The 55802-nt window shown below is 64.4% G+C and carries 54 protein-coding genes, 1 tRNA gene and 1 riboswitch (1 of these 56 running past the window's edge); of the genes, 21 read left to right on the forward strand and 34 right to left on the reverse strand.

The window, feature by feature from the left end; all coding sequences use genetic code 11:
* Positions 1–131 precede the first annotated feature (131 nt).
* Positions 132–1178, forward strand: a complete 1047-nt coding sequence (locus AB7532_RS01060) for a GGDEF domain-containing protein (protein WP_441232993.1) — start codon at positions 132–134, stop codon at positions 1176–1178.
* On the opposite strand, the gene AB7532_RS01065 is transcribed toward AB7532_RS01060, so the two are convergent.
* The gene (locus AB7532_RS01065; protein ID WP_441232994.1) at positions 1179–2876 is read right to left on the reverse strand and encodes a diguanylate cyclase domain-containing protein; all 1698 of its coding nucleotides are present in this window, start codon (positions 2874–2876) and stop codon (positions 1179–1181) included.
* Positions 2877–2986: 110 nt separating this feature from the next.
* Here AB7532_RS01065 and AB7532_RS01070 point away from each other — a divergent pair, with 110 nt between their 5' ends.
* Positions 2987–3676, forward strand: a complete 690-nt coding sequence (locus AB7532_RS01070) for a YggS family pyridoxal phosphate-dependent enzyme (RefSeq protein ID WP_441232995.1) — start codon at positions 2987–2989, stop codon at positions 3674–3676.
* Positions 3677–3815: 139 nt separating this feature from the next.
* On the opposite strand, the gene AB7532_RS01075 is transcribed toward AB7532_RS01070, so the two are convergent.
* Positions 3816–4601 (reverse strand): 2-keto-4-pentenoate hydratase, encoded by a 786-nt coding sequence (locus AB7532_RS01075; protein WP_441232996.1) that lies wholly within the window; start codon positions 4599–4601, stop codon positions 3816–3818.
* A gap of 6 nt (positions 4602–4607) precedes the next feature.
* Positions 4608–5177, reverse strand: a complete 570-nt coding sequence (locus AB7532_RS01080) for a L,D-transpeptidase family protein (protein WP_441232997.1) — start codon at positions 5175–5177, stop codon at positions 4608–4610.
* A 202-nt stretch (positions 5178–5379) separates the two neighbouring features.
* On the opposite strand from AB7532_RS01080, the gene AB7532_RS01085 reads away from it, so the two are divergent.
* On the forward strand, positions 5380–6066 hold the full coding sequence (locus tag AB7532_RS01085) for a response regulator transcription factor (RefSeq protein WP_008142830.1): 687 nt from the start codon (positions 5380–5382) through the stop codon (positions 6064–6066).
* Between the two features lie 60 nt (positions 6067–6126).
* Positions 6127–6570 (forward strand): cyclic nucleotide-binding domain-containing protein, encoded by a 444-nt coding sequence (locus AB7532_RS01090; RefSeq protein WP_441232998.1) that lies wholly within the window; start codon positions 6127–6129, stop codon positions 6568–6570.
* Positions 6571–6572: 2 nt separating this feature from the next.
* Here AB7532_RS01090 and xth read toward each other — a convergent pair whose 3' ends face one another.
* The 12 genes from xth to AB7532_RS01150 form a co-directional block, all read right to left on the reverse strand.
* Positions 6573–7388, reverse strand: a complete 816-nt coding sequence (gene xth / locus AB7532_RS01095; RefSeq protein WP_441232999.1) for an exodeoxyribonuclease III — start codon at positions 7386–7388, stop codon at positions 6573–6575.
* A 162-nt stretch (positions 7389–7550) separates the two neighbouring features.
* A complete protein-coding gene (locus AB7532_RS01100) occupies positions 7551–8306 on the reverse strand; it encodes an outer membrane lipoprotein carrier protein LolA (protein ID WP_441239165.1) in 756 nt (251 codons plus the stop codon).
* A gap of 152 nt (positions 8307–8458) precedes the next feature.
* Positions 8459–10945 (reverse strand): DNA translocase FtsK, encoded by a 2487-nt coding sequence (locus tag AB7532_RS01105; protein ID WP_441233000.1) that lies wholly within the window; start codon positions 10943–10945, stop codon positions 8459–8461.
* Positions 10946–10954: 9 nt separating this feature from the next.
* Entirely contained in the window at positions 10955–12169 is a 1215-nt protein-coding gene (locus AB7532_RS01110; RefSeq protein ID WP_441233001.1) for an aminotransferase class I/II-fold pyridoxal phosphate-dependent enzyme, read from the reverse strand.
* Between the two features lie 326 nt (positions 12170–12495).
* The gene (locus AB7532_RS01115; RefSeq protein WP_441233002.1) at positions 12496–12900 is read right to left on the reverse strand and encodes a GFA family protein; all 405 of its coding nucleotides are present in this window, start codon (positions 12898–12900) and stop codon (positions 12496–12498) included.
* Positions 12901–13104: 204 nt separating this feature from the next.
* On the reverse strand, positions 13105–14553 hold the full coding sequence (locus AB7532_RS01120) for an ammonium transporter (protein WP_441233003.1): 1449 nt from the start codon (positions 14551–14553) through the stop codon (positions 13105–13107).
* 37 nt (positions 14554–14590) lie between these two features.
* On the reverse strand, positions 14591–14929 hold the full coding sequence (locus tag AB7532_RS01125; RefSeq protein WP_008142813.1) for a P-II family nitrogen regulator: 339 nt from the start codon (positions 14927–14929) through the stop codon (positions 14591–14593).
* A gap of 413 nt (positions 14930–15342) precedes the next feature.
* Positions 15343–15945 carry an ATP-dependent Clp protease proteolytic subunit gene (locus tag AB7532_RS01130; protein ID WP_441233004.1) on the reverse strand — a complete coding sequence of 201 codons (603 nt, stop codon included), beginning with the start codon at positions 15943–15945 and terminating at the stop codon, positions 15343–15345.
* 41 nt (positions 15946–15986) lie between these two features.
* Entirely contained in the window at positions 15987–16343 is a 357-nt protein-coding gene (locus tag AB7532_RS01135; protein ID WP_441233005.1) for an SRPBCC family protein, read from the reverse strand.
* Complete coding sequence (locus tag AB7532_RS01140; protein ID WP_441233006.1) at positions 16340–16654, reverse strand: ArsR/SmtB family transcription factor; 315 nt, start codon at positions 16652–16654, stop codon at positions 16340–16342. The genes AB7532_RS01135 and AB7532_RS01140 overlap by 4 nt, the downstream gene beginning before the upstream one ends.
* 57 nt (positions 16655–16711) lie before the next feature.
* On the reverse strand, positions 16712–18013 hold the full coding sequence (locus AB7532_RS01145; RefSeq protein WP_441233007.1) for an ammonium transporter: 1302 nt from the start codon (positions 18011–18013) through the stop codon (positions 16712–16714).
* 72 nt (positions 18014–18085) lie between these two features.
* A complete protein-coding gene (locus tag AB7532_RS01150) occupies positions 18086–18424 on the reverse strand; it encodes a P-II family nitrogen regulator (protein WP_008142802.1) in 339 nt (112 codons plus the stop codon).
* A 248-nt stretch (positions 18425–18672) separates the two neighbouring features.
* Here AB7532_RS01150 and AB7532_RS01155 point away from each other — a divergent pair, with 248 nt between their 5' ends.
* Entirely contained in the window at positions 18673–19584 is a 912-nt protein-coding gene (locus tag AB7532_RS01155; RefSeq protein WP_441233008.1) for a DUF4339 domain-containing protein, read from the forward strand.
* A 108-nt stretch (positions 19585–19692) separates the two neighbouring features.
* Here the strand turns inward: AB7532_RS01155 and AB7532_RS01160 are convergent, their stop codons facing one another.
* Positions 19693–20514 (reverse strand): IclR family transcriptional regulator, encoded by an 822-nt coding sequence (locus AB7532_RS01160; RefSeq protein WP_441233009.1) that lies wholly within the window; start codon positions 20512–20514, stop codon positions 19693–19695.
* Positions 20515–20657: 143 nt separating this feature from the next.
* Between AB7532_RS01160 and AB7532_RS01165 the strand changes: the two genes are divergently transcribed.
* The 4 genes from AB7532_RS01165 to AB7532_RS01180 are packed head-to-tail and all read left to right on the forward strand — an operon-like array spanning position 20658 to position 25648.
* Complete coding sequence (locus AB7532_RS01165) at positions 20658–22232, forward strand: acyl-CoA synthetase (RefSeq protein ID WP_441233010.1); 1575 nt, start codon at positions 20658–20660, stop codon at positions 22230–22232.
* Positions 22233–22247: 15 nt separating this feature from the next.
* Complete coding sequence (locus AB7532_RS01170) at positions 22248–23387, forward strand: FAS1-like dehydratase domain-containing protein (RefSeq protein WP_441233011.1); 1140 nt, start codon at positions 22248–22250, stop codon at positions 23385–23387.
* Positions 23388–23411: 24 nt separating this feature from the next.
* Positions 23412–24635, forward strand: a complete 1224-nt coding sequence (locus AB7532_RS01175; RefSeq protein WP_441233012.1) for a CaiB/BaiF CoA transferase family protein — start codon at positions 23412–23414, stop codon at positions 24633–24635.
* A gap of 50 nt (positions 24636–24685) precedes the next feature.
* Positions 24686–25648 carry a Bug family tripartite tricarboxylate transporter substrate binding protein gene (locus AB7532_RS01180; protein ID WP_441233013.1) on the forward strand — a complete coding sequence of 321 codons (963 nt, stop codon included), beginning with the start codon at positions 24686–24688 and terminating at the stop codon, positions 25646–25648.
* A 249-nt stretch (positions 25649–25897) separates the two neighbouring features.
* Here the strand turns inward: AB7532_RS01180 and tesB are convergent, their stop codons facing one another.
* Positions 25898–26761: an acyl-CoA thioesterase II gene (gene tesB, locus AB7532_RS01185; protein WP_441233014.1), complete on the reverse strand. Its 864-nt coding sequence runs from the start codon at positions 26759–26761 to the stop codon at positions 25898–25900.
* A 209-nt stretch (positions 26762–26970) separates the two neighbouring features.
* Between tesB and AB7532_RS01190 the strand changes: the two genes are divergently transcribed.
* Positions 26971–28191 carry a ubiquinone biosynthesis hydroxylase gene (locus AB7532_RS01190; RefSeq protein ID WP_441233015.1) on the forward strand — a complete coding sequence of 407 codons (1221 nt, stop codon included), beginning with the start codon at positions 26971–26973 and terminating at the stop codon, positions 28189–28191.
* 201 nt (positions 28192–28392) lie between these two features.
* Here the strand turns inward: AB7532_RS01190 and AB7532_RS01195 are convergent, their stop codons facing one another.
* Positions 28393–28590 (reverse strand): Trm112 family protein, encoded by a 198-nt coding sequence (locus AB7532_RS01195; protein WP_441233016.1) that lies wholly within the window; start codon positions 28588–28590, stop codon positions 28393–28395.
* 45 nt (positions 28591–28635) lie between these two features.
* Positions 28636–29166, reverse strand: coding sequence for a TetR/AcrR family transcriptional regulator (locus tag AB7532_RS01200; RefSeq protein WP_441233017.1), 531 nt, complete (start codon positions 29164–29166; stop codon positions 28636–28638).
* Between the two features lie 91 nt (positions 29167–29257).
* Here AB7532_RS01200 and AB7532_RS01205 point away from each other — a divergent pair, with 91 nt between their 5' ends.
* From AB7532_RS01205 to AB7532_RS01215, 3 genes are all read left to right on the forward strand, one after another.
* Complete coding sequence (locus tag AB7532_RS01205) at positions 29258–29608, forward strand: hypothetical protein (RefSeq protein WP_441233018.1); 351 nt, start codon at positions 29258–29260, stop codon at positions 29606–29608.
* Between the two features lie 218 nt (positions 29609–29826).
* A complete protein-coding gene (locus AB7532_RS01210; protein WP_441233019.1) occupies positions 29827–30105 on the forward strand; it encodes a PepSY domain-containing protein in 279 nt (92 codons plus the stop codon).
* A 33-nt stretch (positions 30106–30138) separates the two neighbouring features.
* A complete protein-coding gene (locus AB7532_RS01215) occupies positions 30139–30732 on the forward strand; it encodes a cytochrome b/b6 domain-containing protein (protein WP_441233020.1) in 594 nt (197 codons plus the stop codon).
* Positions 30733–30925: 193 nt separating this feature from the next.
* Here the strand turns inward: AB7532_RS01215 and AB7532_RS01220 are convergent, their stop codons facing one another.
* Positions 30926–31603, reverse strand: a complete 678-nt coding sequence (locus AB7532_RS01220; RefSeq protein ID WP_441233021.1) for an LON peptidase substrate-binding domain-containing protein — start codon at positions 31601–31603, stop codon at positions 30926–30928.
* Positions 31604–31633: 30 nt separating this feature from the next.
* On the reverse strand, positions 31634–32557 hold the full coding sequence (gene trxA, locus AB7532_RS01225; protein ID WP_441233022.1) for a thioredoxin: 924 nt from the start codon (positions 32555–32557) through the stop codon (positions 31634–31636).
* A gap of 275 nt (positions 32558–32832) precedes the next feature.
* Between trxA and AB7532_RS01230 the strand changes: the two genes are divergently transcribed.
* Positions 32833–32907: transfer RNA gene (locus tag AB7532_RS01230), tRNA-Gly, on the forward strand.
* A gap of 225 nt (positions 32908–33132) precedes the next feature.
* On the opposite strand, the gene AB7532_RS01235 is transcribed toward AB7532_RS01230, so the two are convergent.
* Together AB7532_RS01235 and AB7532_RS01240 are read right to left on the reverse strand one after the other, a co-directional pair.
* Positions 33133–33672 (reverse strand): nucleotidyl transferase AbiEii/AbiGii toxin family protein, encoded by a 540-nt coding sequence (locus tag AB7532_RS01235; protein ID WP_441233023.1) that lies wholly within the window; start codon positions 33670–33672, stop codon positions 33133–33135.
* 3 nt (positions 33673–33675) lie between these two features.
* Positions 33676–33987, reverse strand: coding sequence for a hypothetical protein (locus AB7532_RS01240; RefSeq protein WP_441233024.1), 312 nt, complete (start codon positions 33985–33987; stop codon positions 33676–33678).
* 144 nt (positions 33988–34131) lie between these two features.
* Here AB7532_RS01240 and AB7532_RS01245 point away from each other — a divergent pair, with 144 nt between their 5' ends.
* The 3 genes from AB7532_RS01245 to AB7532_RS01255 all read left to right on the forward strand — a co-directional run bounded on the left by AB7532_RS01245 (position 34132) and on the right by AB7532_RS01255 (position 37558).
* Positions 34132–35133 carry an NAD-dependent epimerase/dehydratase family protein gene (locus AB7532_RS01245; protein ID WP_441233025.1) on the forward strand — a complete coding sequence of 334 codons (1002 nt, stop codon included), beginning with the start codon at positions 34132–34134 and terminating at the stop codon, positions 35131–35133.
* Between the two features lie 366 nt (positions 35134–35499).
* Positions 35500–36768, forward strand: coding sequence for a PQQ-dependent sugar dehydrogenase (locus AB7532_RS01250; protein ID WP_441233026.1), 1269 nt, complete (start codon positions 35500–35502; stop codon positions 36766–36768).
* 196 nt (positions 36769–36964) lie between these two features.
* Positions 36965–37558, forward strand: a complete 594-nt coding sequence (locus AB7532_RS01255; RefSeq protein ID WP_441239166.1) for a c-type cytochrome — start codon at positions 36965–36967, stop codon at positions 37556–37558.
* Between the two features lie 186 nt (positions 37559–37744).
* Here AB7532_RS01255 and panE read toward each other — a convergent pair whose 3' ends face one another.
* From panE to AB7532_RS01275, 4 genes are all read right to left on the reverse strand, one after another.
* Positions 37745–38665 (reverse strand): 2-dehydropantoate 2-reductase, encoded by a 921-nt coding sequence (panE, locus tag AB7532_RS01260; RefSeq protein ID WP_441233027.1) that lies wholly within the window; start codon positions 38663–38665, stop codon positions 37745–37747.
* Positions 38666–38777: 112 nt separating this feature from the next.
* Positions 38778–39386, reverse strand: a complete 609-nt coding sequence (locus AB7532_RS01265; protein ID WP_441233028.1) for a 2-hydroxychromene-2-carboxylate isomerase — start codon at positions 39384–39386, stop codon at positions 38778–38780.
* A gap of 100 nt (positions 39387–39486) precedes the next feature.
* The gene (locus AB7532_RS01270; RefSeq protein WP_441233029.1) at positions 39487–40836 is read right to left on the reverse strand and encodes an MATE family efflux transporter; all 1350 of its coding nucleotides are present in this window, start codon (positions 40834–40836) and stop codon (positions 39487–39489) included.
* A gap of 91 nt (positions 40837–40927) precedes the next feature.
* Positions 40928–41524, reverse strand: coding sequence for a DUF2239 family protein (locus tag AB7532_RS01275; RefSeq protein ID WP_441233030.1), 597 nt, complete (start codon positions 41522–41524; stop codon positions 40928–40930).
* A 149-nt stretch (positions 41525–41673) separates the two neighbouring features.
* On the opposite strand from AB7532_RS01275, the gene AB7532_RS01280 reads away from it, so the two are divergent.
* Complete coding sequence (locus tag AB7532_RS01280) at positions 41674–42339, forward strand: glutathione S-transferase family protein (RefSeq protein ID WP_441233031.1); 666 nt, start codon at positions 41674–41676, stop codon at positions 42337–42339.
* Between the two features lie 15 nt (positions 42340–42354).
* On the opposite strand, the gene AB7532_RS01285 is transcribed toward AB7532_RS01280, so the two are convergent.
* Both AB7532_RS01285 and ggt read right to left on the reverse strand, forming a co-directional pair.
* Entirely contained in the window at positions 42355–43650 is a 1296-nt protein-coding gene (locus AB7532_RS01285; RefSeq protein WP_441233032.1) for an MFS transporter, read from the reverse strand.
* 96 nt (positions 43651–43746) lie between these two features.
* Positions 43747–45498, reverse strand: coding sequence for a gamma-glutamyltransferase (ggt, locus tag AB7532_RS01290; protein ID WP_441233033.1), 1752 nt, complete (start codon positions 45496–45498; stop codon positions 43747–43749).
* Between the two features lie 102 nt (positions 45499–45600).
* On the opposite strand from ggt, the gene AB7532_RS01295 reads away from it, so the two are divergent.
* On the forward strand, positions 45601–46989 hold the full coding sequence (locus AB7532_RS01295; RefSeq protein WP_441233034.1) for an MFS transporter: 1389 nt from the start codon (positions 45601–45603) through the stop codon (positions 46987–46989).
* A gap of 167 nt (positions 46990–47156) precedes the next feature.
* Here AB7532_RS01295 and purH read toward each other — a convergent pair whose 3' ends face one another.
* The 3 genes from purH to AB7532_RS01310 all read right to left on the reverse strand — a co-directional run bounded on the left by purH (position 47157) and on the right by AB7532_RS01310 (position 52135).
* Positions 47157–48749 carry a bifunctional phosphoribosylaminoimidazolecarboxamide formyltransferase/IMP cyclohydrolase gene (purH, locus tag AB7532_RS01300; protein ID WP_441233035.1) on the reverse strand — a complete coding sequence of 531 codons (1593 nt, stop codon included), beginning with the start codon at positions 48747–48749 and terminating at the stop codon, positions 47157–47159.
* A gap of 25 nt (positions 48750–48774) precedes the next feature.
* A riboswitch (ZMP/ZTP riboswitch) is annotated at positions 48775–48856 on the reverse strand.
* A gap of 58 nt (positions 48857–48914) precedes the next feature.
* Entirely contained in the window at positions 48915–50633 is a 1719-nt protein-coding gene (locus AB7532_RS01305) for a heparinase II/III family protein (protein ID WP_441233036.1), read from the reverse strand.
* A 155-nt stretch (positions 50634–50788) separates the two neighbouring features.
* Positions 50789–52135 carry an RsmB/NOP family class I SAM-dependent RNA methyltransferase gene (locus AB7532_RS01310; RefSeq protein ID WP_441233037.1) on the reverse strand — a complete coding sequence of 449 codons (1347 nt, stop codon included), beginning with the start codon at positions 52133–52135 and terminating at the stop codon, positions 50789–50791.
* A gap of 185 nt (positions 52136–52320) precedes the next feature.
* On the opposite strand from AB7532_RS01310, the gene AB7532_RS01315 reads away from it, so the two are divergent.
* Together AB7532_RS01315 and AB7532_RS01320 are read left to right on the forward strand one after the other, a co-directional pair.
* Complete coding sequence (locus AB7532_RS01315; RefSeq protein WP_441233038.1) at positions 52321–52521, forward strand: DUF1674 domain-containing protein; 201 nt, start codon at positions 52321–52323, stop codon at positions 52519–52521.
* A 42-nt stretch (positions 52522–52563) separates the two neighbouring features.
* Entirely contained in the window at positions 52564–53154 is a 591-nt protein-coding gene (locus tag AB7532_RS01320; protein WP_441233039.1) for a thermonuclease family protein, read from the forward strand.
* Positions 53155–53209: 55 nt separating this feature from the next.
* Here the strand turns inward: AB7532_RS01320 and AB7532_RS01325 are convergent, their stop codons facing one another.
* On the reverse strand, positions 53210–53725 hold the full coding sequence (locus AB7532_RS01325; RefSeq protein ID WP_441233040.1) for a L,D-transpeptidase: 516 nt from the start codon (positions 53723–53725) through the stop codon (positions 53210–53212).
* Between the two features lie 431 nt (positions 53726–54156).
* Positions 54157–55802 carry the 3' portion of an acetate--CoA ligase gene (acs, locus tag AB7532_RS01330; RefSeq protein WP_441233041.1) on the reverse strand. 301 nt of this gene lie beyond the right edge of the window, so only the last 1646 of its 1947 coding nucleotides appear in the window; its start codon lies off the right edge, out of view; the stop codon is at positions 54157–54159.

The following is a 55802-nucleotide window of genomic DNA, read 5'->3' on the forward strand; positions in this document are numbered from 1 at the left end:
CGGGGGGTCAATGGGTTGCCGTAACTTGGGAGCCCTGCGGGATCGCCCCGCAGAACTACTGAGACCGTCGTTGGGGTGTGATTAAGGGGTCGGTGCGAGGTTGCTGCAGGCTAGGACCCCCAATACCTGCGATGGACGCCAGTTTCGACGATCCCGACTACGACTATGCCGCCTCCATCGCCGGACGGGCGATGCGGAGCATGGCCGAGCAGCGGATTCCGCCGACGCCGGTCAATTTCGCGGTCTGGTTCCAGTATTTCGCTGGCAGCCATGACGATCTCCGCAACGCCATCGATCTCCTGATCGACCACAACCGTCCCTTCGATGCCAGGACCAATCAAGACCTGTTCGAGACCTATGTCGCGCCCCAGGTGAGTGCCGTCGTCGTCGAGACGTCCGAGCGGCTGCATGGCCTGATGGGCGCCGCGAAGGAGTTTCTGGCGACCGCGATTGCCGACAATCATTCCCAGATCCAGGCGATCAGCGAGGTCGCCGACCAGGGCAAGGCCGGCGTCGACCCGAAGGCGCTGGTCGGCCAGCTCATGAACGAGCTGGCGCGCGCCGCCACACGCGCAACGCGGCTCGAAGCCGGCTTTGCCGAAAAGACCCGCGAGCTCGACGTCATCCGCGATTCCCTCTCCAAATCCGAGGAGAGCGCGCGGACCGATACGCTGACGGGCCTTGCCAACCGGCGGGCGCTCGACGAATTTCTGCGCAAGGCGCAGACGACGGCGGAATGGGGCGAGCCGCTCAGCGTGCTCCTGCTCGACATCGACCACTTCAAGACCTTCAACGACAATTTCGGCCATGGCGTCGGCGACCAGGTGCTGCGCCTGATGGCCAAGGTCTTGCGCGAAAAGGTTCGCGCGCAGGATCTATCGGCCCGCTACGGGGGTGAGGAGCTGATCGCCGTCCTGCCGGATGCCGATCTCGCCACCTGCGCCGAGCTTGCCGAGCGCATCAGGCGCGCGATCGCGGAATCCAGTATCACGCGTCGCTCGACCGGAGAGGTCCTGCCCAACATCACAATTTCAATTGGCGTGGCGCAGTACCGGACGGGTGAAGCGATCACTGATCTCATCGAGCGCTGCGACCGCGCGCTTTATCTTGCCAAGGGCGGCGGCCGTAATCGTGTGGTGACGGAGATCGAGCTCGATCGGGCCGGAGCCGCGGGGTAGTTAACCCGCCATCGCGATTTGGGCCGCGCCGTTGTCGATCACCATGATGCCATGCTCGACGACGTTGTTGCGGCCGCGGTGTTTGGCGGCATAGAGCGCGGCGTCGGCGGCTTCGATCAGATCACCCGGGCGCAAGGCCTCGTTCGGCTTCGCCGCGGCGACGCCGATCGAGACGGTGACGATCATATGCGCCGAGGTGATGTGCGGCAGGCACAGCTTCAATACGGCCGCGCGCACCAGCTCGCCGATCTCGACGGCGCGGTTCACGTCGGTGTTCGGCAGCAGCAGGCAGAATTCCTCGCCACCGTAGCGGGCCGCGAAGCCCATCGTATCGGCGGCGATGCCCGATAGCGACTCGCCGAGCCTGGTCAGGCAGGAATCGCCTTCGAGATGGCCGTAGGTGTCGTTGAACAGCTTGAAATGGTCGACGTCAATCATCAGCAGTGCGAGCTCGCTGCCATATTGCTGCGCGCGCATCCATTCGAAGTCGAGCCGGCTCTGGAAGCCGCGGCGGTTGGCGAGGCCCGACAGCATGTCGATAGAGGCCATCACGGTCAGACGGTCGTTGCTCGCGATCAGCTCGCGCTCGCGCTGGCTGAGCTGTGCGGCCATCGCGTTGAAGGCGCGGGCCAGCGGCACGAACTCGGCTGGCAGGCGGTTGCGTGCGGCGCGCGCCGAGAGGTCGCCCTCGCCGAGGCGCTTGGCCATGTCGGCCAGCATCTCGATCGGCTTGATCACGAGCTTCTCGGCGGCGATCAGCGCGCCGAGCAGGACGAACAGCACGACGAAAGCGAGCTGGAGATAGGCGGTGCGGATATCGCGGCTGACCGCCGCGGACACCTTGTCCTCGTCGATGCTGGCGATCAGGCGGGCATTGGTGCCGGCGATACGGATATAGCTGACCGCGCGGCGGGAGCCGTCGGCGGCGAGGAAAGACAGCGAGCCCTCGTCCTGGTCCGAGCGCAGCGCCTTGTCGGCGATCGCCGACATCAGCGGCATGTTGTCGAGCGGACGGCCAATGGCGCTGTGCTGGTCAGCCGGCGCGGCCAGCACCGTGCCGGCGCTATCGACCAGCACGGCGGTGATGCCGGCGCGGCCGCCGAGATTGTTCATGACCTTCGACATCCAGTCGAGGTTTACGGTGGCGAGCACGACGGCATCCGCGACGCCGCTGAAGGCGGACACCGGATAAACCGCCATGACGGTCGGCGAAAGCACGGGCCGCGACAGGATGAAGTCGCTCAGCACGAAGCGGCCGGTTTCCTGCGCCTGCTGGAAGTAAGGCCGGTCACTGAGATCGAGGCCGACATACATGTTGTTGGTGGCGCACTGGATGCGGCCGTCCTGACCGGCGATCAACAGCGTGCGGATCCAGGGCAGGTTCGACGGCAGGCTCGCGCGCAGCACATCGCAGCTCTTGCTGATGCCGCCGGCGGACGCCCGGATGAAGGCTTCGGATTTCAGGATGGTCTCGACCGACGAGATCACTTCGCGCTGCGCATCGGCGCTGTGCCGTGCGACCGTGGTGAATTCGGCCGTGGCTTGCGCAATCTGCTTTGCGCGTGTGTCTTCAAGCGAACGGATGCGCTCGAACATCAAGGGCGTCACCAGAATCACCGCGAGCAACGCCAGCCGCGCCCGGATTCCGAGAACCTGCTTGAGTTTCGCACGTTTGCGGTTGAAACTGACGTTTGCCATCTTCGCTGCACCCACCCCACGGGCCAAGGTAAAGCGAAGGGTTCAAAAACTCTTTCTTGAACTCGGTAAAATTGGACTTACCTCGGTTACGACCCTAATCAATCGATATCATGACAGCAGAAAACGCCGCGCCGGTAACCGGCGATTCACCAAACGCGCTCGCCGCGGTCGAGGCCGAAATTGCGCGCGCCTGCAAGGAAGCGCGCACGGATCGTGCCTCGGTGACGCTGATCGCGGTGTCGAAAACTTTCGACGCGGATGCAATTACTCCGGTAATCGACGCCGGACAGCGCGTATTCGGCGAAAATCGGGTGCAGGAAGCCAAGGGCAAGTGGCCCGCGTTAACGTCTGTTACCTCCGGCATCGCGCTGCATCTGATCGGCCCGCTGCAATCCAACAAGGCGAAAGAGGCGGTCGCGCTGTTCGATGCCATCCATTCCGTTGACCGCCCTAGCATTTGCCAAGCGTTAGCCAAGGAAATCGAATCCCAGAATAGGCACCCGGAACTGTTCGTCCAGATCAATATCGGCGAGGAGCCGCAGAAGGCGGGCATCGCTCCTGATGAGGCCGATGCCTTCATCGCGAGCTGCCGCGAGACCTACGGCCTGACGATCGCGGGCCTGATGTGCATCCCGCCGGTCGACGAGCCGCCGGCGGCCCATTTCGCACTGACCGCCAAGATCGCGGAGCGCAATGGTTTGAAGAAGCTCTCGATGGGCATGAGCGCGGATTTCGCCACCGCCATCATGCTGGGTGCCACCCATGTGCGCGTGGGGAGCGCGATCTTCGGGCACCGGTGAGCCATTGGCGAAGACTGGGCCGCATAAGGGCTGTTGATTTCGTCATTGCGAGCGCAGCGAAGCAATCCAGAATCTTTCCACAGAGGAATTCTGGATTGCTTCGCTACGCTCGCAATGACGGCGGCGTGTAAGGCGGCGCCTACGCAAATCCCACCGACGCCCTCCCCAGCACCCCGAAATCCACCGCAAAATGATCGCCGGCCTGGATCGGCAGCGGCGGATGGCATGTGCCTGTCGTCACCACCTCCCCTGCCCGCAAGGTAATGCCGAGCCCGCTCAGCTCATTCGCAAGCCACGTCAGCGCAACACGGGGATCCCCGAGCACGTTCTTGCCGTGACCGACATAGTGCTGGCCGCGCAGTGTGATTTGTGGCCGCTCCTCGACGAGATCCATCGCGCGCCAGTTTGCAGTCGTTGCCTCCCCCAGCACGAACAGATGCGCACACGCATTGTCAGCGATGAGCTGCGCTTCGCCGGCGGCGGCGAAATCACCAAAACGCGAATCGGGAATCTCGATCGCGGGATGCAGGGTCGCGACGGCGGCGAGCACGTCGTCGACGCTGTACGGCGTCGCGCGCGGCGGCAGATCGCGGCCCATGCGGAAGGCGAATTCCGGCTCGCCGACGCGCATCGCGTTGCCGTTCATCGAGGCGGTGCCCCCATCGGCGATCACGGTGCTGCTCATGATGCGGCCGGCCAACGGTCCCGCGACATTGATATGCTTCTGTCCGGACTCGCTCGTGGCCGCGATCTTCCAGCCGAACAATTCTCCGAGCGATTGCGTTTCGAGCGCGGCCTGGATCGCGTAGCCATCAGCGCGGCCCTGCGGCCGCAACCGCGGCTCCAGCGCGTCAAACTTGGTGCCATCGCGCCAATGTCCAACCAGCGCATGCGATGCGGCGACGATCTGATCCTTGTCGAGCATGTGTCCTCACCCGATGATGATTCTTGTTTTGGGTCCGAGCTGCTTCAGCAATTGGAGCATCGCCGCCCTGGTCATGGAAACGCAGCCTGCGGTCGGACCGAAATTGTCGCGCGCCAGATGCAGGAATACGGCGCTGCCGCGGCCCGCGATCCGAGGCTTGGTGTTGTGGTCGATTTCGATGATGAAGTCATAGAGTTGGTCGGCGCGCTTGAGCCGGTCGCCGCCCTGCCCCCGATCGAGCCGGATCGGCTGGTTATAATGGCGGTCATTTGGGTCCTCGCACCAGGCGTCGGTGTCGCCGATGGGCCGTGCCGGCAGAAAGGTCTGCGGACGGCTGTACCGGTCGCCCCGCCACCACAATTGCCTGGGCCGGAAGCTGCCCCTTGGCGTGCCGCCGTCACCCTCGCGCTTGTTCGCAAGAATGCCGCCACGCCCCAGCGCCACCGGGATGGTCAGATGTCCCGCCGTCAGCCAGCCCCGGCGCGGATTCCCGGCGGCAGCCTTAACGCGGATCGCGGAAACCGGACCAGGGCTCCGTTTGGGAGCGTAACTCACTGAAGCAGCTTTGTTTTTCATGTGAACGTGCGATGTCGAATTCATTACAGGACATTCATCAAAACGGCCTGCTATTTTGAGTTAGAGTGCTTCTGGCTTGTGAATCGGTAACAGCCCACTACTTCAACACGAACAACAATAATAACGGCGACCCCTAAACTTCCCTCGCGGCTGGGTGCAGCATGCATGCGCGCCTCGCCGGACTCCAAAAGGATGACCCCCTATGGCCAATGCCCGCAAGATCCTCATCGTGGATGACGATACCGATCTGCGCGACACGTTGGTGGAGCAATTATCGCTGCACGAAGAATTCGAAGCCTCCGCCGTCGACACCGGCGCCAAGGGCGCGAGCGCCGCGAAGGCCAATTCCCCCGATCTCGTGCTGATGGATGTCGGCCTGCCCGACACCGACGGCCGCGAGGTCGTCCGTTCCCTGCGCAAGGGCGGGTTCAAGGCCCCGATCATCATGCTGACCGGGCATGACACCGATTCCGACACGATTTTGGGCCTGGAATCAGGCGCCAACGACTACGTCGCGAAACCCTTCCGCTTCGCCGTGCTGCTGGCCCGCATTCGCGCCCAGCTCCGCCAGCACGAAGCCAGCGAGGACGCGGTGTTCTCGGTCGGCCCCTACTCCTTCCGTCCAGGCTCGAAGATGCTGACCGCGGCCAATGCCCGCAAGGTCCGCCTCACCGAGAAGGAAACGGCGATCCTCCGATTCCTCTACCGGGCCGGCCAGATGCCGGTCTCGCGCGAGACCCTGCTCCAGGAGGTCTGGGGTTATAATTCCGGCGTCACCACCCACACGCTGGAAACCCACATCTACCGCCTTCGCCAGAAGATCGAGAAGGATGCCGCCAACCCGGAAATCCTGGTGACGGAAGCCGGTGGCTACAAGCTGGTGCCGTGATACGTTCCAGAAGCGCGCGATTCGTCGTAAATTCGCGCGTTCCTTGAGCCTCGGACCGGAATGTCAATCGACGACGACGTAGCGCTGCTCGAGCGTGTCCCGACACTGCGCCTGTTGGGAGACGCCTCGTTGCGCATGCTGGCGATCGGCTCCGAGCAGCGCAACTTCGTCCGTGGCGACATCCTGTTCAATCTCGGTGACGACGCCGATGCCGGCTTCGTGGTCCAGCGTGGTGCCTTTCGCGTCGACGACGGCGCCGGCGCGGAGATGATCGCAGGTCCCGGCGCGCTGATCGGCGAGCTCGCGCTGGTGGTGCCGATGAAGCGGCCCTCAAGCGCGGTCGCGCTGGAGCACGCCTCCGTCATCCGCGTCGCGCGCAGCCTGTTCCAGCGCGTGCTCGAAAGCGATCCCGCCGCTGCCGTACGCTTGCGCGATGAATTCGCGGTGCGGTCGAGTCAGATCGCGAGCGACATATTGATGGCGGGCGCGAAGCTGACGTCCTGAGGTTACACTTCCAGCGTCACCGTCACTGGCACGTGGTCCGACGGCCGTTCCCAGCTCCGCGCATCGCGCAGAATCCTGAAATCGCTGACGGCGTCCCTCAACGCGCGCGAGACCCAGATGTGGTCGAGCCTGCGGCCGCGGTCGCCGACGGTCCAGTCCGCGGAGCGGTAGCTCCACCACGTGTAGACCTTCTCCGACATCGGAATGCGATCGCGCGCGACGTCCACCCACTCGCCGGCTTCGAGCGCCGCCTTGAGCTTCTCGGTCTCGATGGGCGTGTGCGAGACCACTTTCAGCAGTTGCCTGTGCGACCACACGTCGTTCTCGTGCGGCGCGACGTTGAGATCGCCGACCAGGATGTGACGATCCTCCCCGCGCGGATGCAGCGGTTCGCACGCCTTCATCTCGTCGAGGAAGCGAAGCTTGTGGTCGAATTTTTCGTTCAGCGCGGGATCGGGAATGTCGCCGCCGGCGGGCACGTAGAAATTATGCACGACGAGCGGCTTCGCGATGTTGGCTTTGTCCCCGAAGGACACGGAAATGTGGCGCGAATCCACCTTGTCGCAGAAGGTGCGGATGTCGGTCGATTCGAACGGAATCTTCGAGACGATGGCGACGCCGTGATAGCCCTTCTGTCCGTTCAGCGCGATGTGCTCATAGCCGAGCCGCTTGAAGCGCTTCAGCGGAAAGGCGTCGTCGATGCACTTGGTCTCTTGCAGACACAGTACGTCCGGCCGCGCGCTCTTGAGAAATTTCGCGACCAGATCGATGCGCAGCCGCACCGAGTTGATATTCCAGGTTGTCAGGGAAAAACGCATGAGGGATGCGTCTTAGCATGGAATGGCGCGGGGAAAATGCTTGTCCACAGGGCGTGTAATCGTAGCGCCGCAGGATGGGTAGAGCGCAGCGAAACCCATCAATGGCTGCCGTGGAATGATGGGTTTCGCTTCGCTCTACCCATCCTACGCACGACGCACCGTCTATCCCGGCGACTGGCCGTAATTCGTGAAATCGATCTTGAACATGTTGGGATCGAGCTTCTTGCCCGCGTCGAGATTGTAGACCGCGATCGTGGTGTCGTAGCCCTGCGGATCGGTGACGGTCCACTGCTTCAACTGGCCGTCCTTGGCGCCGAACATCAGCAGCAGGCGGCTGGTGCCGACCAATGCCTGCTTCTCCTCGATGGTGACGCTGACGAAGATGTCGTCGGCCGAGACGCTGACGACGTTGGTGTCCTTCATCAGGTCGATGCGGTCGGACAGCAGGAAGCGCAGCGGCGTCTGCGACAGCGGATAGACGTCCTGCGTCGCGAGCTTGCGGTCGCGTACCACGAGCGAGGACCCGTCGGCGACGATGTCGATCGGGCTCGGCGCGTCATATTCGAAGCGTACCTTGCCGGGCTTCTGGATGTAGAAATCGCCCTGCGTCTTGCTGCCGTCGGGACCGACCTGGACGAAGTTTCCGACCAGTGTCGAGAGCGACGACAGGTAGGCGCTCACCTTGGCCGCCTGCGCCTTCTGGTTGGCATCGAAGGTCTGGAAGATGCTGCTCGGCACGTTGCGTCGCGGATCCGGGATCACGGGGTTCGGCGGCGCCTGCGTCGCGCCGGTAATCGTGGGCCCGCCGGCGGACGCGCCGCCATCGCGGCCCTTCGGCGCGGGTTTCGGCACGGGGACGTTCTGCGCGAACGAGGACGCGGTCACCATCGCGGCGGTGATGAGAAGCACGCCGGCCACGCGCGCGCTACGCGCGGCGATGGTGGCAGCGAATCGAATGTCCGGATGTCTGATCAACGCGTCGTCCTGTATGGCTGGGCGCCTTTTTAGCGTGATTTCGGGCAAAAGCAGATAACGATTTCGCGTGAAATAATGTTCGGAGGCCCCTTGCCTCACATATGGCTGTCTTCTTCCTCGACCAGAATCTCGCGCTTGCCGGCATGGTTGGCCGGTCCGACGATGCCTTCGAGTTCCATCCGCTCCATCAGCGATGCGGCGCGGTTGTAGCCGATCTGCAGGCGGCGCTGGATGTAGCTGGTCGAGGCCTTGCGGTCGCGTTTGACGATGGCAACGGCCTGCTGGAACAGGTCGCCGCCGCCATCCGCGCCCATGCCGCTGGCGTCGAACACCGCGCCGCCGTCCTCGTCCTCGCTCGGCTCTTCGGCGGTAACAGCTTCGAGATATTCGGGCTGGCCCTGCGTCTTGAGGTGACGCACCACCTTCTCGACTTCGTCGTCCGACGCAAACGGTCCGTGCACGCGGCTGATGCGGCCACCGCCGGCCATGTAGAGCATGTCGCCCTGGCCGAGCAGCTGCTCGGCGCCCATCTCGCCGAGAATGGTGCGGCTGTCGATCTTGGAGGTGACCTGGAAGGCGATGCGGGTCGGGAAGTTCGCCTTGATGGTGCCGGTGATGACGTCGACCGACGGACGCTGCGTCGCGAGGATCACGTGCAGGCCGGCGGCGCGCGCCATCTGCGCGAGGCGCTGCACCGCGCCTTCGATGTCCTTGCCGGCGACCATCATCAGGTCGGCCATTTCGTCGACGATGATGACGATATAGGGCAGCGGATCGAGCGAGAGTTTCTCTTCCTCGTAGATCGCCTTGCCGGTTTCCTTGTCGAAGCCGGTGTGAACCGTGCGCGTCGGCTCTTCGCCCTTGGCCTTCAATTCGAGCAGGCGGGTATTGTAGCCGTCGATGTTGCGCACACCGAGCTTGGCCATGTTCTTGTAGCGCTCTTCCATCTCGCGCACGGCCCATTTCAGCGCGACCACCGCCTTCTTCGGGTCGGTCACGACGGGCGTGAGCAAATGGGGAATGCCGTCATAGACGGAGAGTTCGAGCATCTTCGGATCGACCATGATCAGCCGGCACTGGTCCGGACGCAGCCGGTAGACCAGGCTGAGGATCATGGTGTTGATCGCGACCGACTTGCCGGAGCCGGTGGTGCCGGCGATCAGCATGTGCGGCGTGCGCGCGAGGTCGATGATGACGGGGTCGCCGCCGATGGTCTTGCCGAGGCAGAGCGGAAGTTTCGCAACCGAATCGACAGTCTCCTTGGCGACCAGCAGTTCGCGCAGATAGACCTTTTCGCGATGCGCATTCGGCAATTCGATGCCGATGGCGTTGCGGCCGGGTACGACCGCGACGCGCGCCGACAGCGCGCTCATCGAACGGGCGATATCGTCGGCAAGCCCGATTACGCGCGACGATTTGATACCGGGCGCCGGCTCCAGCTCGTACAGCGTGACGACAGGACCGGGATTGGCCTTCACGATCTCGCCGCGCACGCCGAAATCCTGCAGCACGCCTTCGAGCGCGCGCGAATTGGCTTCCAGCTCGGCCTTGCTGAGCGGCTGGCGATCGCCGGCCTTGGGCGCGGCCAGCACGGAGACGGACGGAAGCTCGAACTTGTCGGAGGATTTCTTGGAGGCGGGTTTTGGCGCAGCCTTCTTGCGCGGGGCGCGCGCGGCCGGCTCCTCCTCTTCCTCCTCCTCGTCGTCGACTTCCTCTTCTTCGTGCGCGTCCTCGTAGTCTTCGTCTTCGGACTGCGGCGAGATCGAGGGTGCAGCGCGGCCGCCGCCGAGCTTCGGCTCCTGCCGGCTGAACGCAACGGCCTTGGTCTTCGGTCCGCTCGAGACCAGCGAGCGGTAAGCAGCACCACACAGCCAGATCAGCCGCGCCTTGGTGCTCATCAACGCATGGAACAGCCAGCCCAGCGACACCGAGCCGCGATCGCTCCCCTCGTCCTCGTCGAGCGGCTTGTCTTCGTCCTCGATCTCGGCGAGCTCGTCGTCATGCGCGCGTGAGCCGAGGCCGCAGGCGATCAGGAAGGTCGCGGCCATTGCGGCGAACAGGATCGTGCCCAGCACGATGCGATAGATGGTGCCGGCCGGTCCGAAGATCACGGCAGGCGCGCGCACCAGGGCGTCGCCGACCACGCCGCCGAGGCCGGTCGGCAGCGGCCATGCGCCGCCATGCGGCCAGCAGCTGACGAAGCCCGCGGCGATCACGGTGCAGAGAATCCAGGAGCCCAGCCGCAGCGCTTCGCGGTCGAACGGGCGATGCGTCATCATGCGCCAGCCCCAGACCGCGACGGTCAGGACCAGCATGATCGCGCCGAGCCCGAGGATCTGCATGGCAAGGTCGGCACCGATCGCGCCGGCATAGCCGAGAATGTTGCGGATCGGCCGCGAGGTCGCGTGGCTGAGACTGGGGTCCTGCACCGACCAGGTCATCATCGCCGCCGAGGCGACGCCCGACAGTGCAATCAGGCCGAGCCCGGTGAGCTCGCGCGCACGCCGCGCCAATCCCTCGCGGATCGAGGGCGGCAGATGGCCGACCAGTGGAATGACACGTTCGATTGCCGACATGCTCACGGGCCCCGCCTAACCCAGAGTCTCGACCAGCCGGTGCAGCGCCTGCGCCGTGGTCTCGCTATCCTGCACCAGCGCCAGGCGGATGTAGCCCGCACCGGGATTGAATCCGTCAGGCTGCTGCCGCGCCAAAAAGCTGCCGGGCACCACGCGCACGCCTGCTTCCGTGAAGAGCTTCAGGCACACGGACACGTCGTCGCCGAGTTCGGACGTGTTGAGCCAGACGCAGAAGCCGGCGTCGGGCCGGCGATAGCCGTAACGATTGCCGATGATCTGGTCGGCGAGATCGAACTTGATCCGGTAGAGCCTGCGGTTCTCCTCGACATGCGCCTCGTCGCCATAGGCAAAGGTCGCGACGTGCTGGAGCGGCACCGGCACCTGGGGCGCCGCGATATTGCGCAGCTCGAGGAACATGCCGATGAATTTCTTGTCGCCGGCGGCGAAGCCGACACGCAGGCCCGGCAGGTTCGAGCGCTTCGACAACGACTGGAACGCAGCCACGCGGGTGAAATCGAGGCCGGCGCATTCGAGCGCGCTGCCCGGCGCCTCGCGGGTGTAGATCTCGGAATAGCACTCGTCGCTGAGGATCATGAAGCCGTAGCGATCGGCGAGCCCCTTCAGGCGCGTGAAGTATTCGCGCGAGGCGACCGAGCCTTGCGGATTGGCGGGCGAGGCCAGATAGAACGCCACGGTGCGCGCCAGCGTGGCGTCGTCGATGGCGTCGAGATCGGGCAGGAAGCCGTTTTCGACGGTGGTCGGCAGATAGACCGGCTCGCAGGCTGCAGCCCCGGCGCCGGCGCCATAGACCGGATAGAACGGGTTCGGCATCAGGATGGCGGGCTTGCCGGGACGCGGACCGACATAGCGCGCCGCCGCGATCGCGGCGAGGAACAGCCCCTCGCGACTGCCATTGAGGACGAGAATCTCGGTTTTGGGGTCGAGCGGTCGCGGCAGGTTGAAGCGCGACGACAGCCAGGTGCTCGCGGCCTGGCGGAACGGGTCGGTGCCTTGGTTCATCGGGTAGCGGCCGAAATCGGCGATGTGCTTGGCCAGCACCGGGGCGACGAAGTCGGGCACGGGATGCTGCGGCTCGCCGACCGCGAGCGAAATCAAGGGCTTGCCAGGCTGATGCGGTGCCAGCAGCTCGTTCAGCCGGACGAAGGGCGAGCGTGCGTTGTTGGAGCTTCCACCTTCCAGCGGCGCACGGGATGAAGCGGTCATAGCCATTCTGGACGCCAGCACTCTTGGAACAGCCGGACGCACAAGGCGCCGACGGGAAAGCGGTTCAGTTCACCATAGATAGGGCGAGGTTAAGACGCGATTAACCATCGGCTGGCGGGTCCGTCCAGAGCGGGAATAATGAGGCCGGATCACGACGGGATTCTGCCGGACGAGCCCGGCCTGCATGGTTCGAGACGCCCGCTTTCGCGGGCTCCTCACCATGAGGGTCTAATATCTCACCGCAAAACGCGACCTCATCCTGAGGGCCCGCCGGAGGCGGGCGTCTCGAAGGATGGGCCGCAAGCAAACTGCACCGTCTTCGCGGCACGGTCTCAGTGCCCTGGCAGCTTCTCGAACGTCGCCATGTCCGAGGGGATCGCGTGAAACTCCTGCTTGTCGCAGGTGTAGATCGCCATCTGCGGCTGGAACTGTTTTGGCTCGTCCAGGGTGCCGACCTTCAGGATCGCGGCCGGCAGTCCCGGAACCTTGGTCACGAGATGGGTGCCGCACTCGGCGCAGAATTCGCGCGTCACGGCGCGCGCGAGGTCCTTGCGCGTGAACTCTTTGGGTTTGCCGGTGATGTAGCTGAAGCCTGCCGCCGGCATCGCAATGAAAGTGTTGGGCGCGCCGCCCGAGATGTACTGGCACTCGCGGCAATGACACTGGGCTTGCATCATCGCCTCGCCCTCGGAAACGTAGCGCACTTCGCCGCAATAGCATCCGCCTTCCAAACGCATGACGACCTCCCGATTGTTTTTCGTTGTGGTCGATATTTCTGCGCCGGCGGTACGGAATGGCAATATTTTTCTTCGCGCGCGGGATGAAAAAGAAAGGGGCTCCAACTTGCGCTGGAGCCCCTCAACGGTCAGGGCATTGCCGGGTATGTGCCCGAACCGTAGTTGTGGACGCGGTCCCGAGGAGAACCGCGTCCGGGAGGAAAGTTACATGTTGTAGGCGCGCTCGGTGTGCTCGGTGATGTCGAGGCCTTCACGCTCGCTCTCGACATTGGCGCGGAGGCCAACGATCACATCGACGACCTTGTAGAGGATCGCCGAACCGATGCCCGACCACACCAGCGTGGTGCCGACGCCCCAGATCTGGGAGAGCATCTGCGCCGCGAAGTCGTAATCGGCGACCTTCGGCGGGATCGCGGTGTAGTCGATGATGCCAGCACCGCCGAGGGCGGGGTTGACGAGGATGCCGGTGCCGAGGGCGCCGACGATGCCGCCGACGCAGTGCACGCCGAACACATCGAGACTGTCATCGTAGCCGAGCGCGTTCTTCACGACGGTGCAGAAGAACAGGCAGACCACGCCGACGATCAGGCCGAGGACGATCGCACCCATGACGCCGGAGAAGCCGGCGGCAGGGGTGACGGCCACGAGGCCCGCGACAGCGCCGGAGATGACGCCGAGGACCGACGGGTGACCCTTGATGATCCACTCCGCGAACATCCACGACAGCGCGGCGGCTGCGGTGGCGACGAAGGAGTTGGTCATGGCCAGGGCCGCGCCGCCATTGGCTTCGAGGTTGGAGCCGGCGTTGAAGCCGAACCAGCCGACCCAGAGCAGCGAGGCGCCGATCATCGACATCGTCAGCGAGTGCGGAGCCATCAGCTCCTTGCCGTAGCCGACGCGCTTGCCGATCAGCAGAGCGCCGACGAGACCTGCGATGCCGGCGTTGATGTGCACCACGGTGCCGCCTGCGAAGTCGATCGCGCCCTTCTTGAAGATCCAGCCGGCGTCGGCGTTGATCTCGTCGAGCTTGGCCTGCGCCGCGGTCTTCGCCGCTGCGTCAGTTGCAGCAGCCAGAGCCTTGGCAGCGTCCTGGATCATGTCCGGGCCGGGCCAGTACCAGACCATGTGCGCGATCGGGAAGTAGATCAGCGTGACCCAGAGCGGAACGAACAGAGCGACCGCCGCGAACTTCATGCGCTCGGCAAAGGCGCCGACGATGAGGGCGGGCGTGATCGCCGCGAAGGTCATCTGGAAGCACATGTAGATGAGCTCCGAGATGTTGGCGTCGACCGAGAAGGTCGCGGCCTTCGTGTCGGTGGTGACGCCCATCATGAAGGCCTTGGAGAAGCCGCCGATGAAGTCGGAACCGCCGGTGAAGGCAAGGCTGTAGCCGTAGACGGCCCAGATCACGGTGACGACGCAGACGGTGTAGAACACCTGCATCAGAACGGAGAGCATGTTCTTGGAACGGACGAGGCCGCCGTAGAACAGCGCGAGACCCGGGATCGTCATCAACAGCACGAGCACTGTCGATGTCAGCATCCAGGCGTTGTCTCCCTTGTTGACCGTTGGCTCGGCATAGGCCGCGGTCGCAGCGAACATGCCGACTGCGAGAGCCGCCAATCCCGCGCCGTAGGGACGCTTAAACGTCATTGTATTCACTCCTGATTGGTAATGGTTGAGCGCGAAATCAGAGGGCCGCGGCATCGGCCTCGCCGGTGCGGATGCGAACCGCGTGGTCGAGGTTGATGACGAAGATCTTGCCGTCGCCGATCTGTCCGGTTTTCGCGGCGGATGTGATGGCATCGATGGTCTTGTCGACCTGGTCGGAGGCGACAGCGACTTCGATCTTGATCTTGGGCAGGAAGCTCACGGCATATTCGGCGCCGCGATAGATTTCCGTATGGCCTTTCTGGCGGCCATATCCCTTGACTTCCGTCACCGTGAGACCGTGAACGCCGATGGCGGTCAGGGCGTCCCGGACTTCTTCCAGCTTGAATGGCTTGATAATCGCCATAACAATTTTCATGGGTCCTATCCCCGCTTGGGCCCGGTCCGGACGTGGCCGGGCGTTTCTCGACTGGTTCGCCACGAGGGAGAAAGTTCACTACGCGGGCACAGCCACGACCCATAGAATCAAATGCCGTGCCAGATCGGGCGGCTTGCCTAACGGACTATGAAAACGGGTGTTTTCGCGTTTGGCGCGTGTTGCGCTGCAGTGCGCTAATACGTCGCGCTCAATACGTGACCACGGCTGAGCAAAAAACAGGCACGACAGGCTGCCGACACAATGATGCTCACGCGTCGGGCAGCCCAAAGGTAATCAGTTACAGGGGTGACGTGTTGGAGCGCCTTCTTGCGCGGCGAAATATCGAACCCGCTCGCGCCGTGCTCACAGGATGCGCGCAACGGAGCTGATCGGCCCGGGCCCCTGTCGGACGGTCAGGCAGCCTCGCGCTCGGAAAAAACCCGGTCGACCAATCCCCATTCGACCCCTTGCTGCGCGGTCATGAAGTGGTCGCGGTCAAGTGTCCGTTCCACCTCCGCCTCCGAGCGCCCGCAATGCTGCGCGTAGAGCCGGGTGATGCGCCGCTTGGTCTCCTGCATTTCGGTGGCATGAATCAGGATGTCGGAGGCCTGGCCCTGGAAGCCGCCGAGCGGCTGATGCACGTGGAGGCTTGCATTGGGCAGCGCGGCGCGGTGACCGGGTTCGCCGGCCATCAGCAGGAACGAGCCCATGGAGCGCGCGGTCCCCATGCACAGCGTATGAACCGGCGCCTTGATGAACTGCATTGTGTCGTACATGGCCAGCCCGCTCGTGATCACGCCGCCATAGGAATTGATGTAGAGATTGATCGGCCTGTTGGGATTCTCCGCCTCCAGGAACAGCAGTTGCGCGCAGACGAGGCCCGACATCGCGTCATTGACCTCGCCGTTAAGGAAGATGATGCGCTCGCGCAAAAGCCGCGAGTAGATGTCGAAGGATCGTTCGCCGCGGGCGGATTGCTCGACGACCATAGGGACGAGCTGAAGCATGTCGCGCATCGGCGACCTCCATATCTGCAGATGATGAAGTGGATGTGTTGTCAGGCTGCCGCGCGCATCATGCAGCAATTGCTATTGGCTGGTTTCGGCAGCTTTACGCCGATGTTGCAGGCTTGCTGGACGATGCGAACGCGGGTACCGCCATCTTCGTTCGGCTCGATCCGGAAGGTGACGTGGCTTTCGCGAAACGGCGGTTCGGAATCGCGAAGGCGATAGCTCACCTCTTCGCCCGGGATCGATGATTGAGGCTCAGCGCCCGCAAGGTCCGAATTCGGCAGCCAGCGCTCGCGCAACGCCGGAATGGTCACCGCGCGCCAGACTTTTGCCGGCGGTGCATCGAATTCGTATTCGAGCACCAGATTTGCGTCGGAATGATCAGGCTTCACGGCGTCGCTCATTGATCCATATCCTTCAAGAGATCGGCGAGGGCATCCATGCGTTTCGGCCAATAGGCGCGGTAGCGCGCAAGCCAGGCTCCGATGGCGACGATTCCGTCGGGATCAACTTCGTAATTCACAAACCGGCCCTGCCGCTGTTCGCGCACCAGGCCTGCCCCGCGCAGCACCGCAAGATGCTGCGACATCGCCGGCTGGCTGATCTCCAATCCGTCGCGCAAGGCGCTCGCATTCAGGCTTCCGCCGGCGAGCTTCTCAAAGACCTTGCGGCGGGTCGGGTCGGCCAGCGCCTTGAAGATGTCGGCTTCGATCATGCCAACACATAAGCATTTGCTTATGTGTTGCGCAAGTCCTGATTGTTGAAGCCCCGATTATTGAAGCGCTTCGCCGTGCTGAGAGATATCGAGCCCCTCGAGCTCGTGCTCGCGTGAGACTCGCAAGGGCACGAACAGCGCGACCAGCTTGAGCAGGACGAAGCTTACGCCCGCCGCCCAAACGAAGGTGACCGCGACCCCGTAGAGCTGGATCAGGAGCTGCCGCGGATGGCCCTCGAGCAGGCCGGCGGTGCCGCCGATCGCGCTGGTCGCAAACACGCCGGCCAGCAGGGTGCCGGTCAGGCCGCCGATGCCGTGGACGCCGAACACGTCGAGCGAATCGTCATAGTTGAAGCGGTGCTTCAGCCAGGTGCAGGCCCAGTAGCACACTGCGCCTGCGACGATGCCGATGACGATGCCATGCCATGGTGCGACGAAGCCCGAAGCCGGCGTGATGGTGCCGAGACCCGCGACCGCGCCGGAGATCATGCCGAGCACCGAAGGCTTGCGCCGGGTCGACCATTCGATCGCGCCCCAGGTCAGCGCGCCGGAGCAGGCCGCAAGATGCGTCGCGATGATCGCCAGCACCGCGCGCGAATTGGCCGCGCCGGCCGAGCCGCCGTTGAAGCCGAACCAGCCGACCCACAACAAGCCGGTGCCCATCACCGCGAGCGACAGATCGAACGGCGAGAGATTTTCGGTGCCGTAGCCGTGACGACGCCCCATCACCTTGGCGGCGACGAGGCCCGCGGTGCCGGCCGACAGATGCACGACGAGGCCGCCGGCGAAATCCAGCACGCCCATGCTGGCAAGGAAGCCGCCGCCCCACACCCAATGCGCCAGGGGAATGTAGACGAAGATGAACCAGCCGACCGAAAACACGAGATAGGCTGAGAACCGCATCCGGTCGGCGACCGCGCCCGCGACCAGCGCCACCGTGATGATGGCAAAGGTCATCTGGTAGAGCATGAACAACGCTTCCGGGATCGTCTTCGCCGCCGGGTTGACGCTGTCCATCGTCATGCCCGCGAGGAACCAGCGGTCGAGCGTGCCGATCCACGGACCGTCGCCGACGAAGCAGAGCGAATAGCCGAACGCGACCCAGAGAATGGAGATGATCGTCACCGCGGCGAGGCTCTGCGCCATGGTCGCAAGCACGTTCTTCTTGCGCACCATGCCGGAGTAGAACAGCGCCAGGCCCGGGATCGTCATCATCAGCACCAGCGCGGTGGCGACGATCATCCAGGCGGTGTCGGCGGTGTTGATCTGGAAGTCCGCGGCATGTGCCGGCACGGCAACGATCGACATAAGTCCGACCGGCGCAGCCATAACGGCCGCGCGGCGCAACAATCCCGCCATGTCATTTCCCCCAGCATAGAAATTGCGTCGCACGCTGTGGCGTCGTTGCCCGGTGCGATCGAAGAAGTTTTCTTAAAGCGCGTCGCTGTCGGTTTCGCCGGTGCGGATGCGCAGCGCGTGGTCGATCGGCGTGACGAAGATCTTGCCGTCGCCGATCTGCCCGGTGCGCGCGGTCGCGGTGATCACGGCGACCGCCTTGTCGGCGACGTCGGAGGCGACTGCGATCTCGATGCGGAGCTTCGGCAGGAAGTTCACGACATATTCGGCGCCGCGATAGATCTCGGTGTGGCCCTTCTGGCGGCCATAACCCTTGACCTCGGTCACGGTCATGCCATGGACGCCGATCGCCGTCAGCGCCTGGCGGACTTCATCGAGCTTGAAGGGTTTGATGATCGCGACGACGAGTTTCATGGTCAGGCCTATTCCCCGGGGATGCGTCGCGCCGTATGTCCCCGGCGCAGCGTCAATCTGGCATCTTTCCGGGCAAATGGCATAAAAATGTTGCAGATTGAAGCGGAAAAACGTTTGGCCAAGGGGGGCCATGTGAACGGCCGCCTCTGTACAGGGCAGCCGTTCATCCCTCACAATGCATTTTTGGCATGGATGCGTGAACCCAAGCGTTCCGGCCGGTACATAAGTATGTTTGAGGGGGACGCTTCATGGCGAGTTGGTTCTACGCATCCGAGGGCAAGCAGCAGGGGCCCTATCCGGAAGGGCAATTCCGCGACCTGGTCGCGCAAGGGATCGTGCGCCCGGATACGCTGGTGTGGTCCGAGGGCATGGCCGGCTGGCAGAAGGCCGCCGAAATCCCCGGCCTGATCGGCGGCGGTGCGCCTCCGATGATCCCCGCCGGCGGCCCGCCGATGATGGGTGGCGGTGGTTACGCCGATGCCGGCTACGCTGGCACTGGCACCGGTGCTGGCGGAGGAGCGCTGGCGGTCGATTTCGGCATCCTCGAGTTCACCTGGCGCTCGCTCGTGCTGCTGATCGGCTCGTGCTTCGTCATTCCGGTGCCATGGCTGTTCGTTTGGTACACGAAATGGATCGTGCCCTGTGTGAAGGTGCCCGGCCGGCCCAATCTCAGCTTCACCGGCAATGCGATGACGCTGGTGCCGTGGTTTTTCGGCTTTATCGTTCTGGCGATCGTGATCGGCCTCCTCGGCATTCCGCTGCTGAGCAATCTGCTGTTCATCGCGCAGATCGTTCTCTACTGGCTCCTGATCAAATGGATGGTCGCGAATCTCGCTTCCAACGGGCAGCCGCTCGGCCTGAGCTTCACCGGCACGGTCTGGGCCTATGTCGGCTGGAGCCTGCTGTTTGCGATCTCGATCATCACCATCATCGGCTGGGCTTGGGTCGCCGCCGCTCAGATGCGCTGGTTCTGCCGCAGCATCGAAGGCACGCGGCGCGAGATCGTCTTCAACGGCAGCGGTCTCGGGATTCTCTGGCGGGGCATCGTGGCCGCATTCCTGTGCGGCTTCATCATCCCGATCCCGTGGGTGTATCGCTGGATCATGAACTGGTTCGCGTCGGAGACCGTGCTCGCTCCGCGCGGGTCGCGCCAGGCATAAGCTGCCAGGCCTGATCCGCAAGGCCATGATCCGCTAAGCCATGATCTGCTAAGCCATGAGCGCGATCAGTCGCGCTCATGGCGATCAGGTTTTCCGTGCGCCCGGGTATCAGGCCTGGATGGCCAGTTGCGCGGCGATTGCTTCCGCAACCGCGCGCATGTCGCGCGCCAGCGCCAGCGAGGTCGCGCGATCCAGCTGGCTGCCGAGGCCGACGGCTGCGATGGTGTGCGAGATCGTCCCCTTTGCGTTCAGGACCGGCACGGCGACGATCGTCACGCCGGCAATGTAATTGCCGCGATCGATGCTGAACCCCTGCTTGCGCACCTGGTCGATCTCCTTGCGCCAGGCATCATAGGTCGGTGCGTTATGCCAGCGCAGCAAACGGAAACGCTTCTCGATCTCCTTCTCCGGCTGGCCGCTGAAGGCGGCAACGCAGCGGCCGGTGGCGCTGATCAATGCCGGAAAACGGCTTCCGATGTCGACATGAAGCCGCACCGGCGCCTGGCTGCGCGCTAGTGCTACGACGATCATGTTGTCGAGGTCCGGCACCTCGACGCCGATCGCCATGACGCCGTAGCGACTTGAAAGCTCATCGAGCTTCGGTCGCATCAGGCCGGGAAAGTCGGCCGCATTCTCGAGCACGGCGCGTGCCAGCGGCAGCATGCCGACGCCAAGGCTGTAGCGTTTGGTCTGCGGATCGACCTGCAGCAGATCCTCCGCCAGCAGCGCGCGCACGATGTGCAACGCAGTGCTCGGCACCAGTTCGAGATTCTCCGCAATCGCCTTGAGACCCAGCGGCGTGCGGCTGCGGCTGAGCAGGCGGAGGATGGCGACGGCGCGCGTGACCGCGGGGACGGCACGGACGCGGGGTGATTTGGCATTCGGCATGATCGTATCGGTACAACAGCGGCCGGTGCGCAACAACATCATCCCATCTCACCGCGGCAGCGCCGGCACGGCTTTGATCGTCATCGTCGCGCCGCATGCAGCGCTCGTGTTGATACGCCATAATTGTACATATACAATTAGTGGTGCTATTTGACAATTAACGCGGCGTCGGTATCTTGCCGGTCATGACCAAGCTGACCGACTACACGAGCTACGCGGCCGCGCAGACGATCTTCTCTCCCGAGAAGCTCTGGGAATTGTTCGACGGCGATCGCGCGCAGCTGAACATCGCGCATGAATGCATCGACCGGCACGCCGGCCGTTCCAATCCGGCCGTGATCGTCGTTCGCGCGGACGGGCCGGACGAGGTGCTGAGCTTTGCCGAGCTTGCGGAAGCGTCCTCGCGCTTCGCGCATGATCTGGTGAGCCGCGGGATCAAGGCCGGCGACCGCGTCGCGATCATGCTGGAGCCTTCGCGCGCCTTCTACGTGTCGGTGTTCGGCGCCATGAAGGCCGGCGCCATCGCCGTGCCGCTGTTCACGCTGTTCGGACCTGATGGCGTCAAGCTGCGCGTCGACGATTGCAAGCCGCGGCTGATCGTCACGAATGCGGAAAAGGCACCGCTTCTCGCCGGGATCGGCACCGAGGTCGTCGTCGCCGACGACGCTTTCCTGGACGGCCTGCAGCGCTTTGCGCCGCACTTCACGCCCGACACGGCGGCCGACGCGATGGCGCTGTTTCAATATACCTCGGGCACGACACGCGAGCTGCCCGAAGCGGTCAAGCACACCCATCGCTCGATCGTGACGCTGATGGTGGCGGCGCTGTACGGCACCGGCCTGCGCCCGGGCGATCGCTTTATCTGCCCGTCATCGCCGGCCTGGGGCCACGGGCTCTGGCACGGCACGCTGGCGCCGCTGGCGCTCGGCATCACCATCGGAGCCTATGCCGGCAAGTTCAACCCGGAGCGTTTGCTGGCTGCGCTCGAGCAGCATCGCTTCACCAACATCTCCGCGGCCGCCACGCATTACCGCATGATGCGGAATTCCGGCGCCGCGCCGCGCTACCGCTACGTGCTGGAAAAGATGTCGTTCACCGGCGAGCCGATCGACAGCGAGACGGCAGCTTTCGTCAACGACACTTTCGGCCATCAGGTCTGCAGCATGTACGGCACCACCGAGATCGGCGTGATCCTGGTGAGCTATCCCGGTGCGCACGACTTCGCCGTCAAGCCTGGATCGCTGGGCAAGCCGATCCCCGGTGGCCGCGTCGAGGTGCAGGACCCTGAAGGCCAGCAGTGCGCGCCCGGCGTGACAGGCGAGCTGAAGGTCTGGCGCCGCGGCGCCTGGATCGCGACCAAGGACCTCGGGCGCATCGACGAGGACGGATACTTCTACCACGGCGGCCGGGCCGACGACGTCATCATCTCGGCCGGCTGGACCATGAGCGCCGTCGAGATCGAGGACGCGATCCTGAAACATCCGCAGGTGCGCGAGGCCGCCGCTATCGGCGTGCCGGATCCGCTCCGTGGACAGGTGGTGAAGGCCTTCGTGGTCACCGAGCGGCCGGGCGATACGGCCTTCGAACACGAAATCCAGGACGTCGTGCGCCAGCGCCTCAGCCACCACGAATATCCGCGTCTCGTCAGCTTTGTCGCGGAGCTGCCGAAGACGCCGGCCGGCAAGGTCAACCGCAAGGTTCTGCGTGACCGCGAAGCGATCAAGCAATCAGAAGCCAAGCAATCAGAAGCAATGAGCTAGAGGAAGGAACGTCACATGCTGGACAAGACCGAAAGCAGGTTTCCGAAAATCACCGAAGAGGGTCTCGACGATCTGCGCAAGCGCATCGGCGTCAACATCGGCGTGACCGCCGAGCCCTGGTGCTACGAGGCGACGCGCGACAACATCCGTCACTACGCGCACGGCATCGGCGACGACAACCCGCTCTGGTGCGATCCCGACTACGCCGCCAAGACGAGCTATGGCGGCATCGTCGCGCTGCCGAGCTTCCTGTTCTCGACCAGCCGCATCGTGTCGGGCTATGTCGGCGGCATGCCCGGCGTGCACGCCATGTGGTCGGGTGCGGACTGGACCTGGCACAAGGCCGTCAGGCGCAATGACGTGATTTCGACCGAGGCCAAGCTCAAGGATCTCGTCGAGCACCAGACCCGTTTTGCCGGCCGTGCGATCCAGCAGACCTATCACGTCGATTTCTTCAACCAGCAGGGCGACCTCGTCGCCGAAGCCGACAGCTGGTGCTTCCGCACCGAGCGCGACCACGCGCGCGAGCAGGGCACCAAGTACAAGGAGGTCAGGGCCCGCGAGCCGCGCCGCTACAGCGACGAGGAGCTGGCCGCGGCCTACAAGCATTATGCCGAGGAGCGGATTCAGGGCTCGCGGCCGCGCTACTGGCAGGACGTCACCGAAGGCGAGGCGCTGCCGGTGATGCTGAAGGGCCCGATGACCGTCACCGGCTTCATCGCCTATGCGCAGGGCTGGGGCGGTCTCTACATCCGCGCCAACAAGCTTGCCTGGAGGCTGCAGGACGCGCATCGCGGTCTCGGCATTCCGAATCGCTTCAATATTCCCGATTGCCCCGAGCGCGTGCACTGGGAAGAGGAATTCGCGCTCGAAGTCGGCGCGCCCGGCGCCTATGATTACGGTCCGGAGCGCTGCTCCTGGCTCACCCATCACCTCACCAACTGGATGGGCGATGACGGTTTCCTGCGCCGTGCGACCTGCAAGATCCGCCGGCACAATCCCGAGGGCGACATCCTGTTCATCAAGGGCAAGGTGAAGCGCAAGTTCGTCGAGAACGGCCGACACCTCGTCGAAATCGAGCAGGAAGCGCGCAACCAGGACGACGAACTGTCCGTGCTCGGCACCGGCATCGTGGAATTGCCGAGCCGTAGCTGACAACAACCAACTGGGCGAATGAGCATGCCCGCAACCGAACTCACGCGCGGAGCGGTGACCGGCCTCAAGGTCGTCGATCTCTCGCGCGTGCTGGCGGGGCCGCTGTGCACGCAGATGCTGGCCGATCATGGCGCCGATGTCGTCAAGATCGAGCCACCGTCGGGCGATGAGACCCGCGGTCTCGGACCACCCTTCGACGCAGCCGGGCAGGCCGCGTATTTCGGCGCCGTCAACCGCGGCAAGCGTGGCATGGCGCTCGACCTGTCGCGTGCCGAGGGACGCGCGGTGCTCGAAGCCCTGCTCGAGGACGCCGACGTGCTGGTGGAGAACTTCCTGCCGGGCACCATGGAGCGCTGGGGGCTCGGATACCAGACTCATCTGTCCGAACGCTTTCCGCGCATGATCTACTGCGCCATCTCGGGCTTCGGCGCCGACGGGCCGCTCGGCGGGCTGCCGGGCTATGATGCGGTGCTCCAGGCCATGTGCGGCCTGATGAGCATCAACGGGACGGAAGGTTCGGGCGCCACGCGCGTCGGCGTCCCCATCGTCGACTACGTCACCGGATACAATGCGCTCACGGGCGTATTGCTGGCGCTTGCGGCGCGGGAGCGGACCGGACGGGGGCAGCGTGTCGAGGTGACGCTGTTCGATACCGCGCTCGCCCTCCTGGTCCCGCACGCGGCGAACTGGCTCTGCTCGGGGAATGTGCCCGGTCGTCTCGGCAGCGCACATCCCAACATCGCGCCTTACGACAAATTCGCGGCGGCCGACGGCGAGATATTTCTCGGCATCCTCAATGACGGTCAGTTCCGCCGCTTCTGCCAGAAGGTCCGGCGCGGCGATCTGCTGGACGATCCGCGCTTCCGCACCAATGCCGACCGGCTTCGGCACGTCACAGCCCTTCGCGCTGAGCTGGAGCGGACGCTTGCGGCGTTCAAGTCTGACGATCTCTGCCGCGACCTGATGCAAGCCGGCGTTCCCGCCGGCGCCGTCAACACCGTGCCGCAGGCGTTTGCGCAAGCCCATGTCGCCCACCGCGGCATGCTGGTCGAAAGCGAGGGCCATCCCGCCCCCGGCATTCCCGTGAAGCTCGCGCAGACGCCCGGCGGTACCGGACGACGACCGCCGCGATTCGGCGAACATACCCGCGAAATCCTGGCGGAGGCTGGTCTCGACGAGGCGATGATAGACCGTCTGATCGATGCAGGCATCGTCACGTCGCCAGGGAAGGAATTCGCGCAACGATAAGAAGGCGATCACGACAACAATCAAAATAAGCAAAACAAGAGGAAACGATCATGCTGAAATCCGCGAGATGGGCCGTGGGATTGCTGGCCCTGCTATGGAGTTGCGCGAGCATTGCGCAAACCTATCCGACCAGGCCGGTCAGGATCATCGTTCCCTATCAGGCGGGCCAGGGTACCGACGTCGTGGCGCGATACCTCGCCGATCATCTGTCGCGGACGTTGGGCCAGCGTTTCTATGTCGAGAACAAGCCCGGCGCCGGCGGCAATATCGGGGCCGAGCAGGCGGCGCATGCGGAGCCCGACGGCTATACGCTGCTGATGGGCACCAACGCCACCCAGACCATGAACGAGTTCATGTATCCGTCGATGGGTTTCGCGCCGGACAAGGATTTCGCCCCGATCATCCTGGTCGGCAAGCTGCCGCTGGTGATCACGGCCAGTCCGTCGTTTGCCGGAAACAGCGTGGCCGAGCTGATCGCAGCGGCCAAGTCGAAGCCTGACAAGATCGACATCGCCCTGCCGAGTACGACCGCGCGCGTCATCTTCGAATTTCTCAAGGAGATGACCGGCGCGCCGATGTTCGGCGTTCCCTACAAGGGATCGGCGACGGCGATGACCGACGTGCTCGGCGGGCAGGTGCCTCTGATCATCGATACGGTCACGGCGGTGCGCACCCAGATCGACGACGGCAAGCTGAAGGCGCTCGGCATCACCGTGCTGAAGCCGAGCGAGCTGTTGCCCGGCGTGAAGCCCGTCGCCGAGCAGGGTGTGCCTGATTTCGAGATGGCGGGATGGAATGCCTTTTACGCGCCGCGCGACACGCCAGCGGCCATCATCGAGCTTCTGAACGGCGAGTTCGCCAAGGCATTGGCCCTGCCCGAGACGCGAAAGCGGCTACACGAGCTGGGACTCGATCCTGCCGGCGGAACGCCGGCGGACCTCGCTCGGTTCGAGACGAAGGAGCGGCGCAAATGGGGGCCGGTGATCAAGGCGACGGGCTTGCAAGGCGGCTGACGACCGCCGGCTAAAGCAGGATGTGATGAGGTTCGAATGCTGCAACGAGGGAGGTGTGCTCCCTCCCCCGCTTGCGGGGGAGGGCTGGGGAGAGGGTATCTCCACAATCGAGAACCCCCAAGAGGAGAGAGCCCTCACCCGGCGCGCGGGACGATGCTTCGCATCGCCCGGGCCGCGCCGACCTCTCCCGCAAGCGGGAGAGGTGCACCGAGCCCGCGGCCGCTTGATTCAACCTAAGCCCATTTCGCTCTACGCCTTGCGCTCCCGCACCGAGCCTTCCTGCGCCACCGAGGCGACCAGCGTGCCATCGGGCTTGAAGATGAGACCGCGGCTCAAGCCGCGGCCGCCGCGCGCGTTCGGCGAATCCTGCGCGTAGAGCAGCCATTCGTCGGCGCGGAACGGGCGGTGAAACCACATCGCGTGATCGAGGCTCGCCGGCATCATCTGCTTGTCGAACAGGGTGCGGCCATAGCGGGCCATGATCGCGTCGAGCAGCGAAAAGTCCGACGCATAGGCGAGCGCGCACAGATGCAGCGCGGGATCGTCAGGCAGCTTCGCGGCCGTGCGGATCCAGATATGGATGCGGCCGTCGTCGACCTTCTGGCCGAAATAGCGCCCAATCTCGACGGGGCGCAATTCGATCGGACGATCCATTTCGTAGTAGCGGCGGATGAACTCCGGCATCTCCTTGAACTGCGGCTGCTTTGCAACCTCCTCCGCGGTCAGCTTTTCCGGCGGCGGCACGTCAGGCATCTTGTCCTGGTGATCGAACGCGCTTTCCTCTTCGGCGTGGAACGAGACCATGATGGAGAAGATCGCGTTGCCGTGCTGGATCGCGGTGACACGGCGGGTCGAATAGCTCTTGCCGTCGCGCAGGCGCTCGACCTGGTAAATGATCGGGACCTGCGGGTCGCCCGGCAGGATGAAATAGCAATGCAGCGAATGCGGCAGCCGGCCCTCGACGGTCCGGCAGGCCGCAACCATCGCCTGCCCGATCACCTGGCCGCCGAACACCCGCTGCCAGTCCGTCTTCGGGCTGTTGCCGCGGAACAGGTTCACCTCGAGCTGTTCGAGGTCGAGGATCGAAATCAGGTCGAACAGGCTCTTGGACATGGCGTGAACTTTCTCAGCTCGTCATTCCGGGATGCGCCGGAACGGCGCAGGCCCGGAATCCATAACCCCGGCTTGTGGTTATGGATTCCGGGCTCGCGACCTTGTCGCGCCCCGGAATGACACATTGGGCCGTTCCGCCCTTGTTTCACCTCACTGTTTCGCCCAGCTATAGTCTGCTAGCAAGACCAAGAATTGACTGGGGTTTTGGTATGTCGGTACAGGGTAGCATTGTCATTGGCGGCGGCGCGTTTGCCGGCCTCGCACTGGCTCTGGCATTACGCCAGGGGCTGGGACCCGAGATTCCCGTCATCGTCGCCGACCCCGCGCTCGGCACACGTCCGAGCCGCGACCCCCGCGCCACCGCGATCGTGGCCGCCTGCCGCCGCCTGTTCGAGGCGATCGGCGCCTGGGACGACGTCAGGGCCGAGGCCCAGCCGATCCTCGACATGGTCGTCACCGACTCGAAGCTGGAAGACGCCACCCGTCCGGTATTCCTGAATTTCGCCGGCGACGTCGCGCCGGGTGAGCCCTTTGCCCACATGGTCGAGAACCGCCGCCTGATCGATGTGCTGGTGGTGCGCGCCGAGGCCGAGGGCATCGATCTGCGCGCCACCACGGTCGCTTCCTATGATGCACGCGCCGAGGGCATCGACGTGACGCTTGGCGATGGCAGCGTGATCGCGGCGAGCCTTCTGGTCGCCGCCGACGGCGCCAAGTCGAAGCTGCGCGAACGCGCCGGCATCGCCACCCATGGCTGGGAATATGACCAGTCCGGCATCGTCGTCACCGTCGGCCACGAGCGCGATCACGAAGGCCGCGCCGAGGAGCACTTTCTGCCCGCGGGCCCCTTCGCGATCCTGCCGCTCTCGGGCAAGCGTTCCTCGCTGGTGTGGACCGAGCGCCGAGCTGAAGCCGCGCGCATCATCGCGCTCAGCGACGAGGAGTTTCACGCCGAGCTCGAGCAGCGTTTTGGTCTGCATCTCGGCGAGGTGAAGGCGCTCGACAAGCCGCGCGCCTTTCCGCTGTCCTATTTCGTCGCGCGCTCCTTTATCGCCGAGCGCCTCGCGCTGGTCGGCGATTCCGCCCATGTCATCCATCCCATCGCGGGCCAGGGTCTCAACATGGGCCTGAAGGATGTCGCAGCATTGGCCGAAGTCGTCGTCGATGCGGCGCGACTCGGCATGGATCTCGGCGGCGCCGACGTGCTCGAGCGCTACCAGCGCTGGCGCCGTTTCGACACCATGGCGATGGGCGTCGCCACCAACTCGCTGAATTTCCTGTTCTCCAACCAGTCGACCCTGTTGCGCTCGTTGCGCGACATCGGCCTCGGCCTGGTCGACCGCGCCCCGCCGCTGAAGAATCTTTTCATCCGGCAGGCGGCTGGGCTGACGGGCGAGATTCCAAGGTTGTTGAAGGGCGAGGCGCTGTAGGCGAAGGTTGGCGCTCCACTCTCCGCCGTCGTCCCGGACAAGCGAAGCGCAGATCCGGGACCCATAACCCCAGGGAGAAGTTTGGCGATGACTCGGAGTTGCCAGCGCGTCCTATAACCACTCCCTGTGGTTATGGGTCCCCGCGTTCGCGAGGACGACACTGAGTTTGTTGCGAGGTCATCGCGCCAAACTCTCGCCCCCTCAATCGATCTTCCGCGCCTCTTCCGGCAGCATGATCGGGATGCCGTCGCGGATCGGATATGCGAGCTTTGCGGAACGCGAGATCAGCTCCTGCTTTGCGGAATCGAACTCCAACGGGCCCTTGGTCAGCGGGCAGACCAAAATCTCCAGCAATTTGGGATCGACGCTGTTTTCGGGGCGTTCGGTGGTCGCGTTCATCGGTGTCTCCGGCGGTCAGTTGCCTCTAGCACAGAAAATCGCGGTCTAGGCGGAAACCATCCGCATAATTTCGTCCAGCAGGCCCTGGAGCCGCGCCGCCGGCACGGGCGTGCCCGACAAGGCAAAGCCGAGAAACGTCCAGTACAGGATCTGCGCGCGCGCCTGCGCCACTGCCGGCGCGAGTCCCCGCTTCGCCAGCAGCGCCTCGATATAGTCGACCCTGCGCCGGTCGATCGCGCGGACCGCGCCTTGCGCGGCCGCATCGAACGCCGCCCAGTTGCGCGCGGCGCGTTCGAGATCGAGCCTCGCGCCGAAGGATCGTTGCAGCAGCGCCCTCAACGGCTCGTCGCCCGCGGCTTCCACGTCGGCTATGATCTGCTCGGCCGCGATCTCGCGCCAGCGCTTCAGCACGGCGGCATGAAACGCGCCGAGATCGGCAAAGTGCCAATAGAAGCTGCCGCGCGACACGCCCATGGCTTTTGCCAGCGGATCGGCCTTCAGCGCCGTGAAGCCGCTTTTGGCGAGTGCCTTGAGACCAGCGTTGATCCAGTCGTCGGCGGAGAGTTGTTCGGCCATGTCGGGGTCCCGCAATCCAGCCATACACTAGTGTATTGACAGCCGGCAGGCGAGCGATTAATCCTCCATACATATCTGTATGGAGGCATCGATGCGTGATCTCTTGCTCCAGTGCGCGGGCGTCCTGACCATCGTCGTGGCCCTCATCCACGGTTACCTCGGCGAGGCCAGGGTCTTTGCCCACGCCACCATCGAACCGGAGCGGCTCCGCACCCTGATCCGCCTGGTCTGGCAGGCCTCGACCGTCGCCTGGATCGGCGGCGGCGTGCTGCTGATCGCGGCGCCCTGCATGGGCTCGGAGGCGGCACGCCACTGGATCGTCATCACCATGGCCTGCGTGTTCGGCTTCTCCGCTCTCGCGAACGCCTGGGCGACGCGCGGACGCCATTTCGGCTGGATGATGCTCAGCGCGGTCGTCGTGATGGCGGTCGCGGGCTACTAGGTGCGCTGCATCCGGAATACGCGTCATCGAACCTGTGAGACGTAAGGCCGCAGCAGCCCTTCAAATGCGCGCGGACCACGGAGAGCGCTGATGTTTTTCGGATCGTTAGAATATTTCTAAATCACGCCGGCCCCGAACCGGATTGACTTCACCATCCCCTTTGCTTCCTTCGGTCCCGCTTCGCGCCACGCGCGCACACGACAGAGGAGGAGACGTTCGTGAAGGTCATTCGTGTTGTTGCAATTGCACTGACGGTCGGCATTGGGATGAGCTCGGCGGCCATGGCCGACGGCTTCAAGGACTGCACCAAGCTCGACAAGGCGTCGTGGAAGCCGGCGAGCGAAGCCGAAGCCAAGGCCAAGGCGCTCGGTTACGAGGTGCGGCGCTCCAAGATCGAAGGTTCGTGCTATGAGGTCTACGGCGTCAAGGAAGGCAAGCTTTACGAGCTGTTCTACAGCCCGGAAGACCTGAGCCTGAAGAAGACAGTTGCCAAGTAAAGCTTCAAGTAAGGCTTGAGGGATAGTCGCGGCTTGATCGAAGAAGCGGTGCCAGAAACGCGCGGGGCGTCCGACAGGACCCCCGCGGATAGACCTGCATCGCGGACGGTCGCAGTCTGGGACCTCCCGCTTCGCCTCTGGCACTGGGCCTTCGCGGCCAGCATTCTGGCCGCGTGGTTCACCCCCACTGTCTATGACAGCCTTCACCGGATCATCGGCTATACGGTGCTCGGGCTCCTCGCCTTCCGTCTGGTCTGGGGTTTTTGGGGAAGCCGTTATTCGCGCTTCCGCATGGTCGGCGTCAGGCTCCGCGCTTCGCCGGGCTATCTCTGGAATCTCCGCCGCGGCATGACCGGCCGCTACATCGGTCTCAATCCCGCCGGCAGCTTGATGATGGTGGCCCTGCTGCTCGCGGTCGCCGTCTCGGCAATCACAGGCGCGATGTCGGTGACGGTTACCTTCTTCGGCATCTGGTGGATCGAGGACACCCACGCCGTCGCATCGGACGCGGTCATCGTGTTGGTCGTTGTGCACGTGCTGGGCGTGGTGCTGATGGGGCTTCTTCAGCGCGAGAATTTGATCCGCGCGATGTTCACCGGACGCAAGCGCATCCGCGGTCATCACTGAAATTGTGTTGGAACAGCCAGGCCGCGGGCTCGGTCCAACCTCTCCCGCGTGCGGGAGAGGTCGCGGAGCGAAGCGACGCGGGTGAGGGTTCTATCCTCTGGGGGATTGTCCCGTTGCGGAGGCACCCTCTCCCCGACCCTCTCCCGCAAGCGGGCGAGGGAGCGCACCATTTTCGCGGAAGCTCAGTCGCCCCTCACTGCAACGGCGGATCGCCGCTGGTGCGTTTCTTCGCGAGGTCCATCTCTGTCACCGCGATCAGGATCTCGGCGCGGGTCTTCAGGTCCATCGCCTCCAGCATGGCCTGCTTCTCCGCGGGGCCATAGGGCGACATCATCGCCAGCGCGTTGACCAGCGCTTCATTGGGCGCGCTCTCGACGCCTTCCCAGTCGACCTTGAGGTTGTTGGCCTTCAGAAAGTCCGCGAGCACCGCCAGCAGCGCTTCGCGATCGACCTCGTCCTCGCCCATGCGCGCGGTGAAGTCGTCGACGAAGGTGAAGAAGTCCACCTTGCACTGCCGGTAGGCCGTCAGCACGTCGAGCTCCTCGACCACCTTGAAGCGCGAGACGCCGGTGAGCTCGAGGATGTAGCGGCCGTCGCCGGATTCGGCGAGCTGGGTGATGCGGCCGACGCAGCCGACCCGGAACAGCGTCGGCTTGTCGGAATTTTTCGGCGAGTGCGCGATGTCAGGCTGGATCATGCCGATCAGGCGATGACCGTCGCGGAAGCTGTCGTCGACCATCGAAAGATAGCGCGGCTCGAAGATGTTGAGCGGCATCTGGCCGCGCGGCAACAGCAGCGCGCCCGGCAGCGGAAACACCGGAACGATCTCCGGGAGGTCGGCGGGTCCGCGATATTCGATGTTGATCGGCATCTGGTCCCCGCGTCGCTTTGCGACCTGCGTTTATGAAAACAGGATGATCGACAAGCGCTTGCGTCCCTCGACGGTTGCGTCGTCTGCGCCGCCCCAGGCCTCGAAGAACTGCACGAGCTGCTTGCGGGCGCCGTCGTCGTTCCATTTGCGGTCGCGCTTGATGATCGCGAGCAGCTGCTCGGTGGCGGCTGCGCGATTGCCCTGCGCATTCAGCGCGGTCGCGAGGTCGAAGCGCGCCTGATGATCGAGCGGATCTGCGGCGACTTTCTGTTCCAGCTCGGCGACCGGTCCCAGCTGCTCCGCCTGCTCGGCAAGATCGATCGCGGTCTGCACGGCCTTCACCGCGGGGTCGTTGCGCTTGGATTCCGGCACCATCGCCAGCGTCTGCTTGGCCTGCTCCATCGCGCCGGAGACGGCGTAGCATTTTGCGAGGCCCGCAAGGGCCGAGATGTTGGTCGCCTCGTGCTGAAGCACTTCGGCGTAGATCTGCGCGGCCGCAGCCGCATCGCCCTCGGCGAGCACGGCCTCGGCCTCCTGGAGAATCTCGGCGATGTTCGCCTCGCCGGGCGCCGTGACGCCCTTGGTCACCTTTTCGATGAAGGCGTTGATCTGGCTCTCCGGCACCGCGCCCATGAAGCCATCGGCCGGCTGGCCGTTGACGAAGGCGATCACGGCCGGGATCGACTGGATGCCCATCTGGCCCGGGATCGCCGGGTGCTGGTCGATGTTCATCTTGACCAGCTTGACCTTGCCCTTGGCCGCCTTGACCGCCTTTTCCAGGATGGGGGTGAGCTGCTTGCAGGGGCCGCACCACTCCGCCCAGAAGTCGATCAGCACCGGCTGGCGCTTCGATTCCTCGATGACGTCCTTCACGAAGGTCTGGGTGGTGGTGTCCTTGATCAGATCGGCCGCAGCCGGGTTTGCGGCTCCGTTACCCTGGTCGATGATCGTCACGGGATCCCCTCGTCTGATATCTGGAATGGCCGGCTCTTTAGCACGTCGCCATCACATATGCTTCGCTGTCGGCCCTAAATTGGGCCGGGCCGGCCGAATTTCAATCCATCGGTGCCGATTCGGCGGTTCCGGGGCGTTTTCGGGCGATTCGGTCGCATTCGGGCTCCATATGGGGCTTCGAAACCGAATCTATCCCGCCGGTAGCTGTTGCATTCGCCGCCCGGTTTTGGCATACGACAGCCGTTGCCGGCGCAGTCATGCGACCGACACAGGATGCGGGTGTAGCTCAGTGGTAGAGCACGACCTTGCCAAGGTCGGGGTCGAGGGTTCGAGCCCCTTCGCCCGCTCCAGTTTTTTCCCAGAGCATCCAACGAGTAGCTATTCCCGCCAGGGCGAGCCGCTGCGCCGATTTTTCGTGCAGGCCGGGAATGGGTACAAGCCCGAAATTCAGGGTAATTCGTGCCCGCTATACAGCGCGAAGAAGATTTTTGGTCTTTCCAGCGCGATCTTCGCGATCGGCTTGTATGGATCTTTGATCGAGAGCTGATCGATTACTGCGCTCACGAAGTCAGGCTTTAGCTTGCCGATTGCAGACAGCGCGTTTGCGACGCTGTCGCGATAGCTCGCCAACCCCCTGATGATAGCTTCCGCATGCTTTTCGCTGCCTGCCGCGATGTCGAATATATCTCGCGGCGCGATGCTTTCGCCCGGTGATAGATCTTCTTCACAATGATTTCCGGGATTGTCTCCAGGAGCACTCCTTCGCCTTCAACCGTCGTCTGTATCGTCGGCGAGGAAGTCAGTGACGGCGCGACGATAAAATCGATCTCACCAAATTCAAAGCCGAGCTTCAGAAGCCGTACGCCATCTCCGTTGTAGTCAACGGGCCTGATCTCGAAATCGAAGTCATGCTTCTGTGGATCGAGAAACGGAAGAACTTGAGGGTCCGGAAGAAAGATATCGATATCGTGGCTTACGCGATGATCGATTTGCAGCATCATCGCGGTGCCGCCACCGAACGTCCAATGATCGATGATTTTCTGTTTGGCGTTGACTTGCCGGATCATTGCGCAGGCAATACGAAAAAGTTGCGCCCAGTCTGATTGAGCACTCACTTGTTACGCCGCAAGTGGATAGGATTGCCCCGAAAATTCGGCGAACGCTTTCGCGGCAGCAACCAACTGATCGTGGCTGATGCCATACATCTCCGCGAACGCAATTTGCAGACCGGGTTCAACGTCGCCGAAAAACGACGACATCGGACCGCAGGCGGCTTTCGCTGAAGAGGGATTCAGCAGGCAATGGACAAGCCCCTGCGCGTCCAGCTTTTTGCTGTACGGCGCATTGACGGTTGTCAGAACTAGGATGGGACTCTTCATCTGCGTCACTATCTGGATGCCCCAGTCAATATAAGATTGACGCGGGAGCATCTACACTCCCCCCAACGGCCTTTGCAGTCAATTTGTTTGCTTTTTGTTCTGTCTGCGCGACTGGATTCGCAGCAAACCTCAATTAAATGCCGCGGAACGGGCGATCGTCTTCGGTCGTTGGCGGATTGGTCTATTCGGTCTCATATGACAATCTTGATCACCGGCAGCGCCGGCCACCTCGGAGAGGCCACCCTCCGCACGCTCCGCGGGCGCGGCTCTCCTGCGCGCGGGATCGACCTGAAGCCCTCGCCCTTCACCGACGCCGTCGGCTCGATCGTCGATCCCGACTTCGTGCGGCGCCAGATGGACGGCGTCACCGCCGTCATCCACACCGCGACGCTGCACAAGCCGCATGTGGCGACTCACAGCAAACAGGACTTCATCGACACCAATGTCACGGGCACGCTCAATCTGCTCGAGGCGGCCGCTGCTGCCGGCGTGCGTAGCTTTGTCTTCACCAGCACCACCAGCGCGTTCGGTTCGCAACTCCGGCCCGAGGCGGGACAGGCCGCGGTGTGGGTCACCGAGGATCTGGTGCCGGTGCCCAAGAATATCTACGGCACGACGAAGCTGATGGCCGAAAGCCTTTGCGAGCTGTTCTTTCGCGAGCGCGGGCTGCCGGTCGTGGTGTTGCGGACCTCGCGCTTCTTCCCGGAGGACGATGACGATGCCGCGATGCGGTCGGCCTATCCGCTGGACAACGCGCAGGCCAACGAGTTGCTCTATCGCCGGCTGGATATAGCGGACGCGGTGAGCGCCCATCTGCTCGCCGTCGAGCGCGCCCCCGCGATCGGTTTCGGCCGCTACATCGTCTCGGCCACCAGCCCGTTCGAGCAACGCCACCTCGCCGCGCTCGCGCGCGATGCGGCCGGCGTCGTGCACGCGCTTTATCCCGATTGCGCGGAACTCTACGCAGCGCGCGGCTGGCGGCTGTTTCCCGAGATCGACCGCGTCTATGTCAACGAGCGCGCGCGACGCGAGCTGGGCTGGCGGCCTGAATTCGACTTCGCCCACGTCCTGAACTGCCTTCGCGACGGCCGCGATTTCCGCAGTGCGCTAGCGCGCGAGGTCGGGTCGAAGGGCTATCATGATGCGGTGTTTGACGACGGACCGTACCCCGTCGCCTCGCCGGCGCCGCATTTGTAATTTTGCCCGCCACGTCAAATGTCTGCGCGGCGTCACCGGGCCCGAACCTGCCCGAGCCGTTCTACTGTGCATGGGGTTGTTTTCGCACTTTTTGTTTTGACGCTCCCTTTTACGGCTCATGAGTAAGCCGCACGCGCGCTCGATTCCGCGTTGCAGCGAGAGCGTTGTCGTCGCCTCTCACGCGCCGAGAGAAAATCCGTCTCAATTTTTATTGAGCGCAACTGCAGCGCACGCGATGCGCTTCTCACCGCCGGCAGATGTGCTAACCTTTTTGCGTCTGCTCTCGGCAGACTGAAAACTTCGCCTCTCGACTAGCCATAACAAAATAATGTGCAGCCCTGACGGCTGCCTTAGGGGAGTGACGCGATGACATCGATGTTCCATCGATCCGTGTTGGCGCTTGCGGCCGTGGCCCTTCTTGCGGGGACCAGCATCGGCAATGCGCAGGACAAAACCAAACCGCTGAAGAAATACGAATCCGGCACCAAGGAGTTCTGGACCCATCCGCCGGATGACTGGTTCCTCGGCGACGAGACCGAGGCGCAGAAGGGCCTGGCGCCGCCATCGGGCCCACCGACCGGTGCGTCGGAGGCCGAGCTCGCGGCCATGATGAAGAAGATCAAGCTGCCGGCCGGCTTCAAGATCGAGGTCTATGCGCCCGGCGTTCTCGCGGCGCGGCAGATGGCCTGGGGTGACAAGGGCACGCTGTTCGTCGGCTCGTTCGGCCTCGGCAACGTCTATGCCATCAAGGACAACAACGGCAAGAAGGAGGTCAAGACCATCCTGAAGGGGCTGAACATGCCCACGGGTCTCGCCTTCAAGGACGGCGCGCTCTACGTCATCGCCGTCGACAAGCTGATCCGCTACGACAACGCCGAAGCCAATCTCGACAAGCTCGGCGACGGCAAGGTCGTCTATGACGACATGCCCTCCTATGCCGCGCATGGCTGGAAGTACATCGCGGTCGACAAGGAAGGCTGGTTCTATCTGCCGTTCGGACCGCCGTTCAACATCGGCGTTCCCCCCACCAGCGTCTCGCAGATCCGCCGCGTCGATCCCAAGACCGGCAACGCGGAAATCTATGCGCTCGGCGTTCGCAACTCTGTCGGCGGCGACGTCGATCCGCGCACGGGAAAGCTCTGGTTCACCGAAAACGCCCGCGACTGGATCAGCGACGATCTGCCCTCAGACAAGCTGAACATGATCAACAAGATCGGCGAGCATTTCGGCTATCCCTATTGCCACCAGGGCAATCTGCCCGATGACAAGTTCGCGATGGGCCACAAGTGCTCCGAGTTCACGCCGCCCGTGCTGAACCTCGGCGCGCACGTCGCTCCGCTCGGCATGAAGTTCTATACCGGCGATCAATTCCCCGCCGAGTACAAGAACAACATCCTGATCGCCGAGCATGGCTCCTGGAATCGTCACAAGTACCAGGGCGGCCGCATCATGCGCGTGATCGCCGGGCCTGACGGCAAGAACGCCAAGCAGGAGGTCTTCGCCTCCGGCTGGATCGAGGGCGACCAGGGCTATCTCGGTCGTCCCAACGACATCATCCTGGCCAAGGATGGTTCGATCCTCGTCGCCGACGATTGGGCCGGCGCGATCTACCGCATCAGCTACAGCAAGAAGTAGCGCGACACGAGAAGAGGCTGCGGTGGCCGGAAGGTGCCGCAGCCTCTCGCATTTCAATGCCCCACACTGTCGTTCCGGATTGCGCGCACTTGCGCGCAAGTCCGGAACCCATAACCCCGATTCGTGGTTATGGATTCCGGGCTCGCGCCAAGCGGCGCGCCCCGGAATGACGACGTCGATAGATCGGAATTACATCATGCGCCGGCAGTTTTCTTCGTACGTCATCGGCGCGCTTTCGCTTGCAGCGTTCGCGTTCGTTCCAGCCCAGGCCGCCGACAACGCCGCGATCAAGGAGAAGGCCGCCGTCTGCTCCGGCTGTCATGGCGAGAACGGTATTTCACAGACCGAGAACATCCCCTCGCTGGCCGGCCAGCCCGATCAATTCCTGCAATGGCAGCTGGTGTTCTTCCGCGCGGGTTCGCGCAAGAACGACCAGATGCAGCCGATCGCCGAGGAAATCACCAACGAGGACGTCCGCAGTCTTGGTGCCTATTTCGCGGCGATGACGCCGCCGAAGGCAGAAGACGACAAGGATCCGGACCTGTCGAAAAAGGGTGCGCAAGTCGCCGTCGGCCGCCGCTGCGCCTCATGTCACACCGATAGCTATGCCGGCACCAAGGCCGTCGCGCGGCTCGCCGGTCAGCGCGAGGAATATCTGGTCAAGGCGCTGCGCGACTACAAGACCAGCCAGCGCGTCGGCGGTGGCGGCGCGGCCATGGCCGATGTCGCCTATCACATGAGCGACGAGGAGATCACAGCGGTCTCGCATTATCTGGCGTATTTCAAGTAGTGCGAGGCTGTCGCTGCAAACTCCGCCGTCGTCCCGGGGCGCGCGTAGCGCGAACCCGGGACCCATAACCACAGGATCAAGTTTGGCGAAGACTCGGAGTTACCAGCTCGCTCCACAACCACTCCCTGTGGTTATGGGTCCCGGGTTCGCGCTGCGCGCGCCCCGGGACGACGACTGAGTGTGTGGTCAGCCGCGCTGCTTCTCATACGCCTTCAGATGCGTATATGCGATGCGCAGCTTCGGCACCGGCACCTTGGCGGCATCGGCGCGCGCGATGAGGTCGCCGATCACGTGATCGGCTTCGACCGGGAAGCCTCCCTTGATGTCGCGGAACATCGAGGCCGTCATCGGCGAGCCCTCGGTGGTGATGTTGCCCTTCACGCGCTCGAAGAACGGACCGCCCGGCGTGTAGCCGGAGGCGGTCGCAATTGCGCTGGTCTCGTCGAGCATGCCGAGCAGGAAGTCCCGGCCGCCGGGCGCGGCGAGGATGTTGCCGACCGAGGTGCGCATCAGGCTGGTGCTTGCGGCGAGCGAGGAGAGGAACACCCACTTCTCCCACATGTCCTGCATGATGTTCTGGCTGGCGGTGGCGCCGTTGATGCCGCTCTTGAAGGCCTCGTCGATCGCCTTGACGCGGTCCGACAGCTTTCCGTCGCGCTCGCCGTAATTAATCGACTGCATCGGCTGCAGCTGCACCACTTCGCGCTTCTCGTTCAAGGTCGCGGCAATGGCGCAGAGACCGCCGAGCACGCGCTCCTTGCCGAACTTCTGGTCGAGCGTGTCGAGATGCTTCATGCCGTTGAGCATGGGGATGATCGCCGTATTCGGCCCGACCGCCGCCGCGAACGAGGTGACGGCATCGTCGAGGTCGAACGCCTTGCAGCTCAAGAGCACGACGTCGAACTTGTCCTTGAGCGCGTCGGCCTGCACGGTCGGCGGATTTTTCAACGTCACATCGCCGTTCGGGCTCTTGATGACGAGGCCGTCGCTGGCGAGCTCGCTGGCGCGGCGCGGCCGGACCAGGAAGGTGACGTCGCGACCGGCCTGCAACAGCCTGCCACCAAAATAACCGCCGATGGCGCCGGCACCGACCACGAGAATACGCATGGGATTGTCCTTGTTGTTGCTCTTGGCGGTCCATCTATAGACGTCATTGCGAGCGAAGCGAAGCAATCCGGAGTGGCACCGCGATCACATTCCGTCGCTGGAGATGCAGGGATTATTGTCCCAACACCATCTCCTCGACCTCGCGCAGCTGCTCCTTGCCGAAGAACATCTCGTTGCCGACGAAGAAGGTCGGCGAGCCGAACGCGCCGCGGGCGACGGCGTCCTCGGTGTTCTTGATCAGCTTGCCCTTTACTTCAGGCTCTTGCGCGCGGGCGAACAGTTTTTGGGCATCGAGGCCGGAGGATGCCAGCGCCTTCGCCGCGATTTCAGGATCGTCCATCTTCTTCGGCTCGCGCCACATGTGGTGGAAGGCGGCCTCGACATATGCCTCTAACACGCCCTCGAGCTGCGCCGCGATCGCGGTGCGCATCAGGTTCAGCGTGTTGACGGGGAAGTTGGGATTGAAGACGTAAGGCTGGACCTTGAAGCGCTTGATGAAGCGCTCGGTCTCGATCCCCTGGAATTCACGCTTGTTCTTGATGCCGGCCAGCGTCTCGGCCGGCGATCTGTTGTTGGTCGATTTGAAGATGCCGCCGAGCAGGATCGGCACATATTCGAACTTGACGCCGATGCGACTCTCGATTGCGGGGATCGCGAGGTGGCTGAGATAGGCGTTCGGGCTGCCGAAATCGAACAGGAATTGCGGGGCTGTGCGGGTCAAAATCATTCTCCCTGACCTGGAATTTCGATCTGTTTTTTCTATTCTGGCGCAGGGCGCGCCACAGGTCCACCGTTTAATGACGGTCATAATATCTTGGTGATCAGACCAGGCGCCGGATCGCCCGCTTGCGCCACACCAGCAGGTAATAGCCCATCTGCAAAACCAGCATGGCGCAGAACACGATCGGGTAAGCAGCCCATACGCCCTCGAGGCCAATGGTGCGGCTGAGGATGATCGCCGCCGGTAGCTCGATTGCGACGATGGCGAAGATCGACAGCAGCATCGGCGTCAGCGCCACGCCTGCGCCGCGCATCGCGCCTGAAAACACCGTGGCGAGGCCGAACGGTACCGAGCTCCACAAAGCGATAGTGAGCAGTCCCTTCGCCAGCTCGAGCACGGCGCCGTCGGTGATGAAGATGCCGAGCACCGCACGCGGCGCCAGATAGATCAGCGCCACCAGCCCGCCTGTGAGTACGAGGTTGAACGCAAGGCCGGTGCGCACGATGCCGTCGAGCCGTGCCCGGTCGCCGCCGCCGATCGCCTGCGCGCCGAGGATCGAGACCGCGATCGAAATCGACATCGCCGTGAACTGCGTATAGCCCATCACCTGGTTGACAGCGCCGTAGGCCGCGGTGGCCTCCGACCCATAGCCGTTGACGAGGCCGAGCAGCACCAGCTCCGCGATCGCCATCACCACCATGCCGATGGCGCTCGGCAGCCCGATGCCGAGGATTTGTCCGAGCACGGCGCGATCGAGCCGGAGATGACGCAGCAAGGCGGCGTCCGGCGCGAGTGCATGCTTTGTCCGCAACAGATAGACGGCCAGCACGATCAGCGTCACCGTGTTGGCAATCGCGGCCGCCCACGCCGGGCTGGCGATTCCGGCCGCGGGCAATCCGAGTGAACCGCGGATCAACATCGGTGTCAGGATCAGGCCGATTGCGGTCGACAGCGCCAGCGCGAGCAAAGGCGTGAGCACGTCGCCGACGCCGCGGATCATCGCCGTCATCAGCAGGAAGACGAAGCCCAGAGGCATCGTCAGCAACATGATGCGTGCGTAGGCGCTGGCCTGGTCGAGGATGTCCGCAGGCGTCGCGAGCATCATCATCAATTGCCGGCTGAAGACCCCGCCGACCAGTGCAATCGATATCGAGAGCAGCAGTCCGACCCCGAGTGTCGAGCCGACAACGACCTTGATTCTGCCCTGCTCGCCCGCGCCAAACGCCTGGCCGATCAGCACGGTGGCGCCGGTGCTCAGACCCATGACGAAGGCGAACAGGAAGAAGAACACCGGGAAGAATGTCGAGACCGCGGCGAGCGCGTCGACGCCGATCATCTGGCCGAGATAGACGTTGCTGACGGTGCCGAACAGCGATTGCAGCGCGTTGCTCAGCATCAGCGGTGCGAGGAAGCGGAGGAATGTTGTCCAAAGTGGCTTGGGGGCGGACATGGATGGGCCTTTCATCAGGGCGCACGAGGCCGCAGCCCGCGCGCAGCACGCGCGGTCCGGCCGTCGATGAGGTTGGAAGAGTGAGCGCGCCTTAGGCGCGGTCGCTGTAGGCGAGCTTGACGATGTGGTCGCGGATGTCAGCCGGCCAGTCGGCGATCAGTCCGGTGAAACGCCGCCGGTCGTCTGCGAACAGCGCGCGCGAAGCTTCCTCGAACTGCGGCAGATTGCCGGCCATGGTCGACATGAAGTGATAGGCCGCATCGCGGGCCTGCCGCTCGCGGTCCTTGTCGCCGCTCGCACGCCGCGCTTCGTCGACGAGTTTGCGCAGCGCGACCGAGGCGCCGCCCGGCTGCGCGCCGAGCCACTCCCAGTGCCGCGGCAGCAACGTGACCTCGCGTGCGACCACGCCAAGCTTCGGCCGGCCACGCCCGCGCGGCTCGCTCGGGGGTGCGGTCTCCTCAACCGGGGGCGGGACAAGCTTCGCCAACCGCGCGAGGACCTCGCGATCCCCGCCGCGCAGATCGAAGTCGATCGCTCGGCCGGTGCCGTCCTCGAAGATGATGATGGGTTCGTCCGGTCGCGGCGCCACCCGCTTGACGACCAGCGCGACCTCGCCGGCCGGCCCGGAGGCCAGGCGGCGCGGGCCCTGGAAGGCGGTGAAAATCTTCTGCATTGGAATCATTGCCATATTCGACGACGTTGCTGGGCTTAATACCCGGGTAAATTAGAAAGGTCAATATACCCGGGTTAAAATATCCGTCCGGATGGCTCGACATTGCGGTCCCGGGCTGGCAGGTACGCGGCCAATCGACCACGCCTGACCCCGGGGACCTCACGATGCTGACTGTTCATCACCTCAACAATTCCCGCTCGCAGCGCGTGCTGTGGTTGCTCGAGGAATTGGGCGTGCCCTACGAGATCGTGCGCTATCAGCGCCAGCCGGACATGCGTGCGCCGAAGGAGCTGCGCGCCATCCATCCGCTCGGCAAGTCGCCCGTGATCACCGACAACGGCAACACCGTCGCTGAATCAGGCGCGATCATCGAATATCTCATCGCCACCTACGGCAACGGCCGGCTGATCCCCCCGCCGAACACGGCGGAGCGGCTGCGCTTCACCTACTGGCTGCACTATGCGGAAGGCTCGGCGATGTCGCCGCTGCTGCTGAAGCTGCTGTTCACGCTGATGCCGAAGCGTGCGCCGGCGCTGCTGCGTCCGCTGGTGCGCAAGGTCTCGAACCAGGCGCTCACCACGCTGGTCAATCCGCAGCTCAAGCAGCACATGGATTATTGGGAAGGCGAGCTTGCGAAGAGCGAATGGTTCGCCGGCAACGAATTCACTGCCGCCGACATCCAGATGAGCTTCCCGCTGGAAGCGGCGCAAGCGCGCGGCGGGCTCGAGCAGGGCCATCCCAAGGCGATGGCGTTCCTGGAGCGCATCCATGCGCGGCCGGCGTACAGCCGCGCCCTCGAGAAGGGCGGGCCGTACCAGATCGGACGGTAGTTCGCTTTCACTAGTCTAGTCCGCGTGCAGCACGCGGCCCTTCGTCTCCGGTAGCGCGAAGGCCGCGATGAAGAACAGCGCGTAGGCCGCGACCGCGAACATCGCGATCGCATTGGCAAGCGACGTCGTTGCCGACAGTGCGCCGACGAGGAACGGAAACAGCGCGCCGATGCCGCGGCCGAAATTGTAGCAAAAACCCTGGCCGGAGCCGCGCAGCCGCGTCGGATAGAGTTCTGTCAGGAACGCACCGATCCCCGAGAAATAGCCCGAGGCGAAGAAGCCGAGCGGGAATCCGAGCACCCAGAGGATCTCGTTGGTGAGCGGCAGCTGCGTGTAGAGCAGCACCACCGCCATGGCGCCGATCGAGAAGATCAGGAACAGATTGCGCCGGCCGATCCGGTCGGCAAGCCAGGCGCCGGTGAGATAGCCGATGAAGGAGCCGATGATCAGCGTCGATAGATAGCCGGTCGAGCCGACGATCGACAGATGCCGCTCCTTGGTCAGGAACTGCGGCACCCAGAAGGTGACGGCGTAGTAGCCGCCCTGGCAGCCGGTCGCCATCAGCGACGCCAGAATCGTGGTCTTCAGGATCGGGCCGGAGAAAATCTCCCAGAGCTTCGGACGGTCGCCGCTTGCAGCCTGCCTGGCGCGCGCCTCAACCGCGATCTCGGGCTCGGTGACGGAGCGGCGGATGTAGAACACCAGCAGCGCCGGCAGCGCGCCGATCACGAACATCCAGCGCCACGCCGTCTCCGGCGGCAAAGCCGAGAACAGGATGGCCTGCGACAGCACCGCGAGACCCCAGCCGACCGCCCAGCCCGACTGCACCGAGCCGACCGCGCGTCCGCGATATTGCGGCCGGATCGCCTCGCCCATCAGCACCGCGCCCGCGGCCCACTCGCCACCGAAGCCGAGGCCGAGCACGGCGCGCGCGATCAGGAGTTGCTCGAAATTTTGCACGACGGCGCAGACCAGCGAGAAGAACGAGAACCAAATGATGGTGATCTGGAGCGTCCGGACCCGGCCGATATGGTCGGAGAGATAACCGCCGAGCCAGCCGCCGATGGCGGAGGCCAGCAGCGTCACGGTGCCGGCGAGACCTGCGGAAGCCGCATCGACCTTCCATAACGCGATGATGGTGCCGATCACCAGCGGGTAGATCATGAAGTCCATGCCGTCGAGCGCCCAGCCCGCGGCGCAGGCCCAGAACGTCCGGCGCTCCGGTGCGTTCATGTCGCGGTAGAACGCGAGAAGGCTGGTGTCTTCGATCTCGGCGCGCTCGATGCGCCCGGTCGGATCGGTCGTGGTCATGTGCGTTTCCCGGCAATTTCTAAAAACGGGGCGGTGGTAGCACGCAGGGCAGGCGGAGCAAGCTGGCGCACGCGCTGGTGCCATGCAGCGGCGAGGTTACTGCCCCGCGGCTTCGGCGCCGCGCGTGCGTGGATCGGGTGCGCCAAGCGGACCGTTCGGCGTCACCAGAATCGAATTGGCCGAGGTCTGCCCCATCGGCTCGACGATGAGATGATCCATCGCCTTCAGCTCGAACACGACGTCGTCGGGGAAGCCGCGCTCGATGCGAACCTCATCCGGCAGCCATTGATGATGCAGTCGCGGCGTTGCGACGGCAGCCGCCACATCCATCTTGTAGTCGAGCACGTTGACGATGACCTGAAGCACGGTCGAGATGATGCGGCTGCCGCCGGGTGAGCCCGTCACCAGCACCGGCTTGCCGTCCTTCAGCACGATGGTCGGCGACATCGACGAAAGCGGCCGCTTGCCGGGCCCGGGCAGGTTCGGCTCGTAACCCACGAGACCGTAAGCGTTGGAGGCGCCGACCGCCGCGGTGAAATCGTCGAGCTCGTTGTTGAGCAGCACACCGGTGCCCTCGGCGACGAGGCCGACGCCATAGCTGAAGTTCAGCGTATAGGTATTGCTGACGGCATTGCCGCTGCCGTCGACTACCGAGTAGTGCGTCGTGTTGGTGCCCTCGCGCGGTGCGGCAGGAGCGGAGACGATATCCCTGGACGGCGTCGCGCGATCGACTGAAATACCCTTGCGAAGCTTGGCGGCGTAGTCCTTCGCGGTGAGGGTCTCGATCGGCGCGTTGACGAAAGCGGGATCGCCGAGATAGCGCGCACGATCCGCATAGGCGCGCTTCATGGCTTCGATCAGGAGATGCAGCGATGCCGGCGAGCCCTGCTTCAGATCGGCGAGCTGAAAGCCTTCGAGAATGTTGAGCGTCTCGACCAACACCACGCCGCCGGACGAGGGCAATGGCATCGAGACGATGTCATAGCCGCGATAGGAGCCGCGCACCGGCGCGCGGATCACCGCAGAATAGGATTTCAGGTCGTCCGGCGTCATGATGCCGCCGGCATCGGCAATGGCCTTGGCGAGCTTTTCCGCAACCGGTCCTTCATAGAAACCGCGCGGGCCTTGCGTCGCGATCGCCGACAGTGTCTCGGCGAGATCGCTCTGCACCAGCCGGTCGCCCTCGCCGAGCGGCGCGCCGTCGGGGCGCGAGAAGATTCTGGCCGACGAGGGCCAGCGCGCGAGGCGCCGGTGCCAGCCCGGCAGCGTGTCGGCCATGTCGTCGGTGAGGACAAACCCGTCGCGCGCGAGCGTGATCGCAGGCTCGATCAGTTGCGCCAGCGCGAACTTGCCCGAGCCGTATTTCTCCAACGCCAGGGAAAGACCCGCCACTGTGCCGGGCACGCCGATGCCGAGCGCGGAATCGCGCGACTTCGCGCCATCGGGCTTGCCGTCGGGCCCAAGAAAAATTTGCGGCGTGGTCGCGGCCGGTGCGGTCTCGCGATAGTCGATCGTGATGTCCTCGTTGCGCTCGGCCGAGTGGATCACCATGAAGCCGCCGCCGCCGATATTGCCGGCGCGCGGATAGGTCACGGCCATCGCAAAGCCGGTCGCGACCGCGGCGTCGACTGCATTGCCGCCGCGACGCAGGATGTCGGCGCCGACCTGCGCGGAGATTTTCTCCTGCGCCACCACCATGCCGTGCTCGGCGGAGACGGCGCGCACCGTGTCGCGTGCAGGCGGGACATAGGCCCGGCGCGCATCCTGTGCGGTCGCGGGCGCAAGATCAAACGCCAAGGTGGCGATGAAGGCGAAGAATGTCCGCCGTGTCGAATATGACGCCATCATCAAACTTCCGCAGTTGCCGCCAGGGCCAATTCACACGCGTCGCTTCAATGCTATACGGTTTGCCTCAAGTGAGGCAAAACTGTTCGTGAAGAGGACTGCGGAATGACGACGATCGCCCCGGATGCGCGCCTGGCCGGTGCGCAGCGGACCTATCCGCCGCGCTCCGCCGTCGTCAGCTGGATCTTCTTCGATTGGGCCGCGCAGCCTTATTTCACGCTGATCACGACATTCGTCTTTGCGCCCTATTTCGCAACCAGCATTGCGCCAAATGCTGCCACCGGCCAATCGCTGTGGGGCTTTGCGATGGCGGCTGCGGGCCTCGCGATCGCGCTGATGTCGCCGGTGCTCGGGGCCATCGCCGATGCGTCGGGCCGCCGGAAGCCGTGGATCGCGGGATTCGGTGCGTTGCTGGTGCTGGCAGCCTGCACGCTGTGGATCGGCAAGCCCGGCGATCCCTCCATCATCCCACCGCTGCTCATGGCGGTCGCGCTCGCCAGCGTCGGCGCGGAATTCGCTACCGTGTTCAACAATGCGATGATGCCCACGTTGGTGCCGCCGGAGCGGATCGGCCGGCTCTCGGGCACCGGCTGGGCCACCGGCTATATCGGCGGCATCGTCAGCCTGATCATCGTGCTCGGCTTCCTCGCCGCCAATCCCGAGACCGGCCGCACGCTGCTCGGCTTCAAGCCGCTGTTCGGTCTCGATCCGATCAGCCACGAGGGGGATCGCATCGTCGGACCGTTGACCGGCCTGTGGTTCATCATCTTCGTGACGCCGCTGTTCTTGTTCACGCCGGATTATCCGGCGAAGCGCCCGCTGCGCGCGGCGCTGCATGAAGGCCTGTTCGAACTGAAGCAATCGATCAGGCGCTTGCCGCAGCAGAAGTCGCTGGCGGCGTTCCTGCTCGCCAACATGATCTACACCGACGGCCTGGTGTCGCTGTTTGCGTTCGGCGGCATCTATGCCGCCGGGACGTTCGGCTGGCACACGATCCAGATCGGCACTTTCGGCATCATGCTGGCGATCGCGGGCACGTTCGGCGCATGGCTTGGCGGCAAGCTCGACGATCGCCTCGGGCCGAGGCGCGTGATCACCGGCAGCTTGCTGCTGCTGTTGCTCGCGGTGGCGGCGATCCTTCTGGTCGACAAGGACAGCGTGCTGTTCGTCAAGGTCGCGCCGCCCTTGCCGGGCGCGCCGATGTTCTCGAGCGCCGCGGAGCGCGCCTATCTCGTGCTGGGCTGTCTGATCGGCGCGGCCGGCGGGCCATTGCAGGCGGCATCACGCACCCTGCTGATCCGCCTCGCGCCAAAGGACCGCATCGCACAGTATTTCGGTCTCTTTGCCCTGACCGGAAAAGTGACGTCCTTCATCGGGCCGCTGCTGATCGGCGTGATCACCGCGGCCACGGCGAGCCAGAAGGCCGGTATGGCCGTGCTGGTGGTGTTCTTCGTCGCGGGGCTGGGGCTGCTGATGCGGGTGAAGGAGGAATAAAACTCCGCCGTCGTCCCGGACAAGCGAAGCGCAGATCCGGGACCCATAACCACAGGCAGTGGTTTGGCGAAGACTCGGGGTTGTCAGTTCGCGCCAAACTGCTCCCTGGGGTTATGGGTCCCCGCGTTCGCGGGGACGACCCGTTGAGAGTTCGGTGCGCGATAGCCTCAGTGCCTGAAGTGCCGCGTGCCCGTGAACACCATGGCGATGCCGTGCTCGTCGGCGGCCTTGATCACCTCGTCGTCGCGCATCGAGCCGCCCGGCTGCACCACGGCGGTGGCGCCGGCTTCGATGCAGGCGAGCATGCCGTCGGCGAACGGGAAGAACGCGTCCGACGCCACGACCGAGCCCTTGGTGAGCGGCTCGGCGAGTTTCAGCTCGTTGGCCGCATCCTGCGCCTTGCGCGCCGCGATCCGGGCTGAATCCACGCGACTCATCTGGCCCGCACCGATGCCGACAGTGGCGAGATCCCTGGCGTAGATGATGGTGTTGGACTTGACGTGCTTGGCGACGCGGAACGCGAATTTCAGATCGCGCATCTCGGCATCGCTGGGCGCACGCTTGGTCACGACCTTGAAGGTCATGTCGTCGACCACGGCGTTGTCGCGGCTCTGCACGAGCAAGCCGCCGGCCACCGTCTTGGCGGTGAGGCCCGGTGTGCGCGGATCGGGCAGGCTGCCGGCGAGCAGCAGGCGCAAATTCTTCTTCCCGCCGATGATGGCGATCGCTTCTTCACTGGCGTCGGGTGCGATGATCACCTCGGTGAAGATCTTCGTGATCTCGCGCGCGGTGTCGGCGTCAAGCGCGCGGTTCATCGCGATGATGCCGCCGAAGGCCGAGGTCGAATCGCAGGCCAGCGCCTTGCGATAGGCGCTGACGAGGTCGGAGCCTTCAGCGACGCCGCAGGGATTGGCATGCTTGACGATGACGCAGGCGGCCGTGCGCCTGGCGTCGAACTCGCCGATGCATTCATAGGCCGCATCGGTGTCGTTGATGTTGTTGTAGGAGAGCTCCTTGCCCTGGAGCTGCCGCGCGGTTGAAACGCCCGGGCGCTTGTCGGGCGTCGCATAGAACGCCGCGGTCTGGTGCGGGTTCTCGCCGTAGCGCAGCGACTGGATCAGTCTGCCGCCGAAGGCGCGGAAGTCGGGCGCGTCGATCTCGAGCTGGCGGCTGAACCAGTTCGAGATCGCGGCGTCATACGCGCCGGTGCGCGCATAGGCCTTTGCGGCCAGCCGCCGGCGCAGCTTCAGCGTGGTCGCACCGTTGTTGGCCGCGAGCTCGTCGAGCACGGCCTTGTAATCCTCTGCCTCGACCACGACAGCGACGTCGTCATGGTTCTTCGCGGCGGCGCGGATCATCGCGGGACCGCCGATGTCGATGTTCTCGATGCAATCCTCGAAGCCCGCGCCTTTGTCGACGGTTGCCTCGAACGGATAGAGATTGACGACGAGGAGGTCGATCGGCGCGATGCCGTGCGCCTTCATCGCCTCGGCATGCTCCTTGTTGTCGCGGATCGCGAGCAGGCCGCCATGCACCTTCGGATGCAGCGTCTTGACGCGGCCGTCCATCATCTCGGGGAAGCCGGTGAGGTCGGAGACGTCCTTGACCTTGAGCCCGGCTGCAGCAATCGCCTTCGCGGTGCCGCCGGTCGAGACCAGCTCGACGTCATGCGCGGCAAGCGCCTTGGCGAACTCGATCAGGCCGGTTTTGTCGGAAACGGAGAGAAGAGCGCGGGTGACGCGGCGGGGATGGTCAGTCATGAGCAAGATCCTCTGTCTTAAGGAGTGTCTATGCCCAGGCGCGCGGCGGATATGTGTCGCGCTTCCCGATGGTGCTCCATCCAAGGTCGCCAGTCGCGCGAACGAGGGCTCGATAGCAGTTTTCAGCCGTTTTCACAACGCCGGACAGGACTGGCAGACGTGCGTTTACAGCGGAAGTTCCGGCTCGCGCCGCGCGTTGCGGCGGGCATTGGTTACGGCCGGCGACGCGGTCGAGCGGACGAAGCTCCAGCGGATCGAGGGCGCCTGCCGCGCGTCCTGCCGGATCACGATCTGCGCGGTGCGGCGAGGCCCGTCATTGCCGGCCAGGAACACGCTGTCCTCGAGGTCGACCTTGTCGTCCAATGCTTCGAAGGTCCAGACGTCGCGGTTCGGCAGCACCAGCATGACGCCGCGCGCATCCGACAGCCGGCTCGCCTTCACCGCCGGATGCAGATGGAAGCGCAGCGCGAAATCCGCATCCGCGCCTTTGAAGCGCCCGCCTTGCGGCGGCGACAGCGTGTCCTCGCCGTCGATGCGCGCGCCGTCATTGGCAATCATCAACACGCGGCGGTGGATCGCGCCGAATTTGGCGAGATAGCCGTCATGCGAGGTCGTGAGCAGCGTGCCGTTCTGCACGACCTCGCGATAGCTCTCGACCTCGACCGGTCCGCTGGTGACGGGCGAGCCGTGCAGCAGCCGCTTCATCGCCGACATCTCGACGAACTGGCATGATGACGTCTCGTGATAGGTCAATGTCGAATGCGCAGCGGTGCCGCGTGCGAACGGTCGCCAATTGTCGCGGCCGGTGGTCGGCATGCCGCAATTGGTGACGATGCGGCTGATGCCGGACGACAGTTCGAACGACAGGCAGCCGGCATGAGCGTCGTGGCTGACGCCGGCCGGCGGCGGCGGGCCGGTGTCGATGATCACGGTGGTCTGGCCGGCATCGAGACGCTGGAAGCCGGTATGCGGCATGTTCGACATCGGCGTGCCGTGGGTGTCGTCGTAGGCGAGCAGCGTGGCGAGCAGGTCGGAGGGCGTCGCGCTCATGCCGTTGAACAGCGCGAAATTGCCGTCGCCGTGCCGGAAGAAGCGCAGCATCGGCATCATGCGGTCGATCGCGTTGAGCAGTGCCGGCGGCGGCGCGATGTTGCGCGCGGCAAAGGTCTGCCGCAGCGGCAACAGGTCGATCAGGAGCTCGATCAGCGCGCCCGGATTGCGCGAGATGTGTCCGCCGTCGGGCAGGATCTGTCGCTGCAATTCGTCCGAGAGTTTTTTCGAGGCGCTGCGGATGTGGCTTGCCTGGTTGGCGAGGCACAGCGCCGCGTAGCACAGTGCGATCAGGACCTGGAGCTTCGGCACCCCGTCCGGAATGTTGACCATGGTGTAGCGCAGCAAGCGGATCTCGCGGGCCAGCGCGCGCAGATAACGGCGGTAGAATTTGTTGTCGGTGTCGTTGAGCACCAGCGGCGCCTGCGACAATAGCGAGATCACGCGCCGCGCCAGGACGTCGGCGCGGCGTGCGACGGCACGTCGCTTGTTGGCGGGGTTGGCGATCCAGTCCTCGACCAGCGCGCGTGCATTGGCCCGTGTCAGCGCGGTGTCGGCGGCGCGCAGATGGCGCAGCCAGCCGAAGCCGAGCAGCGCGACCTCCCAATCCTCCGACGGCGGCTCGAGATCGAAGATCGAGCGGCCGTGGCAATTGACGATCTTGCCGGCGAAGACGAAGCGGCCGGCATAGATCTCGGCGGCACGGGTCGCATCCGCGGTGCGCAGATCATGTGGCGCGATGATCAGCCGGTCGGTGCGGCCCGGCCAGACGCGCGACACCGCCACGGAACCGCCGCTCGCACGCGCAAGCATGTTCCGCGCGAAGCGGCTCATCACCAGCGTCGATATACGTCTGCGTTGAGCGACCGACACGCCTTGCCTTGAAGGGGGAGAGGATTAACGACGAATCCTTCTTAATCCCAAAATCCGTCCGCCGACACCATCTTGAAGGGGCGCGAATCAGCGCCGTTGCAAAAACCGGTGCAAAATCAGGATTTAACGAGCCGGGCCGCGTAGAACCCGTCGAGCCCGCCAAGCTTGGGATCGGCGTTCGGCAAATGGCTCGGCAGGGTGCGCAGGTCACCCTCGGCGGTGATGATCTCGCCAAGCCCCGACACTTCCGAAGCCTCGACCGGCACCCGTCGCAGACCGGGCTCCGCGGCCAGCAGCGCGGTGATCGCCTGCTCGCCCTCTTCGGGTTCCAGCGAACAGGTGCAGTAGACCAGCATGCCGCCGGGCTTGAGCAGCGAGACGGATTTCGTCAGCAGCCGTTGCTGGAGCGTGGTCAGGGCGGCGATGTCGGATTCCTGCCGGAGCCACGCGACGTCGGGATGGCGGCGGATCGTTCCGGTCGAGGTGCAGGGCGCGTCGATCAGGATACCGTCAAAACTTTCGGCCGGTCCGGCCCATTCCACGGCGTCGGCGACGACAGTCTCGGCCTGGAGCGACAGCCGCGTCAGATTCTCGCGCAGGCGCGCCACCCGGGCCGGTGAGCGGTCGATCGCCGTCACATTGGCGCCAGCCTGCGCCAGCTGTGCGGTCTTGCCGCCGGGGGCGGCGCAGAGATCGGCGATGGACTTGCCCTTGATGTCGCCGAACAAGCGCGCCGGCAGCGCGGCGGCGGCGTCCTGCACCCACCATTGACCTTCGGCAAAGCCCGGCAGCACCGTCACCGAGCCGTGCAGCAGCATGCGCACCGTTCCGGTCGGCAGCGTCTCGCCATGCAGGCGGCTCGCCCATTGCGCGGCATCCGACTTCACGGTGAGATCAAGCGAGGGCTCGTGGCCGAGCGCCAGCGCCATGTCCCTTGCGGTCGCCTCGCCGTAATGCGCGCTCCAGCGCGCGAGCAGCCAGGGCGGCAGGTCCAGCGATTGCGCGGCAACTTCCTCGACCAGGGCCTGGCCTTCACGCGCGCAGCGGCGCAGCACGGCGTTGACGAGACCGGCATAGCGCGCGGCGCGCCGGTCGGATTGCACGAGGCGAACCGAAAGGTCGACCGCAGCGTGGTCGGGCACGTCCATCCAGAGGATTTGCGCGGCGCCGATCAGGAGCGCGCTCTGTGCGCGCGGCGCCTCGGAGGGAATACCCTTGTCGAGTAGGCGGGACAGCACATGGCCGAGGGTGCCGAGCCGGCGCAGCACGGTGGCGACCAGGCGGCGCATCAGCGCACGGTCGCGATCGGCCAGCGTCTTCAGTCCGGGATGGGCGCCGCTGCCGTCGAGCTGCTCGTCGAGCGTGCGGTGCTTGTGCAGCACGCCGTCGACGATGTCGGCGGCAATCCGCCGCGCCGCGAGACCGGGCACTTCGGATGGAGGGGCAAAACGTTGAGATGGCATGCGGCTTAAGGTTCTGAGCGAGCGGCAGTTCCGCCGACGGGGCGCATGCCTTGAGAAACCGATCTCTGGCACGCGAATATGCCAAATGTAAGAATGGCCTCTCGCCTTTACAGCCCACTATCACCATTTCAGCAATGCGATATTGGACCTCGCTCGCCCTGTGATCCTGCGCTAGGAACCGCTCGATGAGTGACCAGCCTTCCGTTCCCGATCGCAAGCAGCTTTCCCCGGCCGCCCAGCGTGCGCTGGCCGAAGCTGAAGCGCGCCGGCAGGCCGCTGCTGCGGCGCATGCCGAAGCGGCGCCGAAGGAATTGCAGGGACCGAAGGGCCCCGAACCCACCCGCTACGGCGATTGGGAGCGCAAAGGCATCGCCTCGGACTTTTGAGGGATCTTGCCGGCCCGGCCGACTCAGCCCTAGCGTGCGCGGATGCCGCGCTTCGATCCCAGCCATTCCTACCGGCCCTCATTCGGCGGCTCGCCATTCGGCCGCCGCTTCTCCGGCCTGCTGCCGTGGATGTTCGTGGTCGGCGTCGTGACGGCGATCGTGCTCGGCTTTCGGCACGGAGCGATCTGGCCGATTCCGTATGCGGATGACGGGCAGGCACGTGATGCGAAGATCATCCTCCAGCAGTCCGGCAATTCCGACATGCGTCAGGCGGTCGATGTGATCAGGACCGTCGATGGCGATACTTTCCTCGCGCGCGTGCATCAGCAGGGCGGCCGCGATCTCGTCGCGCGTGTCCGTCTCCGCGGCATCGATGCGCCCGAGATGAAAGCATCCTGCCAGGCCGAACTGGACAAGGCCGAAGCCGCCGGCGACGCGTTGCGCAACCTGCTCGGCCAGGGCGGTGTGACCATCTATAATCTTGGCCAGGACAAATACGGTCGCGTCCTCGCCGACGTGGCGACCAAACGCACCGCCAACGTTTCGGCGGCGTTGCTCGCGGGCGGCTATGTGCGCAGCTACAATGGCGGCCATCGCGACGGCTGGTGCGGGCGCGACTGGCGTTTCTGGTGACAAAAAAAGCCGCGTCGTTGGACGCGGCTTTGTCGTCTTGATTTGATCTCCGCGATCAGCGCGTCACGACCACCGTCGTGCCGACCGAGACGCGGCCGTAGAGATCGGTGATGTCGTCGTTGAGCATGCGGATGCAGCCGTAGGAAACGAAGCCGCCGATCGAGCCGGGCACGTTGGTGCCGTGGATGGCGTATTCGCCGCCGGCCAGCGTCATCGCCGCAACGCCCATCGGGTTGCGCGGCGAGCCGCCGGGAATGACGTCCGGAATGCTCGGCTTGTCGCGCTTCACTTCGGCGGGCGGCGACCATGCCGGGTTGCGATACTTGCCGTCGATGCGGGTGGTGCCCGCCCATTGCTTGCCGGACTTGCCGACGCCGACCGGGTAACGCACAGCCTGGCCGTTACCGATGATGAGATAGAGCCGCCGCTCGTTGGTTTTGACCACGATGGTGCCCGGCGAATAGTCAGCCAGGTGCGTCCCCACCATTTCCGGCCGCGCCTCGGCGGCCGTCGACATCAAGACCCCAGCCCCGATGGTGGCAGCGAGCGCCACAGCAATCCTCATCGACATCGAATTTCCCCTGCTCCGAACGGGTCGTCCAAATTCACGCAAAACCGGCAATTGCCCGCTCGTCCCGATCATCTTAACCGCGCCCGTTAACCGGATGGTTTCCACGCGCGGCCGCCAAGGGCGAGCCAGCAGGGGGAACAAAGGAAATGTTCGAAATAAAGTAAATGACAAGAAAACAACACTCGGCCGGAAAGATGCGGGCGCGCACGCCCGCGCCCTGACAAACGCGTGAGGGTGTGAACGGCTGTTGTTTTGGGGAGAGCGTTGGCGTGAAAGGCAGCCTCGTGTCCCGGACGCGGTGCAGCGTGCAACGCTGCTCCGCTGAGCCGGGACCCAGCTCTTTCTTTTCTTTCGTTACGCGGATCGATGGGCCCCGGCTCAGCAGCGCACCGCCAAGTGGCGCTGCGCTGCGTCCGGGGCACGAGAGCTGCTTACGCCGACTTCTTGTTCTGCCGGTTCTTGACGAGATCGTCGACAACGGTGGGATCGGCCAGCGTCGAGGTGTCACCCAGGCTGCCCGGTTCGTCTTCGGCGATCTTGCGCAGGATGCGGCGCATGATCTTGCCGGAGCGGGTCTTCGGCAGGCCCGGCGAGAACTGGATCTGGTCCGGCGCGGCGATCGGGCCGATCTCCTTGCGCACCCAGGTCACGAGCTCCTTGCGGAGTTCGTCACTCGGCTCGACGCCGGCCATCAGGGTGACATAGGCATAGATGCCCTGGCCCTTGATGTCGTGGGGGTAACCGACCACAGCGGCTTCCGACACCTTCTCATGTGCAACCAGCGCGCTCTCGACTTCGGCAGTGCCCATGCGGTGGCCGGAGACGTTGATGACGTCGTCGACGCGGCCGGTGATCCAGTAATAGCCGTCGGCATCACGGCGGCAGCCGTCGCCGGTGAAATACTTGCCCTTGTAGGTCGAGAAATAGGTCTGCTCGAAGCGGGCGTGGTCACCATAGACCGTGCGCATCTGGCCTGGCCATGAGCGCGTCAGGCACAGATTGCCCGACGTCTCGCCGTCCAGCACCTTGCCGTCGGCATCGACGATTTCAGGCACGACGCCGAAGAACGGCTGCGTCGCCGAGCCCGGCTTGAGCTTGGTCGCGCCCGGCAGCGGTGTGATCAAAATGCCGCCGGTCTCGGTCTGCCACCAGGTGTCGACGATCGGGCAGCGGCCATCGCCGATGACGCGGTGATACCACTCCCACGCTTCCGGATTGATGGGTTCGCCGACCGAGCCGAGCAGGCGCAGGCTGGCGCGCGAGGCCTTCTTCACGGGATCGTCGCCCGACTGCATCAGCGCGCGGATCGCGGTCGGTGCGGTGTAGAAGATGTTGACCTTGTGCTTGTCGATGACATTCCAGAATCGCGAATTATCCGGGTAATTCGGCACGCCTTCGAACATCAGCGTGGTCGCGCCGTTCGCCAGCGGCCCGTAGAGAATGTAGCTGTGACCGGTGACCCAGCCGACATCGGCGGTGCACCAGTAGATGTCGCCGTCGTGATAGTCGAAGACGTATTGATGCGTCATCGCCGCGAACACGAGATAGCCGCCCGAGGTGTGCAGCACGCCCTTGGGCTGGCCGGTCGAGCCTGACGTGTAGAGGATGAACAGCGGATCCTCGGCATGCATGTGCTCGGCCGGGCATTCCGTTGTCACCATGGCCGCGGCCTCGTGATACCAGAGGTCGCGCGTCGGGTTCATGTCGATCTTGCCGCCGGTGCGCTTGACCACGACGACCCAGTCGACGCCGTCGGCCTTGGCGAGTGCCGCGTCGACATTGGCCTTCAGCGGCACCTTCTTGCCGCCGCGCAGACCTTCGTCCGCGGTGATGATGATCTTGGACTGGCAGTCGTTGATGCGCTGGGCGAGGCTGTCGGGCGAGAAGCCGGCGAACACCACGGAGTGGACCGCGCCGATCCGCGCGCAGGCCAGCATCGCGTAGGCCGCCTCCGGAATCATCGGCAGATAGATGGTGACGCGGTCGCCCTTCTTGACGTTGCGGGTGCGCAGGATGTTGGCCATCCGGCAGACTTCGTCGTGCAGCTCCTTGTAGGTGATGTGCTTCGACTGCGAGG

The organism is Bradyrhizobium sp. 930_D9_N1_4, assembly GCF_052076015.1.
Taxonomy (GTDB): Bacteria; Pseudomonadota; Alphaproteobacteria; order Rhizobiales; family Xanthobacteraceae; genus Bradyrhizobium.

What these genes read in the sequence shown, in the direction of transcription:
- AB7532_RS01060 (WP_441232993.1), top strand. Translation starts at nt 132, where the DNA reads ATGGACGCCAGTTTCGACGATCCCGACTACGACTATGCCGCCTCCATC.
- AB7532_RS01065 (WP_441232994.1), bottom strand. Translation starts at nt 2,876, where the DNA reads ATGGCAAACGTCAGTTTCAACCGCAAACGTGCGAAACTCAAGCAGGTT.
- AB7532_RS01070 (WP_441232995.1), top strand. Translation starts at nt 2,987, where the DNA reads ATGACAGCAGAAAACGCCGCGCCGGTAACCGGCGATTCACCAAACGCG.
- AB7532_RS01075 (WP_441232996.1), bottom strand. Translation starts at nt 4,601, where the DNA reads ATGCTCGACAAGGATCAGATCGTCGCCGCATCGCATGCGCTGGTTGGA.
- AB7532_RS01080 (WP_441232997.1), bottom strand. Translation starts at nt 5,177, where the DNA reads ATGAAAAACAAAGCTGCTTCAGTGAGTTACGCTCCCAAACGGAGCCCT.
- AB7532_RS01085 (WP_008142830.1), top strand. Translation starts at nt 5,380, where the DNA reads ATGGCCAATGCCCGCAAGATCCTCATCGTGGATGACGATACCGATCTG.
- AB7532_RS01090 (WP_441232998.1), top strand. Translation starts at nt 6,127, where the DNA reads ATGTCAATCGACGACGACGTAGCGCTGCTCGAGCGTGTCCCGACACTG.
- xth (WP_441232999.1), bottom strand. Translation starts at nt 7,388, where the DNA reads ATGCGTTTTTCCCTGACAACCTGGAATATCAACTCGGTGCGGCTGCGC.
- AB7532_RS01110 (WP_441233001.1), bottom strand. Translation starts at nt 12,169, where the DNA reads ATGGCTATGACCGCTTCATCCCGTGCGCCGCTGGAAGGTGGAAGCTCC.
- AB7532_RS01115 (WP_441233002.1), bottom strand. Translation starts at nt 12,900, where the DNA reads ATGCGTTTGGAAGGCGGATGCTATTGCGGCGAAGTGCGCTACGTTTCC.
- AB7532_RS01120 (WP_441233003.1), bottom strand. Translation starts at nt 14,553, where the DNA reads ATGACGTTTAAGCGTCCCTACGGCGCGGGATTGGCGGCTCTCGCAGTC.
- AB7532_RS01125 (WP_008142813.1), bottom strand. Translation starts at nt 14,929, where the DNA reads ATGAAAATTGTTATGGCGATTATCAAGCCATTCAAGCTGGAAGAAGTC.
- AB7532_RS01130 (WP_441233004.1), bottom strand. Translation starts at nt 15,945, where the DNA reads ATGCGCGACATGCTTCAGCTCGTCCCTATGGTCGTCGAGCAATCCGCC.
- AB7532_RS01135 (WP_441233005.1), bottom strand. Translation starts at nt 16,343, where the DNA reads ATGAGCGACGCCGTGAAGCCTGATCATTCCGACGCAAATCTGGTGCTC.
- AB7532_RS01140 (WP_441233006.1), bottom strand. Translation starts at nt 16,654, where the DNA reads ATGATCGAAGCCGACATCTTCAAGGCGCTGGCCGACCCGACCCGCCGC.
- AB7532_RS01145 (WP_441233007.1), bottom strand. Translation starts at nt 18,013, where the DNA reads ATGGCGGGATTGTTGCGCCGCGCGGCCGTTATGGCTGCGCCGGTCGGA.
- AB7532_RS01150 (WP_008142802.1), bottom strand. Translation starts at nt 18,424, where the DNA reads ATGAAACTCGTCGTCGCGATCATCAAACCCTTCAAGCTCGATGAAGTC.
- AB7532_RS01155 (WP_441233008.1), top strand. Translation starts at nt 18,673, where the DNA reads ATGGCGAGTTGGTTCTACGCATCCGAGGGCAAGCAGCAGGGGCCCTAT.
- AB7532_RS01160 (WP_441233009.1), bottom strand. Translation starts at nt 20,514, where the DNA reads ATGATGTTGTTGCGCACCGGCCGCTGTTGTACCGATACGATCATGCCG.
- AB7532_RS01165 (WP_441233010.1), top strand. Translation starts at nt 20,658, where the DNA reads ATGACCAAGCTGACCGACTACACGAGCTACGCGGCCGCGCAGACGATC.
- AB7532_RS01170 (WP_441233011.1), top strand. Translation starts at nt 22,248, where the DNA reads ATGCTGGACAAGACCGAAAGCAGGTTTCCGAAAATCACCGAAGAGGGT.
- AB7532_RS01175 (WP_441233012.1), top strand. Translation starts at nt 23,412, where the DNA reads ATGCCCGCAACCGAACTCACGCGCGGAGCGGTGACCGGCCTCAAGGTC.
- AB7532_RS01180 (WP_441233013.1), top strand. Translation starts at nt 24,686, where the DNA reads ATGCTGAAATCCGCGAGATGGGCCGTGGGATTGCTGGCCCTGCTATGG.
- tesB (WP_441233014.1), bottom strand. Translation starts at nt 26,761, where the DNA reads ATGTCCAAGAGCCTGTTCGACCTGATTTCGATCCTCGACCTCGAACAG.
- AB7532_RS01190 (WP_441233015.1), top strand. Translation starts at nt 26,971, where the DNA reads ATGTCGGTACAGGGTAGCATTGTCATTGGCGGCGGCGCGTTTGCCGGC.
- AB7532_RS01195 (WP_441233016.1), bottom strand. Translation starts at nt 28,590, where the DNA reads ATGAACGCGACCACCGAACGCCCCGAAAACAGCGTCGATCCCAAATTG.
- AB7532_RS01200 (WP_441233017.1), bottom strand. Translation starts at nt 29,166, where the DNA reads ATGGCCGAACAACTCTCCGCCGACGACTGGATCAACGCTGGTCTCAAG.
- AB7532_RS01205 (WP_441233018.1), top strand. Translation starts at nt 29,258, where the DNA reads ATGCGTGATCTCTTGCTCCAGTGCGCGGGCGTCCTGACCATCGTCGTG.
- AB7532_RS01220 (WP_441233021.1), bottom strand. Translation starts at nt 31,603, where the DNA reads ATGCCGATCAACATCGAATATCGCGGACCCGCCGACCTCCCGGAGATC.
- AB7532_RS01240 (WP_441233024.1), bottom strand. Translation starts at nt 33,987, where the DNA reads ATGCTCCCGCGTCAATCTTATATTGACTGGGGCATCCAGATAGTGACG.
- AB7532_RS01245 (WP_441233025.1), top strand. Translation starts at nt 34,132, where the DNA reads ATGACAATCTTGATCACCGGCAGCGCCGGCCACCTCGGAGAGGCCACC.
- AB7532_RS01250 (WP_441233026.1), top strand. Translation starts at nt 35,500, where the DNA reads ATGACATCGATGTTCCATCGATCCGTGTTGGCGCTTGCGGCCGTGGCC.
- AB7532_RS01255 (WP_441239166.1), top strand. Translation starts at nt 36,965, where the DNA reads ATGCGCCGGCAGTTTTCTTCGTACGTCATCGGCGCGCTTTCGCTTGCA.
- panE (WP_441233027.1), bottom strand. Translation starts at nt 38,665, where the DNA reads ATGCGTATTCTCGTGGTCGGTGCCGGCGCCATCGGCGGTTATTTTGGT.
- AB7532_RS01270 (WP_441233029.1), bottom strand. Translation starts at nt 40,836, where the DNA reads ATGTCCGCCCCCAAGCCACTTTGGACAACATTCCTCCGCTTCCTCGCA.
- AB7532_RS01275 (WP_441233030.1), bottom strand. Translation starts at nt 41,524, where the DNA reads ATGGCAATGATTCCAATGCAGAAGATTTTCACCGCCTTCCAGGGCCCG.
- AB7532_RS01280 (WP_441233031.1), top strand. Translation starts at nt 41,674, where the DNA reads ATGCTGACTGTTCATCACCTCAACAATTCCCGCTCGCAGCGCGTGCTG.
- AB7532_RS01285 (WP_441233032.1), bottom strand. Translation starts at nt 43,650, where the DNA reads ATGACCACGACCGATCCGACCGGGCGCATCGAGCGCGCCGAGATCGAA.
- ggt (WP_441233033.1), bottom strand. Translation starts at nt 45,498, where the DNA reads ATGATGGCGTCATATTCGACACGGCGGACATTCTTCGCCTTCATCGCC.
- AB7532_RS01295 (WP_441233034.1), top strand. Translation starts at nt 45,601, where the DNA reads ATGACGACGATCGCCCCGGATGCGCGCCTGGCCGGTGCGCAGCGGACC.
- purH (WP_441233035.1), bottom strand. Translation starts at nt 48,749, where the DNA reads ATGACTGACCATCCCCGCCGCGTCACCCGCGCTCTTCTCTCCGTTTCC.
- AB7532_RS01305 (WP_441233036.1), bottom strand. Translation starts at nt 50,633, where the DNA reads ATGAGCCGCTTCGCGCGGAACATGCTTGCGCGTGCGAGCGGCGGTTCC.
- AB7532_RS01310 (WP_441233037.1), bottom strand. Translation starts at nt 52,135, where the DNA reads ATGCCATCTCAACGTTTTGCCCCTCCATCCGAAGTGCCCGGTCTCGCG.
- AB7532_RS01315 (WP_441233038.1), top strand. Translation starts at nt 52,321, where the DNA reads ATGAGTGACCAGCCTTCCGTTCCCGATCGCAAGCAGCTTTCCCCGGCC.
- AB7532_RS01320 (WP_441233039.1), top strand. Translation starts at nt 52,564, where the DNA reads ATGCCGCGCTTCGATCCCAGCCATTCCTACCGGCCCTCATTCGGCGGC.
- AB7532_RS01325 (WP_441233040.1), bottom strand. Translation starts at nt 53,725, where the DNA reads ATGTCGATGAGGATTGCTGTGGCGCTCGCTGCCACCATCGGGGCTGGG.